Origin of the sequence: Xaviernesmea rhizosphaerae (genome assembly GCF_001938945.1) — a bacterium.
Taxonomy (GTDB): Bacteria; Pseudomonadota; Alphaproteobacteria; order Rhizobiales; family Rhizobiaceae; genus Xaviernesmea; species Xaviernesmea rhizosphaerae.
Genome location: NZ_MKIO01000031.1, coordinates 55,803 through 113,473 on the forward strand (window position 1 = coordinate 55,803; position 57,671 = coordinate 113,473).

51 protein-coding genes (2 of these 51 cut by a window edge) are annotated in these 57,671 nt (G+C 64.1%); 31 read left to right on the forward strand and 20 right to left on the reverse strand.

From position 1 onward, the window contains the following. From BJF92_RS13565 to BJF92_RS13650, 18 genes are all read left to right on the forward strand, one after another. Positions 1–431, forward strand: partial view of a carbohydrate ABC transporter permease gene (locus tag BJF92_RS13565; RefSeq protein WP_078058015.1) — the 3' portion only. The gene continues 394 nt to the left of window position 1, outside the view; 431 of the gene's 825 nt are visible here — the last part of the coding sequence; the start codon falls outside the window, past its left edge; the stop codon is at positions 429–431. Positions 432–496: 65 nt separating this feature from the next. After that, entirely contained in the window at positions 497–1,786 is a 1,290-nt protein-coding gene (locus tag BJF92_RS13570; protein ID WP_075635282.1) for an extracellular solute-binding protein, read from the forward strand. Between the two features lie 125 nt (positions 1,787–1,911). Continuing rightward, entirely contained in the window at positions 1,912–2,814 is a 903-nt protein-coding gene (locus BJF92_RS13575) for a carbohydrate ABC transporter permease (RefSeq protein WP_075635283.1), read from the forward strand. A 388-nt stretch (positions 2,815–3,202) separates the two neighbouring features. Continuing rightward, positions 3,203–4,846: an ABC transporter ATP-binding protein gene (locus tag BJF92_RS13580; RefSeq protein ID WP_075635284.1), complete on the forward strand. Its 1,644-nt coding sequence runs from the start codon at positions 3,203–3,205 to the stop codon at positions 4,844–4,846. Between the two features lie 300 nt (positions 4,847–5,146). Beyond that, a complete protein-coding gene (locus tag BJF92_RS13585; RefSeq protein ID WP_075635285.1) occupies positions 5,147–5,632 on the forward strand; it encodes a MarR family winged helix-turn-helix transcriptional regulator in 486 nt (161 codons plus the stop codon). After that, positions 5,629–6,342 carry an SDR family NAD(P)-dependent oxidoreductase gene (locus tag BJF92_RS13590; protein ID WP_075635286.1) on the forward strand — a complete coding sequence of 238 codons (714 nt, stop codon included), beginning with the start codon at positions 5,629–5,631 and terminating at the stop codon, positions 6,340–6,342. The genes BJF92_RS13585 and BJF92_RS13590 overlap by 4 nt, the downstream gene beginning before the upstream one ends. A gap of 1 nt (position 6,343) precedes the next feature. After that, positions 6,344–7,675: an NAD(P)/FAD-dependent oxidoreductase gene (locus tag BJF92_RS13595; RefSeq protein WP_075635287.1), complete on the forward strand. Its 1,332-nt coding sequence runs from the start codon at positions 6,344–6,346 to the stop codon at positions 7,673–7,675. 142 nt (positions 7,676–7,817) lie between these two features. Continuing rightward, positions 7,818–9,482, forward strand: a complete 1,665-nt coding sequence (locus BJF92_RS13600) for a peptide ABC transporter substrate-binding protein (protein ID WP_075635288.1) — start codon at positions 7,818–7,820, stop codon at positions 9,480–9,482. Between the two features lie 159 nt (positions 9,483–9,641). Then, positions 9,642–10,592: an ABC transporter permease gene (locus tag BJF92_RS13605; RefSeq protein WP_075635289.1), complete on the forward strand. Its 951-nt coding sequence runs from the start codon at positions 9,642–9,644 to the stop codon at positions 10,590–10,592. A gap of 76 nt (positions 10,593–10,668) precedes the next feature. Beyond that, positions 10,669–11,559, forward strand: a complete 891-nt coding sequence (locus BJF92_RS13610) for an ABC transporter permease (protein WP_075635290.1) — start codon at positions 10,669–10,671, stop codon at positions 11,557–11,559. A gap of 13 nt (positions 11,560–11,572) precedes the next feature. Further along, positions 11,573–12,898 carry an NAD(P)/FAD-dependent oxidoreductase gene (locus BJF92_RS13615; RefSeq protein ID WP_075635291.1) on the forward strand — a complete coding sequence of 442 codons (1,326 nt, stop codon included), beginning with the start codon at positions 11,573–11,575 and terminating at the stop codon, positions 12,896–12,898. 63 nt (positions 12,899–12,961) lie between these two features. After that, complete coding sequence (locus tag BJF92_RS13620) at positions 12,962–13,309, forward strand: cupin domain-containing protein (RefSeq protein WP_075635292.1); 348 nt, start codon at positions 12,962–12,964, stop codon at positions 13,307–13,309. A 147-nt stretch (positions 13,310–13,456) separates the two neighbouring features. Further along, complete coding sequence (locus BJF92_RS13625) at positions 13,457–14,260, forward strand: MetQ/NlpA family ABC transporter substrate-binding protein (protein WP_075635293.1); 804 nt, start codon at positions 13,457–13,459, stop codon at positions 14,258–14,260. A gap of 2 nt (positions 14,261–14,262) precedes the next feature. Beyond that, a complete protein-coding gene (locus BJF92_RS13630) occupies positions 14,263–15,444 on the forward strand; it encodes a methionine ABC transporter ATP-binding protein (protein WP_078058016.1) in 1,182 nt (393 codons plus the stop codon). Further along, positions 15,425–16,078, forward strand: coding sequence for a methionine ABC transporter permease (locus BJF92_RS13635; RefSeq protein ID WP_075635294.1), 654 nt, complete (start codon positions 15,425–15,427; stop codon positions 16,076–16,078). Before BJF92_RS13630 ends, BJF92_RS13635 begins: the two co-directional genes overlap by 20 nt. Positions 16,079–16,113: 35 nt before the next feature. Next, complete coding sequence (locus BJF92_RS13640) at positions 16,114–17,373, forward strand: SfnB family sulfur acquisition oxidoreductase (RefSeq protein ID WP_075635295.1); 1,260 nt, start codon at positions 16,114–16,116, stop codon at positions 17,371–17,373. 3 nt (positions 17,374–17,376) lie between these two features. Next, entirely contained in the window at positions 17,377–18,621 is a 1,245-nt protein-coding gene (locus tag BJF92_RS13645; RefSeq protein WP_075635296.1) for an SfnB family sulfur acquisition oxidoreductase, read from the forward strand. Positions 18,622–18,757: 136 nt separating this feature from the next. Continuing rightward, entirely contained in the window at positions 18,758–20,125 is a 1,368-nt protein-coding gene (locus BJF92_RS13650) for an LLM class flavin-dependent oxidoreductase (protein WP_075635297.1), read from the forward strand. Between the two features lie 157 nt (positions 20,126–20,282). On the opposite strand, the gene BJF92_RS13655 is transcribed toward BJF92_RS13650, so the two are convergent. Together BJF92_RS13655 and BJF92_RS13660 are read right to left on the reverse strand one after the other, a co-directional pair. Then, entirely contained in the window at positions 20,283–21,320 is a 1,038-nt protein-coding gene (locus tag BJF92_RS13655; protein WP_075635298.1) for an ABC transporter permease, read from the reverse strand. After that, complete coding sequence (locus tag BJF92_RS13660; RefSeq protein WP_075635299.1) at positions 21,317–22,819, reverse strand: sugar ABC transporter ATP-binding protein; 1,503 nt, start codon at positions 22,817–22,819, stop codon at positions 21,317–21,319. The genes BJF92_RS13655 and BJF92_RS13660 overlap by 4 nt, the downstream gene beginning before the upstream one ends. A 325-nt stretch (positions 22,820–23,144) precedes the next feature. Here BJF92_RS13660 and BJF92_RS13665 point away from each other — a divergent pair, with 325 nt between their 5' ends. Next, positions 23,145–24,179, forward strand: coding sequence for a substrate-binding domain-containing protein (locus BJF92_RS13665; protein WP_075635300.1), 1,035 nt, complete (start codon positions 23,145–23,147; stop codon positions 24,177–24,179). A gap of 510 nt (positions 24,180–24,689) precedes the next feature. On the opposite strand, the gene BJF92_RS13670 is transcribed toward BJF92_RS13665, so the two are convergent. After that, positions 24,690–25,646: a LysR family transcriptional regulator gene (locus BJF92_RS13670; RefSeq protein ID WP_075635301.1), complete on the reverse strand. Its 957-nt coding sequence runs from the start codon at positions 25,644–25,646 to the stop codon at positions 24,690–24,692. A gap of 205 nt (positions 25,647–25,851) precedes the next feature. On the opposite strand from BJF92_RS13670, the gene BJF92_RS13675 reads away from it, so the two are divergent. The 3 genes from BJF92_RS13675 to BJF92_RS13685 all read left to right on the forward strand — a co-directional run bounded on the left by BJF92_RS13675 (position 25,852) and on the right by BJF92_RS13685 (position 31,239). Next, the gene (locus BJF92_RS13675) at positions 25,852–26,595 is read left to right on the forward strand and encodes an alpha/beta hydrolase fold domain-containing protein (RefSeq protein WP_075635532.1); all 744 of its coding nucleotides are present in this window, start codon (positions 25,852–25,854) and stop codon (positions 26,593–26,595) included. A 99-nt stretch (positions 26,596–26,694) separates the two neighbouring features. Next, positions 26,695–27,876 carry an efflux RND transporter periplasmic adaptor subunit gene (locus BJF92_RS13680; protein ID WP_075635302.1) on the forward strand — a complete coding sequence of 394 codons (1,182 nt, stop codon included), beginning with the start codon at positions 26,695–26,697 and terminating at the stop codon, positions 27,874–27,876. 177 nt (positions 27,877–28,053) lie between these two features. Then, entirely contained in the window at positions 28,054–31,239 is a 3,186-nt protein-coding gene (locus tag BJF92_RS13685; RefSeq protein WP_075635303.1) for an efflux RND transporter permease subunit, read from the forward strand. Between the two features lie 182 nt (positions 31,240–31,421). On the opposite strand, the gene BJF92_RS13690 is transcribed toward BJF92_RS13685, so the two are convergent. From BJF92_RS13690 to tauA, 5 genes are all read right to left on the reverse strand, one after another. Next, on the reverse strand, positions 31,422–32,366 hold the full coding sequence (locus BJF92_RS13690) for a fatty acid desaturase (protein ID WP_075635304.1): 945 nt from the start codon (positions 32,364–32,366) through the stop codon (positions 31,422–31,424). Between the two features lie 49 nt (positions 32,367–32,415). Continuing rightward, positions 32,416–33,225, reverse strand: coding sequence for a phosphate/phosphite/phosphonate ABC transporter substrate-binding protein (locus BJF92_RS13695; protein WP_075635305.1), 810 nt, complete (start codon positions 33,223–33,225; stop codon positions 32,416–32,418). Between the two features lie 50 nt (positions 33,226–33,275). Beyond that, positions 33,276–34,151: an ABC transporter permease subunit gene (locus tag BJF92_RS13700; RefSeq protein ID WP_075635533.1), complete on the reverse strand. Its 876-nt coding sequence runs from the start codon at positions 34,149–34,151 to the stop codon at positions 33,276–33,278. 2 nt (positions 34,152–34,153) lie between these two features. Next, a complete protein-coding gene (locus tag BJF92_RS13705; RefSeq protein WP_075635306.1) occupies positions 34,154–34,957 on the reverse strand; it encodes a taurine ABC transporter ATP-binding protein in 804 nt (267 codons plus the stop codon). A 74-nt stretch (positions 34,958–35,031) separates the two neighbouring features. Continuing rightward, positions 35,032–36,045, reverse strand: a complete 1,014-nt coding sequence (tauA, locus tag BJF92_RS13710; RefSeq protein ID WP_075635307.1) for a taurine ABC transporter substrate-binding protein — start codon at positions 36,043–36,045, stop codon at positions 35,032–35,034. Positions 36,046–36,286: 241 nt separating this feature from the next. Here tauA and BJF92_RS13715 point away from each other — a divergent pair, with 241 nt between their 5' ends. Continuing rightward, complete coding sequence (locus BJF92_RS13715) at positions 36,287–37,516, forward strand: ROK family protein (RefSeq protein ID WP_245294754.1); 1,230 nt, start codon at positions 36,287–36,289, stop codon at positions 37,514–37,516. Positions 37,517–37,589: 73 nt separating this feature from the next. On the opposite strand, the gene BJF92_RS13720 is transcribed toward BJF92_RS13715, so the two are convergent. The 8 genes from BJF92_RS13720 to BJF92_RS13755 form a co-directional block, all read right to left on the reverse strand. Beyond that, positions 37,590–38,582 carry an SIS domain-containing protein gene (locus BJF92_RS13720; protein WP_075635309.1) on the reverse strand — a complete coding sequence of 331 codons (993 nt, stop codon included), beginning with the start codon at positions 38,580–38,582 and terminating at the stop codon, positions 37,590–37,592. A gap of 152 nt (positions 38,583–38,734) precedes the next feature. After that, complete coding sequence (locus tag BJF92_RS13725; protein WP_075635310.1) at positions 38,735–39,673, reverse strand: N-acetylglucosamine kinase; 939 nt, start codon at positions 39,671–39,673, stop codon at positions 38,735–38,737. A 70-nt stretch (positions 39,674–39,743) separates the two neighbouring features. After that, positions 39,744–40,850, reverse strand: coding sequence for an ABC transporter ATP-binding protein (locus tag BJF92_RS13730; protein ID WP_075635311.1), 1,107 nt, complete (start codon positions 40,848–40,850; stop codon positions 39,744–39,746). A 182-nt stretch (positions 40,851–41,032) separates the two neighbouring features. Continuing rightward, a complete protein-coding gene (locus BJF92_RS13735; protein WP_078058020.1) occupies positions 41,033–41,929 on the reverse strand; it encodes a carbohydrate ABC transporter permease in 897 nt (298 codons plus the stop codon). Beyond that, the gene (locus tag BJF92_RS13740; protein ID WP_075635312.1) at positions 41,926–42,819 is read right to left on the reverse strand and encodes a carbohydrate ABC transporter permease; all 894 of its coding nucleotides are present in this window, start codon (positions 42,817–42,819) and stop codon (positions 41,926–41,928) included. Before BJF92_RS13740 ends, BJF92_RS13735 begins: the two co-directional genes overlap by 4 nt. A gap of 64 nt (positions 42,820–42,883) precedes the next feature. After that, on the reverse strand, positions 42,884–44,155 hold the full coding sequence (locus BJF92_RS13745; RefSeq protein WP_075635535.1) for a sugar ABC transporter substrate-binding protein: 1,272 nt from the start codon (positions 44,153–44,155) through the stop codon (positions 42,884–42,886). Between the two features lie 330 nt (positions 44,156–44,485). Further along, complete coding sequence (locus BJF92_RS13750) at positions 44,486–45,391, reverse strand: PfkB family carbohydrate kinase (RefSeq protein ID WP_075635313.1); 906 nt, start codon at positions 45,389–45,391, stop codon at positions 44,486–44,488. A 149-nt stretch (positions 45,392–45,540) separates the two neighbouring features. Then, the gene (locus BJF92_RS13755) at positions 45,541–46,644 is read right to left on the reverse strand and encodes a LacI family DNA-binding transcriptional regulator (protein WP_075635314.1); all 1,104 of its coding nucleotides are present in this window, start codon (positions 46,642–46,644) and stop codon (positions 45,541–45,543) included. A gap of 242 nt (positions 46,645–46,886) precedes the next feature. Between BJF92_RS13755 and BJF92_RS13760 the strand changes: the two genes are divergently transcribed. The 3 genes from BJF92_RS13760 to BJF92_RS13770 all read left to right on the forward strand — a co-directional run bounded on the left by BJF92_RS13760 (position 46,887) and on the right by BJF92_RS13770 (position 49,764). After that, on the forward strand, positions 46,887–47,732 hold the full coding sequence (locus BJF92_RS13760) for an ABC transporter substrate-binding protein (RefSeq protein WP_075635315.1): 846 nt from the start codon (positions 46,887–46,889) through the stop codon (positions 47,730–47,732). A gap of 311 nt (positions 47,733–48,043) precedes the next feature. Next, positions 48,044–48,967, forward strand: a complete 924-nt coding sequence (locus tag BJF92_RS13765; protein ID WP_075635316.1) for an amino acid ABC transporter permease — start codon at positions 48,044–48,046, stop codon at positions 48,965–48,967. Between the two features lie 11 nt (positions 48,968–48,978). Continuing rightward, positions 48,979–49,764 carry an amino acid ABC transporter ATP-binding protein gene (locus tag BJF92_RS13770; protein ID WP_078058076.1) on the forward strand — a complete coding sequence of 262 codons (786 nt, stop codon included), beginning with the start codon at positions 48,979–48,981 and terminating at the stop codon, positions 49,762–49,764. Positions 49,765–49,953: 189 nt separating this feature from the next. Here the strand turns inward: BJF92_RS13770 and BJF92_RS13775 are convergent, their stop codons facing one another. The 4 genes from BJF92_RS13775 to BJF92_RS26260 all read right to left on the reverse strand — a co-directional run bounded on the left by BJF92_RS13775 (position 49,954) and on the right by BJF92_RS26260 (position 53,105). After that, positions 49,954–50,892, reverse strand: a complete 939-nt coding sequence (locus BJF92_RS13775) for an ornithine cyclodeaminase (RefSeq protein WP_075635318.1) — start codon at positions 50,890–50,892, stop codon at positions 49,954–49,956. Between the two features lie 10 nt (positions 50,893–50,902). Beyond that, positions 50,903–51,613 carry a GntR family transcriptional regulator gene (locus BJF92_RS13780; RefSeq protein WP_075635319.1) on the reverse strand — a complete coding sequence of 237 codons (711 nt, stop codon included), beginning with the start codon at positions 51,611–51,613 and terminating at the stop codon, positions 50,903–50,905. A gap of 161 nt (positions 51,614–51,774) precedes the next feature. Further along, positions 51,775–52,776, reverse strand: a complete 1,002-nt coding sequence (locus BJF92_RS13785) for an SIS domain-containing protein (protein ID WP_075635320.1) — start codon at positions 52,774–52,776, stop codon at positions 51,775–51,777. A gap of 203 nt (positions 52,777–52,979) precedes the next feature. After that, a complete protein-coding gene (locus BJF92_RS26260) occupies positions 52,980–53,105 on the reverse strand; it encodes a hypothetical protein (protein ID WP_280938383.1) in 126 nt (41 codons plus the stop codon). On the opposite strand from BJF92_RS26260, the gene BJF92_RS13790 reads away from it, so the two are divergent. The 5 genes from BJF92_RS13790 to BJF92_RS13810 form a co-directional block, all read left to right on the forward strand. Continuing rightward, complete coding sequence (locus tag BJF92_RS13790) at positions 53,104–54,012, forward strand: LysR family transcriptional regulator (RefSeq protein ID WP_075635321.1); 909 nt, start codon at positions 53,104–53,106, stop codon at positions 54,010–54,012. The genes BJF92_RS26260 and BJF92_RS13790 overlap by 2 nt on opposite strands. Positions 54,013–54,138: 126 nt before the next feature. Beyond that, on the forward strand, positions 54,139–54,942 hold the full coding sequence (locus BJF92_RS13795; RefSeq protein WP_075635322.1) for a carbon-nitrogen hydrolase family protein: 804 nt from the start codon (positions 54,139–54,141) through the stop codon (positions 54,940–54,942). A gap of 14 nt (positions 54,943–54,956) precedes the next feature. Then, the gene (locus BJF92_RS13800) at positions 54,957–55,622 is read left to right on the forward strand and encodes an RraA family protein (RefSeq protein WP_075635323.1); all 666 of its coding nucleotides are present in this window, start codon (positions 54,957–54,959) and stop codon (positions 55,620–55,622) included. Between the two features lie 93 nt (positions 55,623–55,715). Next, positions 55,716–56,756 (forward strand): ABC transporter substrate-binding protein, encoded by a 1,041-nt coding sequence (locus BJF92_RS13805; RefSeq protein ID WP_075635324.1) that lies wholly within the window; start codon positions 55,716–55,718, stop codon positions 56,754–56,756. Between the two features lie 212 nt (positions 56,757–56,968). Beyond that, a protein-coding gene (locus BJF92_RS13810) for an ABC transporter ATP-binding protein (protein WP_425356470.1) crosses the window boundary here: on the forward strand, positions 56,969–57,671 show its 5' portion. 389 nt of this gene lie beyond the right edge of the window; only the first 703 of its 1,092 coding nucleotides appear in the window; it begins with the start codon at positions 56,969–56,971; its stop codon lies beyond the right edge, outside the window.

Here is a 57,671-nt window from a genome sequence, read left to right on the forward strand (position 1 = left end):
TGGCGCTGACCAACAGCCTCACCGGGCTGGTGCTGGTCTATGCCGCGCTCAACCTGCCCTTTCTCACCTGGATCCTCATGGGCTTCTTCAAGGCCATCCCGGTCGATCTGGAATGGGCCGCGCTGACGGATGGCGCAACCGCATGGGGCGCCTTCTGGCGCATCGTCCTGCCGGTGTCGCTGCCCGGGCTGGCGGCGGCCGGCGTGCTGGGCTTCATCCTTTCCTGGAATGAATTTCTCTTCGCCCTCGTGCTGAGCGGCCCTTCCACCCAGACCATTCCGGTCGCGCTGGCGGCGCTGCAGACGTCGAACGGCGTTCAGATCGGCAATGTCGCGGCCGGTGTCGTTCTTGCCATCCTGCCGCTCGTCGTCGCCTCCCGCTTCATCCAGCGCTTCCTCGTCGAAGGACTGACCTATGGCAGCGTGAAATAAGCGCACTCTTCAACTGCGACCGCGCAAAACGCGGCTTCAAGAACTATAAACAGGGAACAGCGATCATGACCTCTTCAGCCTGGAAAAGAACTCTTGCCGCCAGCCTTCTCGCGGCGACTGCCCTCGCCACATCCGCCGTGACAGGCAGGGCGGCTGACATCACCTTGCGCGCGTTAATGGAGGATGTGCCGGAAACCCGGATCATCGAGGCGCTGCTGCCCGAATTCACCGAAAAGACGGGCATCAAGGTGGAGTTCGAGAAGATCGGCTATCCCGACATGCACGACAAGCTGGTGACGCAGCTGGTCAGCGCCGAAAGCGCCTATAATCTGCTGGAGGTCGACTTTCTCTGGGCCGGCGAGTTTCCGGCCGCCAACTGGCTGGTCGATCTCAAGCCGATGGCGGACGCCTCGAAATTCGACACGGCGCCCTTCATTCCCTCGATGCTCGATCTCCTCGGCCGCACCGCCGACAAGATGCCGCTCGTGCCGATGTACAATTACTCCATGGGTCTGATCTATCGGACCGACCTGATCTCGGACGAAAAGCTCAAGGCCGCCTACAAGCAGGAGACCGGCAAGGATCTCGCCCTTCCGCAGACGTTGGAAGACTATGTGGCGATCGCCAAGTTCATGAAGGCCAAGGCCGGCGTCGAGGGCGCGGCCATGCAGGGCCAGCGCGGCGACCCCAATGCGATGGAGTTTTCGAACTATCTGTTCTCGGCCGGCGGGCGCTATCTCAACGACGACCGCACCGTCGCGCTGGACAGCCCCGAGGCCCGCAAGGCGCTGGACCTCTATGTCGACAACATCAAGAACGGCGCGCAGCAGGGCGCGCTCTCGGCAACGCTCGACGATACGCTGCGGCTGATGTGCAGTGGCAAGGCCTTCAGCATGGTGACCTACTGGTGGATGCTGCCGCAGATCGACGATGCCAAGGCATGCCCCGCAGCCGCCGGCAAGGTGGCTTTGTCGGTAATGCCGGGCGGCCATGGCGAGAGCGGCGGCTGGGGCTGGGGCATCCCGGCCAATGTGCCGGAGGACCAGCAGAAGGCGGCCTGGACCTTCATTCAATGGGTGCAGAGCAAGGAGATCGCGGTCAAGCGCGCGTTGCAGGGCCATGCACCCGTTCGCAGCGACGTCTTCGCCGATCCGGCGGTGCTGGCGAAATACCCGTTCTACAAGACAGCCGAGGCCGTGGTGGCCAGCGGCAAGTCCTTCCCGATCTTCACCTATTCGGCGGAGTTTGAAAACGTGCTCGGCACGCAGATCTCCACCGCGGCCAGCGGCGGGACCTCGACCGACGAGGCGGTCAAGGCCTCGGCCGCGGGTCTCAAGGACCTGATGAGCCGTTGACCCTCCCCGTGGCCGTGCAACCGGCCACGCAACCAATGGAGGGCGGGCACCGGTCCGCCATCCACGCCGCGAAACGGGCGCATTCTGTTCTGCCTGCCGAAGAGATCGATACGGGGTGAGGGGTGATGAAGGCGCGCGCGCATTATGATCGGGAATGGCGCACCGGCTGGGCCTTTGCGGCGCCGGGACTGGCGCTCCTGGCCGTCGTCATGGGCTTTCCTCTGGCCTATTCCGTGCTGATGGCGATCTCCTCGCTCACCCTGTTGAAGCCGGGTCTGTTTCCGCTCGTCGGTCTGGACAACTTCGCCACGCTCTTTTCCGACCGGCTGTTCTGGGGCGCGCTGCTGCTCACGATCCGCTATTCCGCCGTCACTGTCATCGGCGAGTTCGTGCTGGGCTTGGCTATCGCTCTCATGCTCAAGCGTGCGGTGAGAATGCGGCCGGTCTATTTCGGCCTGCTGACCATCCCCATGGCCATGTCGCCGATCAGCGTCGCGCTGATCTGGAAGATGTTGCTGCAGCCCAATCTCGGCATCGTCAACCATCTTCTGGAGACGGCCGGCCTGCCGCGCGTGGATTGGCTGGGCAATGCCGATCTCGCCTTGTCCACCATGGCCTTCGTCGACATCTGGCAGCAGACCTCCTTCGTCGTGCTGCTCCTGGCAGCGGGTCTTGCCGCCCTGCCGCAGGAGCCTTACGAGGCGGCGGAGGTCGATGGCGCCAGCGCATTCCAGCAGTTCATCTACATTACCCTGCCGATGCTGCGGCCGGTGGCGGGCATCGCAATCATCATCCAGCTGATCAACGAGTTCCGGACCTACGACCTGCCCTATGTGCTGACCCGTGGTGGTCCCGGCACGTCAACGGAAGTGCTGAGCTATTTCGCTTATCGCAAGGCCTTTCTCGGCCTGTCGCTCAATCAGGGCGCCGCAGCGGCCTTCTGCCTGCTCGTCATCATCCTCGCGCTGACGGTGGTGTTCTTCCTCCGGCTGGAGCGTGCCGAGGCAGCGGGACGCAACGCGCCCTGAGCGCCGTCATCCGGCCAGGAAGGAGCGAAACGGCGGCTGCGACGTAGCATCGCCCTCGGAACAGCTGGCGAGATCGTCCGCTCCCGCGCCCGCCGCACGAAAAAAGACGGGGACCGCACTCCCGCGCGACAATGCCCTGTGTGCGGAAATCAATCAGGCCCAGATGGCGCTGCGCCGTGAAAGTTGGAACCACGCCGTCTCGCGGTGCCATGGCATCGGCCATAAGCCACGACCTATCGCGCCGGGCCAGGACCAACCCGCTTCGCTGCCCGGCCATCCGCATGCCCATTTCCGACACTGGACAAAATAGTGGACATGATCCACTATCTCTGCTGCGCCGCAAAATGCTGGCGTGACGCGAACAAAGTTACAAAAACAAGGGGAACTTATGTCGCAAACCTCCATGTCATCCGACGTGGTGCTGTCCGTTCGTCATCTCACCGTCGAGCTGCCGCGCGGAATGGAACGCACCCATGCAGTGAAGGACATATCCTTCGATCTCCACGCCGGCGAAATCCTCTGCATCATCGGTGAATCCGGATCCGGGAAATCCGTCACCGCCAATACGATCATGGGCCTCCTGCCGCCTGTCATCCGAGTGACGGCAGGCGAGATCCATTTCAAGGGAATGGATATCCTGGCTGCGCGCGAGGACAGCATCCGGCGCCTGCGGGGCCGGGCGGTGTCGATCATCTTCCAGGATCCGCTCTCCGCCCTCAATCCGCTGATGACGGTCGGTGACCAGATCGACGAGGTTCTGGAGACTCACGGTTATGGCACGGCAGAGAGCCGCAAGGCCAAGGTCCTGTCCCTGCTCGAGGAAGTCGGCCTGCCGGATCCGCCGCTGATGCGGCTGCAATATCCGTTCCGGCTGTCCGGCGGCCAGCGCCAGCGCGTGATGATCGCCATGGCGCTCGCGCTCGATCCCGATGTCCTGATCGCCGATGAGCCGACGACCGCTCTCGATGTGACGACCCAGGCGCAGATTCTCGACCTCATCCGCAAAATCCAGAAGCGCAAGGGCATGAGCGTGATGTTCATCACCCACGATTTTGGTGTCGTCGCCGAGATCGCCGATCGCGTGGTGGTGATGGAGAAGGGCCATCTGGTGGAGCAGGGGCGCGCCGACCAGGTTCTGGTTCACCCCGCCCACCCCTACACCCAGCGTCTGGTCGCGGCCGTGCCGCGCATGCGCGCGCATGCGCCTGCGACGGTCGCTGAAGCGCCGCCGGTGGTGCTGGAGGTCGAGGGGCTTCGCAAGGAATATCGCAGCGCCGGCTCCTTCCTGCGCCCCGGGCGTGTCGTCAAGGCGGTCGATGGCGTGAGCTTCCGTCTGCACAAGGGCCAGACGCTCGGCGTCGTTGGCGAGAGCGGCTCGGGCAAGTCGTCGCTCGGCCGGCTCCTGCTGAAGCTGCTGGAGCCGGATGGCGGAGTGATCCGCTTCGACGGGCGTGACATCGCCGGCATGGCGGAGGACAGTTTCCGGGCTCTGCGGCCCTATATCCAGATGATCTTCCAGGACCCCTTCGCCTCGCTCAATCCGCGCCACACGATCGGCAGGATCCTGACGGTCGGGCCGGTCGCGCATGGCGCTTCCGTGCAGGAGGCACGGGTGAAGGCTCTGAGGCTGCTGAAGCTGGTGGGGCTGGACGACCAGGCCTATGACCGCTTTCCGCATGAATTTTCCGGCGGACAGCGCCAGCGGATCGGCATTGCGCGGGCGCTGATGTTCGACCCTGTGGTGCTGGTGGCCGACGAGGCGGTCTCGGCGCTCGACGTGTCCATCCAGGCGCAGATCCTGGAGCTTCTTGCGCGGGTGCAGGCCGAGATGAAGGTGGCGATGATCTTCATCACCCATGACCTGCGTGTGGCGAGCCAGATCTGCGACGACGTGATCGTCATGCACAAGGGCGTGGTCGTGGAACAGGGGCCTCCGGCCACGATCTTCGGCCAGCCGCAGCATGACTATACCCGAAGGCTCGTTGCCGCCATTCCGGGCGCGGACTGGGAACCGACCGCGAAGGCCGTGTGATCACCAAAAACCGCAGGTCAGGCGCCTCGCTCAGCGCCTGACCTGCCATCGGCCAGCCTGTCCGGCTGCCGCTTCCCGCTGGCTTCGAAAGAGGCCGGCGGCATCGGCATTTTCGAATTATGCCTATGTTTTTCAAAGAAAAATTATCGAAATCTTCCTCAGAAAATAGTTGCAAACATCCACTATCTGTCCTTTCATATCGTCACGAAACTGCAATACGACATGGCCGGTAGACCCTCTCTGCGGCGCACACCCTGCGTCGCGAGCATGACAACCTGTGTCCATTCGAACGAGACCCCCATGACGAAACCGACGGCCAAACCACCGACCCGTCCGCAGGACATCGATATCGATGTGCTGGAAGACACGCTGAGCTTCTATATCCGCACCATCAATCTGGCCGTCTCGCGCGATCTCGATCAGCGGCTCGAAGGGCTGGAAGTGGCCAAGGGCACGGGAAAGATCACCACGTTGCTGCTGGTCGATGACTATCCGGGCATCCGCCCATCGCTGATCGCCCATATGATCATGCGCGACCGCTCGGCCATGGGCCGGCTGATCGACCAGATGGAGCATCAGGGGCTGATCCGCCGGGAGGTGTCGCCGGAGGACAACCGCGCGCAGGAGCTTTACATCACCGAAGCCGGCGCGGCGCTCGCCGAAAAGATCCGCGAGATCGTACCGCAGCAGTCGCGCGATTTCTTCTCCTTCATTCCGCAGGACGAGCAGGCGCTCGTCATCGATATTCTGAGGCGTGCCTATCGCCGGATCGTGGGGATGTCATGAGCGAATTTCCCAGGGGCGCCGTCGCGCTGGTCTCAGGCGCCAGCCGCGGCATCGGCAATCATGTCGCCGCCGAACTTTTGCGCCAGGGCTGGTCGGTCTCGCTCGGCATGCGCCAGCCGATCCTGCCGGACTGGGCCGCCGGCCATGAGGACCGCGTGCAGCTCGCGGCCTATGAGGCCGGCGATCCCGCCGCCGAACAGCAATGGGTGGATGCGGCCCTTGCCCGCTTCGGGCGCATCGATGCGCTGGTGGCCAATGCCGGGATCATGATCCCCAAGACGGTGATCGAGGCGGAGGAGGACGACATCGAGGCCATGATGTCCGTCAACCTCAAGGCGCCGCGCCGGCTGGCCAAGGCCGCCTGGGAAGCGCTTTGCGCCACGGGGCGCGGCCGCGTCATCATCCTCGCCTCGCTCTCCGGCAAGCGGGTAAAATCCGCCGGCGCCGGCAGCTATTCGCTGTCGAAATTCGCCGCCGTTGCGCTTGCCCATGCCATCCGCCAGGCCGGTTTCGACCAGGGGGTGCGCGCCACGGCGGTCTGCCCGGGCTTCGTCGCCACCGATATGGGAACGGCCCTCAGCGAGCGGCCGGCCGAGCTGATGACGCAGCCCGACGATCTCGCGCGCATCATCGCCATGCTCCTGACCCTGCCCAATTCGGCCTCCGTCGCCGAATTCGCCATCAATTGCCAGCTTGAGGAATTTTTCTGACATGCCCGGTCCTTATGTCGTTCCCGTCCATGGCGATGCCGACCTGCCGAAAGCGGTGGATGTCGTCGTCATCGGCGGCGGGATCATCGGAACATCAACGGCGCTCGAGCTGGCCGATAGCGGCCTCAGCGTCGCACTTTGCGAAAAAGGCGGCATCGGCCACGAGCAGTCCAGCCGCAACTGGGGCTGGGTGCGGATCTCCCGCCGCGACCCGCGCGAAGTGCCGCTGATGGCGGAATCGCTGCGCATCTGGGCCGATCTCAACCGCCGGACCGGCCGCGAGACCGGCTTCAAGCGCGCGGGCATCGTCTTCACTTGCGCGGACGAGAAACAATTCGCCCAGCACGAGCGGTGGAACCGCAATCTGGAAGGCTACCAGATCGAAAGCCGCATGCTCAGCGCGGCGGAGTTCAACGCCAAATATCCCGGCAACACGATGAAGATCGCCGGCGCGCTCTATACGGCGGGCGACTGCCGGGCCGAGCCGCAGAAGGCGGCCCCGGCGATCGCGGAAGCCGCGCGCGAGCGTGGCGCACATATTCTGACGGAATGCGCCGTGCGCGGATTGCAGCTGTCGGGCGGGCGTGTCTCGGGCGTGGTCACCGAGCGCGGCGAAATTGCCTGCCAGCAGGTGGTTCTGGCGGGCGGCGCCTGGTCCAGCTTGTTCATGGGCAATAACGGCCTCGACCTGCCGCAGCTAAAGGTGTTGAACTCGGTTCTGCGCACCAAGCCGCTCGAAGGCGGGCCGGAAGAGGCGATCTGGGCGAGCGGCTTTGCGCTGCGCAAGCGGCAGGATGGCGGCTACACCATCGCCGACGGCGCGCAGAACATCGTCGATATCGTGCCGGCCTCCTTCCGCTATGCCCGGAAATTCATGCCCGCCTTCTCGCATGAATGGCGCTCGCTGCGCTTCCGGGTCGGCGGCCGCTTCTTCGACGAGGCGCGCATGCCGCGCCGCTGGTCGCTCGATGAGCCGTCGCCCTTCGAATATCACCGGGTGCTCGACCCGATCCCCTCCAAGGCCATGTCGGATACGGCGCTGAAGCGTCTTTCAGTCGCTTTTCCTGTTTTCAAGAAGGCCGAGATCGCGCAGCGCTGGGGCGGCATGATCGACGTGACGCCGGATGCCGTGCCGGTCATCGATGCGATCGATGCGATCCCCGGCTTCCATGTCGCCACCGGCTTTTCAGGTCACGGCTTCGGCATTGGCCCGGCCGCCGGCCGCCTGATGGCCGACATCGTCATCGGCCGCCATCCGATCGTCGATCGGCAGGATTTCCGTTTCAGCCGCTTCTTCGATGGCTCGAAGATCGAATTGATCAGCGGCTTCTGACCCTGGCGCGGCCGGGGCCTGACCGCCCGGCCGCCCGCTGCATGCGGCAGTCAACTGCCGTCGGGAGGCTTACCGCCCACAGAGGCGGACGCAAACGATGTGACATCGCCATCAAACCAATCAATCAAGGGGAACGCAGACCATGTCCGATACCAAGAAGCCGTTCATGAACACCACCCGCCGCCAGGCGCTCGGCCTGCTTGCGCTCGGTGCCTCGGGCGTCGTGATGACCGGCCTTCCGGGTTTCTCGCGCGCCTTCGCGCAAGGAACGAAGGACGCCAAGGGCCAGCTGACCGTCGGCTTCTCGCAGGAGCCAACCGTCTTCAATCCGCACATGCCGCATATCGAAGTGGATGAGGGCATCCATTTCAGCATCTTCGATCCGCTGTTCTATGTGGATGAGAAGGGCGCCTTCGTTGCCGCGCTCGCCGCCGAAGTCCCGACCGTCGAAAATGGCGGCATCTCCGCCGACGGTCTCTCTTGGAAGGTCAAGCTGCGCAATGATGTGAAATGGCACGACGGCACGCCCTTCACCGCAGAGGACGTCAAATTCACCCTGGAGCTGCTGGTCGATCCCAATTTCCGCTCCTGGCGCAAGACCGGCCATGAGTTCGTGCGCGAGCTGACCGTGGTCTCGCCGACGGAAATCACCTGGAAGATGGAAAAGCCCTTCGCGCCCTATCCGTCGATCCTGGCCTCCACCTTCATCACGCCGAAGCACGCGCTCGGCTCCGCCGCCGATCGGAACACGGCGCCCTACAACAATGCGCCCATCGGCACCGGCCCCTTCAAGTGGAAGGAGCGCGTAGCCGGCGACTATATCCTGCTTGAAGCCAACAAGGACTATTTCGGCGCCGGCCCGCATATTGAGACGCTGATCTACAAATATGTGCCTGACCTCAACGTGCTCTATACGCAGTTCAAGACCGGCGACATCGATGTGGTCGGCCTGCAATGGATCACGCCGGACCATTACGACGAGGCGAAGGCGTTGGAAGGCAAGGTCGTCACCGTCGTTCCGGGCTCGACGGTGGAATCCTTCACGCTCAACATGGAGCGTCCGCAGTTCAAGGACCCCAAGGTCCGCAAGGCGCTCTATCACGCCATCGACAAGCAGTCGATCATCGACGCGCTCTATTACGGCCTGCCGACGCCGACCGAAAGCTACGTGCCGCAGCAGTCCTTCTATTACAATCCGGACCTGCCGAAGCATGAATATTCCATGGAGAAGGCCAAGGCCCTGCTCGACGACGCAGGCTGGATGCCCGGCGCCGACGGCATCCGTGCCAAGGACGGCGTGAAGCTCGCCTTCACCTGCTCCACGACGGCCGGCAACCATATCCGCGAACAGGTGCAGCAATATATGCAGCAGTCGTTCAAGGATCTCGGCATCGAGATGACGATCTCCAACCTGCCGCCGGCGGTGATGTGGGGCGACTACTGGATGCTGTCGAAGTTCGACAGCGTCATCGTCGGCCTCGACTTCCTGACGGGCCCGGATCCGGATACGTCCGACTTCTTCCGCTCTACCTCAAGCGCTGCCAAGGGCGGGGCCGGCCAGAACACCTGGCAGTTCGCCAACAAGGAGGTCGACGACCTGCTCGCCAAGGGCGGCAGCCTGTTCGTGCCGGAAGAGCGCAAGGCGGCCTATTTCAAGATCCAGGAGATCATGCGCGCGGAGCTGCCCTTCCTGCCGCTCTTTCAATACGCCACGGTGCGCGGGCACAAGCAGGGTGTGGAGAACGTCGTGTTCAACATCAACACCCGCATCGACACCTGGAACGTCGGCAGCTGGACCGTCAGCTGATACCAGCCGCGCCGCGCCTGTCTAAAGGCCGGCCATCGCATCGTGACGGCCGCCTGGCGGTCTGGCTCCCTGCGCGGGGCCGGACGGCTGCGGCCGTCGCGGACGATCCTCAAGGCAAGTCCCGCTGCTTTCAGCGCGGGCCGACCCGGAGCTTGACCCATGCTCTCCTATCTCTTGAACCGCCTGTGGCAAAGTCTCATCCTGCTGGTGCTGGTGTCGACCATCGGCTTTGCCGTGCTGAACCTCGCGCCCGGCGGCCCGCTGTCGCAATTCGCGCTCACCCCCGGCATGACGCGCGAGGCGCTCGACCGCATCGCCGAGCAGATGGGCCTTAACCGTCCCCTGCCGATCCAGTATCTCGATTGGGCCTGGCGCCTGCTTCAGGGGGATTGGGGCACGTCCTACCGCGACCAGCGGCCCGTGCTGGAGATCATCTCCGGGCACCTATTCGCCACGCTGCTCTTGATGGGCTCCTCCACGCTGATCTCGATCCTGGTCGGCACCTGGATCGGCATCAAGGGCGCGACCAAGCGCTACTCCCTGTTCGACTATACCGCCACCATCGGCGCGATGGTGGCGCTGTCGATCCCGACCTTCTGGTTCGGCCTGGTCGCCATCTATGTCTTCGCGCTGAAGCTCAAATGGCTTCCGGCCGGCAGCATGTACACGATCGGAGACCAGTCCTTCTCCGACTACGCCATTCACCTGATCATGCCGAGCCTGGTTCTGGCGCTGGTGAACATCGCAGTCTGGAGCCGCTACATGCGCACGGCGACGCTCGACGTCATCAACCAGGATTTCGTGCGCACGGCCCGCGCCAAGGGTCTGGCGCCGCGCCGCGTGCTGATGAAGCATGTGGTGGGCAATGCGCTGTTGCCGATGATCACGCTTGCCGGGCTGCAGCTTCCCACCATTCTCGGCGGGGCTCTCGTCACCGAGACGGTCTTCACCTGGCCCGGCATGGGACGTCTCTTCCTCGATAGTCTCGGCTATCACGACTATCCCGTCGTCATGGGCCTCCTGATGTTCTCCGCCATCCTCGTCCTTGCCGGCAGCCTCATCGCCGACCTCCTGGTCGCTCTCGTCGATCCCCGCATCCGCCTCGGGTGACTGCCCGCTCGATGCGCCGCGCCCATTGCCTGCCGCGCCTATTGCCTGCCGCGCCTATTGCCTGAAGGGATAGATCATGTCCGCAGCAACGCTTCCGTCTTCCGCCGCCTCCGCCCGTCCGCGCTGGTGGCAGAACCGCACGATCCGCCGCTTCGCCCGCCACAAGCTGGCGGTGATCGGGCTCGTCATGATTGTCATCATGATCTTCGCCTGCGTCGTCGGCCCCCATCTGCTCCCCTATGACGAGCTCTATATCGACCTGCGCGCCCGCTTCGCGCCGCCTTTGACCGGCTCCCACATCTTCGGCACGGACCCTCTCGGGCGTGATATCGCCGCGCGGCTCTTCAATGCCGGCCGCATCTCGCTGCTGGTCGGTTTCTTCGCCATGGTGCTCTCGACGCTGATCGGCACGGTGATCGGGGTGGTGGCGGGCTATTATGGCGGGCGGGTCGGGGCGGTGCTGATGCGCTTCGTCGATGCCTTCCTGTCATTTCCGAGCATCTTCCTGCTGCTGGCGCTGGCCGCTTTCGTCAAGCCCAGCCCCTTCATGATCACGGTGATCATCGCCGTGACCAGCTGGATGGAGATCGCCCGGCTCGTGGAAGCGGAGGTCCGCTCCCTGCGCGAGCGCGACTTCGTGCTGGCCGCGCGCATGCTCGGCCTGCCCAATGGCTGGATCATGTTCCGCGAATTGCTGCCGAATGCGGTCGGGCCGATCATCGTGGCGGCGACGCTCACCGTGGCCCGCGCCATTCTGCTCGAGGCCTATATCAGCTTTCTCGGCTACGGCATCCAGCCGCCGCTGCCGAGCTGGGGCAATATGCTGAACGGCGCCCAGCAATATCTCGACAAGGCGCCCTGGCTTGCCATCGTTCCGGGCGTGGCCATCACGCTCGCCGTCACCAGCTTCAACTTCATCGGCGACGGCCTGCGCGATGCGCTCGACGCGCGCAGCGACCTGAATTGACGAGGGCAGCGCCATGACCGTCTTCTCGCGCTTCGATACGACCCTCTGGCACGCCACCGCGACGCCCGCGCCGCCGACCGGACCGCTTGAAGGCCCGATCAAGGCCGATGTCTGTATCGTCGGCGCCGGCTATAGCGGGCTGACGACCGCGCTGGAGCTGGCCAAAGCCGGGGTGAGCGTCGTCGTGCTGGAACGGGAGGAGGCCGGCTTCGGCGGCTCCGGCCGCAATGCCGGCCATTGCACGCCGACCTTCACCCATTACACCCTGCCGGAGCTCCGGCGCATGCTGGGCGAGCCCTGGGCCGAACGGCTGATCGAGCGGCAAACGCGGGCCAATGACCGGGTCTCGTCCATGATCCGCGATTACCAGATCGACTGCGAATGGGTGCAGAACGGCTATGTCATGGGCGCGCCGCACAAGGGCGCGATTGCCGCCATCCGGCAGAAGGTCGAGAGCTACAATGCGGTCGGCGCACGCACCCGTTTTCTCGAGCGCGACGAGGTGGCGGCGATCACCGGCAGCCGGCGCTTTCATGGCGGCTGGCTGCATGAGGAGGCCGGCCATCTCAACCCGCTCGGCTATGCGCGCGGCCTCGCCCGCGCCGTGATCCAGGAGGGCGCGAAGATCTTCACCCGCTCGGCGGCGCTCTCCTGCGAGCGTCATGCGGGCGGCGGCTGGACGGTCGGCACCACAGGCGGCAGCGTGACGGCGGACAAGGTCATCTTCACCACCGGCGCCTACACCGTCGGCGGCTGGCCGAAGCTTGAGCGGACCTTCAAGATCCAGCGCGTCTTCGTCGCGGCCACGCAGATCCTGTCGGACGAGACGCGCCGCACCGTTCTGCCCGAGAACACCACGATCCATGACGGACGCGGCGACATCTATGTCTACAAATACAATGCCGAGGGCCGCATCGTCGCCTCCATGTTCCCCATGGGCCGGCGCGGGCGCGACATGGCCTATACCCGGCAGGTGATGAGCGAGCGGCTCAAATGGCTGCATCCGCAGATCCGCGAGGAGATCCGCTGGGACTATTTCTGGTTCGGCGAACTCGACATGCAATATCGAACCGTGCCGCGCTTCTATGATCTGGCGCCGGGTGTCGTGGCTTTGACGGGCCTGTCCGGACGCGGCGTGCCCACCGGGTCGATGCTGGGCTCGATCCTGTCGGAATGGGCGCTCGGCAAGCCGCAGAACGAACTCGCCCTGAAGCTGGAGCCCTTGAAGGCCGCGCCCTTCTATATGGCCTTCGGCCCGGCGCTGACGCTGCGCTACCACCGCCTGCGCGACAATCTCGCCGCCCGGCTTTCCGGCGCGCCCCTGCCGCCACACGCCTGATCCCCCACACCCGACACGACGCTTCTTCAAGCGCGCTCTCACGCATCAAAAAGGAGACTGCCCATGACCATGCCGATCTACAACATTGCCGACGACATCGATCTGACGCCGGCCATGCCCGCCGAGGGCCGCGAAAGCGGCTCCTATCGCCGGCCGATCTGGCAGGACGAGATCGAAAACGGAACCATCGTCGCCGTGTGGAAGGCCGAACCGGGCATCTACACCTATCCGGGCCGCGACCTGGAGGAGACTTTCGTGGTCGTGGAAGGCGAGGCGATCTATTCCCAGGCCGAGGAGCCGCCGGTGAAGATCGGACCCGGCACGATCGTCAGCATCGCAAAGGGCGTGCCGAGCCGCCTGGAAATCCTCTCGCCCTTCCGCAAGCTCGCCACCGTCGTCCCAAAACCCTGACATGGCTTCAGAGCGCCGATCTCATGAAACCGGATCGGCCAGCGATGGGGAGGATTTTTTACGAAAGGGCGTCGGAAGAGACGAAAAAATCTCTCAAAATCTATTTTGTCTATTAATTTAGGCGAAAATTAGTTTTGCGAGGCTCCGATGAAACCGACCGCTCTTCTCTCTGCTCTCCTCATCGCCATTGCCGGGGCCGTTGCCGGGCCGGCCATGGCCGAAACCGTGAAGATCGGCGTCGTGCCGGGAGTCTATGGCGATTCTGTCGAGGCGCTGGTGCCGGAGGCGAAGGCGGCGGGGATCGACCTGGAGGTCATCGAATTCAGCGACTGGACGACGCCGAACGAGGCCCTGCAGGCCGGAGACCTCGATCTCAACTATTTCCAGCACGTGCCCTTCCTCAACAATGCCATCAAGCAGAAGGGCTACAAGATCGTTCCGATCGGCGTGGGCACGCTTGCCAATATCGGCATCTACTCCCTGAAGCACAAGGATTTCGCCAGCGTGCCCGAAGGGGCCAAGGTGGCGATCGCCAATGATCCGGTCAATCAGGGGCGCGGCCTGCTGCTGCTCGAAAAGGGTGGCCTGATCAAGCTGAAGCCCGGCGTCGGCTATCTCGGCACGCTTGATGACATCGTCGAGAACCCGAAAAAGGTGACCTTTAGCGAAGTGGAAGGTCCGCAGCTCGCCCGCATCACCGCCGATGTCGATGTTGCGCTCGGCTATCCCCACTTCATCATCGCCGCAAAGACCTTCGATCCCGGCTCGGCGCTGATCTATTCGGGCATCGATGACAAGCAGTTCGCCATCGTCTTCGCCGCCAATGCCGCGAAGGCCGACAATCCGGCGCTGAAGAAGGTGGTCGAGCTCTACCAGTCCTCCAAGGCCGTGCGCGACGCGATCGATGCGGGCTTCGCCCATAATCCCAAGCTCTACACGATCGCGTGGTAACGATGAGCCTGGCTTTCCTCGGGGTGGCAGACCATCCGCTTTTACAAGCCGGCGCGACGGCGCGCCATGACGCGAAGCCAGCGGTGTCTTCGCGCGGGGCGGCTGAATCAGGGCCTTCGGCCGGCTCGGAGACGCTGGCCGCCGGTTCCGTGCGTTTCGAGGGGGTCGGAAAGGTCTACACCTCGTCTGCCGGCCGCGTCGAGGCGCTGCAAGAGATCAGCATCGACATCGCCGCCGGCTCGGTCTTCGGCATCATCGGCCGCTCCGGCGCCGGCAAGTCGAGCCTGCTGCGCACCATCAACCGGTTGGAGCAGCCGACCGTCGGCCGGGTGCTGGTCGATGGCGAGGATATTGCGGCCTATGGGGAAAGCGCGCTTGTGGCGCTCCGGCGCCGCGTTGGCATGATCTTCCAGCACTTCAACCTGCTCTCGGCCAAGACCGTGTTCGGCAATGTCGCCCTGCCGCTTCTTGTGGCCGGTGTCGGCACGGCCGAGATCGAAGCGCGGGTGGGGGAGGTGCTGAAGCTCGTCGGCCTCGAAGGCAAGGAGAGGACCTATCCATCCCGGCTGTCCGGCGGCCAGAAGCAGCGTGTCGGCATTGCCCGCGCGCTGGTCAGCCGCCCGGACATCCTGCTCTGCGACGAGGCGACCTCCGCGCTCGATCCGGAAACGACGCTGTCGATCCTCTCGCTGCTGAAGGACATCAATCGCCGTCTCGGCCTCACCATCGTTCTGATCACCCATGAGATGAGTGTCATCCGCGAGATCTGCGACGAGGTGCTGGTGCTCGAGGCCGGCGGCATCGCCGAGACGGGGCCTGTCTGGCAGGTTTTCGGCAATCCCCGGCACGAGGCGACGAAGGCGCTGCTCGCGCCGCTGACACGCGGCCTGCCGGAGGAGATCGCCAGCCGAATGACGTCGTCGCCCGCAAGTGACACGGCGCTGGCGCTGATCGATTTCACCTATACGGGCGAGGGCGGCCGTGAACCGGATCTCGCACGGCTTGTGGCGCTACTCGGGTCCCAGCTACGCATCGTGCAGAGCCAGCTCGACAGGATCGACGGGCATCTCAGCGGCCGGCTGATCGTTTCGGCGCCGGCAGCAGGCGATCTGCCCTCCCGTCTTTCCGGCCAGGATCTGGCTCATGGCGCAAGGATCATCGGTTATGTCCCCGCAAATGCTTGACCGCCTCTGGCAGGCCTTTCTCGACACGCTGACCATGGTCGGCGTTTCCGCTATCATCGCCCTTGTCGTCGGCGTGCCGCTGGCCGTGTTTCTCGTGCTGTCTTCGCCCGGGGGCCTGATCAATGCCCCGCGCACCAACCGCGTGCTCGGCGCCGTTATCAACGGTTTTCGCGCCGCGCCTTTCATCGTTCTGCTGGTCGCCCTGCTGCCCTTCACGCGGCTGGTGACGGGAACGACGATCGGCGTCTGGGCGGCCATCGTGCCGCTGTCGATCAGCGCCACGCCCTTTCTGGCCCGCATTGCCGAGGTCAGCCTGCGCGAGGTCGAGCATGGCCTGATCGAGGCGGCGCAGGCGATCGGCTGCCGGCGCTGGCACATCATCCGCCATGTCCTGCTGCCGGAAGCGCTGCCCGGCCTCGTCGGCGGTTTCACCATCACCGTCGTCTCGATGATCGGCGCCTCCGCCATGGCCGGCGCCGTGGGCGCCGGCGGGCTCGGCGACATGGCGATCCGCTATGGCTACCAGCGTTTCGACACCACGGTCATGGTCGCGGTTCTCGTGGTGCTGATCGCCACCGTCTGCCTCGTCCAGTTCATCGGCGACAGCGCGGTGCGACGGCTGCGTGCCCGCTGACCGTCTCCCTTCACATTCTGAACCAGAGTAATGCCATGACCCGCCCGCAGGCCCAGACCGTGCCCCCTGCCACCGAAAGCGAGCGTGAGCGCCGGCGCTCCGGGCCACCGCGTCCGGTGCATCGCATCCGGGAGGATGGGGAAGCGCTGGAGATCGCCCATCTGCTCGCCGAACGCTTCCAGGCCGGCGCCGCAGACCGTGACCGGGAGCGACGCCTGCCCTGGGACGAGATCGAGGCCTATACCGAAAGCGGCCTCGGCGCGATCACCGTGCCGAAAGACTTTGGCGGCACGGGCGCGCGCTACGAGACCCTGGCGAAGGTCTTCGAGATCCTCTGCGCCGCCGACCCGGCGCTGGGGCAGATCCCGCAGAACCATTTCGGTGTGCTGGCCCTGGTCCATGATATCGGCACGCCGGCGCAGAAGGCCCGCATCTATGCGGATGTGCTGGCCGGCCACCGCATCGGCAATGCCGGGCCCGAGCGCAAGACGCGGCTGATCACCATCGCCACGACCCGGCTGGAAGAGACCGGCGAGGGTCTTCGCCTCACCGGCGAGCGCTTCTATTCCACCGGCTCGATCTTCGCCCATTACATCCCGACAAGGGCGGTGGACGCGCAAGGGCGGGCGGTGCAGGTCTGGGCGCGCGGCGATGCCGAGGGGGTGACCGTCATCGACGACTGGAATTCCTTCGGCCAGCGCACCACCGCAAGCGGCAGCGTGATCTTCGATCGCGTGGCGATCGATCCGCTGCTCGTCTTTCCCGTCCATGCCTTTGCCGATCGTCCGGGCCTTGCAGGGCCCGCTTCGCAGCTGATCCAGGCGGCCATCGATGCCGGCATCGCACAGGCGGCCTTCGACGATGCCTGCCGCTTCGTACGGGAGCGGGCGCGCCCCTGGATGGATTCAGGGCTGGAGCGCGCGACGGACGATCCGACCATCCTCCATTCGGTCGGGCATCTGGCAACGGAGCTGCATGCCGCGCAGGAAATCCTCTACGAGGCCGGCCGCGTGCTCGATAGGGTCTCGGCCGCGCCGGTCACCGCGCAGAGCAGCGCGGAGGCCTCCGTCACCGTTGCCGAGGCGAAGATCCTCACGACGGAGATCGCGCTGGACGCCAGCGAAACGCTGTTCGACCTCGCCGGCTCCGCCGCCACCCGCGCGGCCCACAATCTCGACCGGCACTGGCGCAATGCGCGGGTGCACACGCTGCATGATCCTGTGCGCTGGAAATATCACCTGATCGGCAACCATGAACTCAACGGCGCGCTGCCGGCCCGCCATCAGTGGAACTGAGCGATGACCAACCGCCATCCCGCCCAACCCGTTCTCGCGCGGCCGGCCGCTCCGCCACAGGCCATCCCGCATCGGATCGCCTCGGATGCCGAGGCGATCGCGGTCGCGCAAGACTTCGCCGAGACGCTGCGGGCCGGCGCATCGAAACGCGATGCCGAGCGGCATCTTCCGTGGGACGAGCTGGACGCCTTCGTGGCGACAGGGCTCTGGGGCATCAGCGTGCCCAGGGCCTATGGCGGCGCCGGCGTTTCGGCCGGCACGCTCGCACGGGTCACCGCGATCATCGCGGCCGCCGATGGCTCGCTGTCGCAGATTCCGCAGAACCACTATTATTCGCTGGAAGTGCTGCGCGTCGGCGGCAGCGAGGCGCAGAAGCGGTTCTTCTATGACCGCGTTCTGGCCGGCGAACGCACCGGCAATGCGCTGGCCGAAATCGGCCAGAAGGATTTCAAGCGGCGGACCCGGCTTTACCGCGAAGATGGCGGCTGGCGCGTCGATGGCACCAAATATTACTGCACCGGCGCGATCTATGCCCATTGGATCCCGACGCTCGTCTCGGTGGAGGAAGACGGGGCCGCGCGAACCCAGATCGTCTTCATCCCGCGCACCGCGCCCGGCGTCAGCATCCTCGACGATTGGGACGGCTTCGGCCAGCGGGTGACGGGCAGCGGCACGGTGCATTTCGACGCTGTGTCCGTCGAGCCGGAATGCATCGTGCCGTTCCAGTCATCCTTCGAGCGGCCGACCACCATCGGTCCGGTCGCGCAGATCATCCACGCCGCCATCGATCTCGGCATCGGCGAGGGCGCCTATCGCGACATGCTCGCCTTCGTGCGCGAGCGGGCGCGTCCCTGGATCGACGCGAAGGTCGAGAGCGCGGGGGAAGACCCGCTGACGCTCAGCGAAATCGGCAAGGTGCGGGTGCGCCTGAGAGCGGCCGACGCGCTGCTGCGCAAGGCGGGCGAACGCGTCGATGCGGCAATGGCGAACCCGACCGAGGAGACAGTCGCTGCCGCCTCCATCGCGGTCGCCGAGGCGAAGATCCTCGCGACGAAGGCCGGGCTTCTGGCCGCCAACAAGCTGTTCGAGCTCTCGGGAACCTCCGCCACCATGGCCGAGGACAATTACGACCGGCACTGGCGCAATGTGCGCACCCATACGCTGCATGATCCGGTCCGATGGAAGTACCAGGCGGTCGGGCAGTATCACCTCAATGGCCGCCATCCGCCCCGCCACGGCGCGATCTGAGCGCGTCCGCACGTCTTCAGAGCATCGGACTGAAAATCATACGCGGACCGATGCTCTAATTTTTTGTTTTGCATCGGATTTTTCCGAAAACCGGTTCCCACTTTTCGGTCCGATGCTCTAAAAATCGAAATCAGACATGTCCAAGCGAAAACAGATCCTTCTCAACGCCTTCAGCATGAATTGCGTCGGCCACATCAATCACGGCCTGTGGACGCATCCGCGTGACCGCTCGGCGGACTATCGGCGCCTGTCCTACTGGACGGATCTGGCCAAAACGCTGGAGCGCGGCCTGTTCGACGGGATCTTCCTCGCCGATATCATCGGCGTTTACGATATTTATCAGAGCTCGGTGGATCTGACGCTGAAAGAATCCATCCAGCTTCCGGTCAATGACCCGATCCTGCTGATCTCGGCCATGGCCGCGGCGACGCAGCATCTCGGCTTCGGCGTCACCGTCAACACCAGCGTGGAGGCGCCCTATTCCTTCGCGCGGCGCATGTCGACGCTCGATCACCTGACCGAGGGGCGCATCGGCTGGAACATCGTCACCGGCTATCTGGATAGCGCGGCCCGCGCGCTGGGGCAATCTGGCCTTGGCGAGCACGACAGCCGCTATGACCGGGCGGATGATTATCTCGACGTGCTCTACAAGCTCTGGGAGGCGAGCTGGGCTGAAGATGCCGTCAAACGGGACAAGGCTGCCCGCATCTTCGCGGACCCGGCCCGCGTCCGGGCGATCCGGCATGAAGGCCCCTATTATCGCAGCGAAGGCTATCACCTGTCGGAACCCTCGGCACAGCGCACGCCGGTGCTCTACCAGGCCGGCACTTCCGGCCGCGGCCGGCAGTTCGCGGCCCGGCACGGCGAGTGCATCTTCATCGGCGCCACCGACAAGGCGGCCGCCGCGCGCACGGCGCGCGCCCTGCGCGAGGAAGCCGTTGCGGCCGGTCGCGCGCCCGACGATATCAAGATCTTCGTCGGCATCACCGTCGTGCCGGGCCGGACCACCGCCGACGCCGAGGAAAAGCTCGCCGATTATCTCGATCATGCTAGCCCCGAAGCGGGCCTTGCGCATTTTGCGGCCGGCAGCGGCATCGATTTTTCCCGCTTCGATGCCGACGAGCCGATCGACTACGGCACGGGCAACGCCATCCAGTCCGTCAACCAGCTCGCCCGCCAGAAGGGCTGGACCAAGCGCCAACTGCTGAAGGAGCTCGCCATTGGCGGGCGCTACCCGATTGTCGTCGGCGACGGCGCCAAGGTGGCCGAGGAGCTGATCGGCTGGATCGACGAAGGCGGCATCGACGGGTTCAACCTGGCCCGCACCGTGGTGCCGGAAAGCTATGTCGATTTCATCGACATCGTCATCCCCGAACTGCAGGCCCGTGGCGCCTACAAGACCGCCTATGCAGACGGAACGCTGCGCCACCGCCTCTTCGGCCGCGGCGACCACCTGCCCGAAAACCATCCCGGAAGCCGGCAGGCGCGGGCGCAAGCGTGGTGACGGCGGATCGGCGCCACTCTGGCTTCGTGACCGCAGGAGCGGCATCCTCTGAACGTGCCGTCGCGACGCGCGCCACCATTCGGCGACGCTGCCCTATACCTCTTCAGCCTTTACCCACCGGTAAGGGTCGCGCTGCACGGCGCGATGCCCAACGATCTCATGCGTTTGCGCTGCGGCTGACGCCATAGGTCAGCGCCAGCGCGCCGACGAGGACGGCGCCCTTGACGAAGTCCTGGGTGTAATAGGGGGCGTTCAGCATGGTCAGCCCGTTGAGCAGCACGCCGACGAAGACGGCGCCGACGGCGGTTCCGAGCACGTTGGGCCTGCGCAGGCCGAGAACAGCAAAGCCGATCAGCGAGGCGGCGACGGAATCCATCAGCAGCGAGGCGCCGGAGGAGACATCGCCGCGACCGACGCGCGCGGCCACGATGATGCCGCCGAGCGAAGCCAGCGTGCCGGAGAGCACATAGGCCAAGGCCTTCAGCCGCGCCGTATTGGCCCCCGCCAGCCGGGCCGCCACCTCATTGCCGCCGATGGCGAACAGCAGGCGTCCGGTCCGGGTGTGCTCGGTCAGCACATGCAAAAGCAGTGCGGCCAATAGCATGAGCAGAACGGGCAGGGGCACCAGGCCGCCCAGGCTCGAACGTCCGATGAGCAGAAAGGCGGCATCCACCTTGCCGGTCGCCTTGCTGCCATCCGGCAGGACGAGCCCGGCGGAGATCGAGCGGCCGGCCGTCGGGATCAGCTGAAGCCCTGTCAGCAGGAACATGACGGCAAGCGTTGCCAGGAGATCGGGGATCTTCAACCGCACGATCAGGAAGGCGTTGAAGGCGCCGACGAGCGCGCCGAAGGCAAGCACGAGTGCGACGGTGGCGCCGGCGCCGAGATCCAGCACGATCATCGCATAGCTGGCGGCCATCACGCTGGAGGCCGCCACCGCGCCGACCGACAGATCGAAGCCGCCAATGGCGAGCGTCACCGTCACGCCCGCACCGATGATTGCAACCACGGCGACCGCCTGCAGGATGCTCATGAGATTGCCGATCGTCAGGAAGGCCGGCTGCGCGATGCTGAAAAGCACGAGCAGCGCCGCCAGCAGAATGAATACGGCCCCCCGCCGCGCGGTCTCCTGCAGAAGGCGCAGGCCGGAGGCAGCGGCAGCGGGCGGCTTTGTCTGTTCGGTGACCGTCGTCATGGGGCAGACCTTTCGAGCAGGAAGGCAGGCGCGGGGGCGGGGGCGAGCGCAGGGCGGGGGGCAATGCTGTGCAGGCTGTGCTGGTCCATCACGAAGACCCGGTCGGCAACCTCATGGGCCTCCTCCGGATCGGAGGTGGCAATCAGCGTGGCGCGGTCGCGGTGGCTGCGGATGGTGGCGATGATGTCATGGCGCGCGCCGACATCGACGCCCTGAAAGGGTTCGTCCAGAAGAAGAAAACGGCCGGGGACCACCTCCCAGCGGGCGAGAACCGTCTTCTGCTGGTTGCCGCCCGACAGCGACCAGACCGAGGCATCCGCGCCGGCCGCCTTGATGCCGAGACGCGCGATCGCCCGGTCCGCCTCCTGGCGCTCGCGGCCGGACATCATCAGATCGAAGGGATACCAGCGCCGCAGATGCGGCAGGCTGATCGTGGCGGCAATGCTGGAGCCCGGCCAGTCGCGCGGCATCAGCGAGGAGCGGTGCCGGTCTTCGGCCGCAAGTGCCACGCCGCGCGCAATGGCATCCGCCGGCCCGGTTGGACGATAGGGTGCCCCGTCTAGCGTCGCTTTTCCGCCCGCAAGCCTGCCGATGCCGAACAGCGCCGAGAGCAGCCGGCTCTTGCCGGCGCCGAGAACCCCTGTGATGGCCACCACTTCGCCGGCATGCACGGTGAGGTCGAAGGCCGGCCTGTCCGGCAGCAGTCTTGCGCCGGTGAGGCTGAGAACGGGTGGGCCGAGATCCGCGCGCTGGGTCGGCCTCGCCCGCGCAAGCGAACGCCCGATCATCGTTTCCACGGCCGCGTCCAGATCCAGGGGGCGGCGAAACGCGCCGGCATTGCGCCCGCCGCGCAGCACCTCGACCCGGTCGGCAACGGCAGCGAGATCGGCCGTCCTGTGGGAGATGAGGAGGATGGCGAGACCGCGCGCCTTCAGGCTCAGGAGGATCTCGTAGAGCCGGCGGCACTCCGTGCCGGAGAGGCTCGCCGTCGGCTCGTCCAGGATCAGCACATCGGCCTTGTCGGACAGCGCGCGGGCAATGGCGACGAGCTGGCGTTCTGCCGCGCCCAGCTCGGCGAAGTCGCGGTCGAGCGGCAGGTCAAAGCCGGCATGGGCGGTAACGCGGCGCGCGGCGCGCAAAACGGCCGACCTTGAGAGGAAGTAGGGCATTTTGCCGGTGACGTAACGGTTCAGGAGCAGGGAGTCCGCAACGCTGAGGCCGGGAATGCCCACGACGTCGGTCGACTGGTGAACGGTGACGATGCCGCACCGGGCCGCCTCCGCCGGGCTCTTCGGCGCGATCTCCCTGCCATTCAGCCGCACTGTTCCCTGATCGGCCCGTTCCACGCCGGAGAGGATTTTCACCAGTGTGGATTTGCCCGCGCCATTGGCGCCCATCAGCGCGACGATTTCGCCGCGCTCCAGCACGAGGCTCGCGCCGGCGAGAGCCTGGGTGGAGCCGTACCGGCGAAAGATCTCATGTGCTTCCAGCAGTGCCATGGCGGGTGAACCGTTCCTGTCTGCCTGTGTCCTAGCGCCTGGGCCAGACAGCTCAAGGAATTAGATCTCTTTATCGATAGACAATATAGAAATGTGTTCCTGGCGCTGATCGCGCGCTTGGCCGCAGCGGCTTTCTCGTGAGGTTGGGGCCAGTCTCGCACACGCTCCTGCAGGGAAACAAAGCGGCTGCGCAGGCCCGCCAGCGTAGCAAAATTGTTTCCAAAGCGGGCGGTGCCGAACGAGCATCAATCTACAAAAACTATATACTATATATGATGCTGGAGGCATCCACCCGAACGCTTCCGGAGCCCCTATGAGACCCTCTATGCACCTCGCCACACTGACCGCGTTTTCCCTCCTCGCTGCGGCGCCGGCCGTGCTGGCCGCAGGCATTTCCGGTGCGCCGGCCCCCTTTGACAAAGGCGGCGTCAAGCTGGCGCTGGTCAGCTATCTCTCCGCCGGCGATTTCTTCCAGGCCTATCAGGCGGGGGCCGAGGCCCAGGCAAAGGCGTTGGGCGCGGATCTTAGGATCTTCCCGGGCCGGCAGAATGCGGCCGAGCAGCGCGAGCAGATCCTACAGGCCATCAATCTCGGCGTTCAGGCCATCATCGTCGATCACGGCCTGCCGGAATCCCTGGCGGATGTCGTCCAGCAGGCGCTCGACAAGGGCATCAAGGTTGTGGCCTTCGACGTCAATCTGAACAATCCGAAGATCACCCAGATCGAGCAGTCGGACCACAAGCTGGCCGAAAGCGCGCTCAATCAGGCGCTGAAGGACAATGGCGCGGCCTTCAAGGCGGGTTATGTCTATGTGGCCGGCTTTGCGCCGCTCGACCGGCGCAATGAGGTCTGGGACAAGGTGAAGGCCGCCAATCCCGGCATCGTCGAGGCCGCCCGCTTCGGCGTCGTCAGCGATACGACCGCGACGAGCACGGCCGATCAGGCAAAGGCGGCACTGCGCGCCAATCCCGATATTTCCGTGGTGTTCGCGCCCTATGACGAGTTCGCCCGCGGCGTGAAGCTCGCCGCTGTCGATCTCGGGATCGCGGATAAGCTGAAGATCTATTCGGCCGATATTTCCACCGCCGACATTCAGGAAATCGTCGAGCCGGGCAGCCCGTGGGTGGCGACCGCCGCGACCAATCCCGCCGTCGTGGGCGCCGTCTCCATTCGCGCCGCCGCCCTGCAGATCGCGGGCGAAACCTTGCCGCAGACGATCGTCGTGGAACCCGTTCTGGTGACGCAGCAGCAATTGCGCGACGCCGGTGTCACTACCATCGAAGACCTCGCCAAGAAGATCCCCGCCTTCTCGACCAGCGCGGCCGCGACTGCAACCTGGATCCCGCTTGCCGCCTTCTAAGGGCGTTCTTCCTGGGGCGTGATCTGAGAACATCCCAAAGGGGCGATGCGCAAAATTGCGTTTCGCCCCTTATACCAAGTGTCGATGATAGGGACCTATAGGATGGCTCAGCTGTGGTTTCTGGCTAGGCGCGATGGGCAGCGCGATGCTGTCGCATCGGGCAAGCATCGCAACGACGCCAGAGACCAGAGCTGAGCCACCTTCGGCAGGCTTTCCGGGCCTTCTGGCGTTGTCGAGGCTCTTGACCGATGCGACAGCATCGATCTGCGAACCTCTCCTAGCCAGAAAGCCCGGAAAGCCTGTCCTATAGGTTCCTATCATCGACACTTGGTATTATGCCTCCGGAGCACCAGGTAAGAAGTCCTTAGGACCATTTTGGACTTTTGAGATTTCTGGCAAAGATGATCAGGACGAAAGAGGACTTTGCGCGTCCGCCAAGACGTTCCAGACAGCGCGAAACGATCAACGGGATTTTGCATGACTTGAAGCCTGATCCTGTCGATCCCGGTGTCACTCCGGTGGGATCGTACCCTGGCCGAGCTTTCCCGTTTGCCCGCTATTGTCGTCAAGCCTGGCGCTCTGGACGAGTTTCGCCAGCCAGTCGACGAAGACCCTGACCTTGTTGGAAAGATGTCTGGTGTGCGGATAGACGATGTAGAGCGGCAGGGGCTCGCAGCGCCAGGGCTGCAGAACCTCCACCAGTTCTCCCTTTTCCAGCGCATCGCGCACCAGGAAGCTTGGCGCCTGGGCGACGCCAAGCCCTGATATTGCCGCATTGACATAGGAGCGGGCGTCGTTGACCGAGACGACATAATGCGGATCGACCTCGATCCTCTCTTCGCCCTTCTCGAAGGCGATCGACATCACCCGGCCGGCGGTCGCGTTGAGATAGCCGACGCAAAAATGGTTTTGTTCAAGATCCTGCGGATGGACCGGCGCCCCGAATTTCTGGATGTAGGACGGGGCGGCATAGGTCTGCATGGTCATCTGCCCGACCTTGCGGGCGATCAGCGACTGGTCCGTCGGGGTTCCACCGCGTAAGGCGCAGTCGACGTTTTCGGCGATATAATCGACCAACCGGTCGCCGACGCCGATATCCAGCCGGATCTTCGGGAAGCGATCGTGGAAATCGCACAGATTGGGCACGACCAGCAGATCCGCGAAAGCGCCGGCCATTTCCACGCGCAATCGCCCGGAGGGCTGGGTCTGCGAATTCGACATGCTGCCGTCGAGCTCGTCGAGTTCGGCCAGGATCTGCTGGGCCCGCTCGTAATAAAGCGCGCCGTCGGTCGTCACCATCACGCGGCGCGTGGTGCGATTGAGCAAGGTCGCGCGCAGATGGGCCTCCAGTCCCTGCACCATATTGGTCACCGTCGTCTTCGGCATGTTCAGCGTCGCGGCCGCGCGCGTGAAGTTTCCGGTCTCGACGACCCGAAGGAAAACCCGCATCGCCGACAGCTGATCCATCAAGCCACCTCCTGCTGCAATGCGCTATTGTCCAAAATTTCGGAACAGTGATGTCCGCCTTGCCGACTTGCGCTATTTTCTCCGAACAATAATATCATACGCAGAGACAAAGACAAGCATGCCTTACGTAAGGCGAGAGTGAGAGACTTTGGCCGAGCGTTGGGAAAATATCGGGGTCAACGGCCCGCTGACGCCACCCATTCCCATGCGGTTGTATGGGGAGATGGCCAAGGCCAAGGGCGCGCCGATCATCCTCTATTTTCGCGGCGATGCCTTTCAGGGCAAGGCCATGACGCAGGCCGAGCGACCGGTGGGCACCGCCCTGGCCGCTGCGGGCGCGACCGTGGTCGAGGCTGACTATGCCAGAGGATCGGACAATCGCTTTCCGCAGGCGATGGAACATGCCTTCATGGCGCTTGCCTATCTGAGCACCAAGCGCAAGCTCTATGGTGGTCTGACCCGCTCGCCGCTCTTCGTCGCAGGCGACGAGGCGGGCGGCAATATCGCCGCGGGCGTCGCGCTCAAGGCGCGGGACGTGCAGCTCGGCGATCTCTCGGGGCAGATCCTGCTGTCGCCGCTGATCGACCCGATGATGGCGTCGCAGTCGATGCGCGAAGCCGGGGAACAGTCGCTGCGCGAACGCTGGGCCGAGGGCTGGAGCCACTATTTGCAGGCGGGCTGCGGCTTTCAGCATCCCTATGCGGCCCCGTGCCTGTGCTCGCGGCTTTCGGGTGTCGCGCCGGCCCTGGTCGTGACATCGCAGGACGATCCGCTGCGCGACGAAGCGAGCGGCTATGCCGAAAGGCTTGCCGCTTCGGGTGTCGCTGTCAGCAAGACGGTTTTGCCGGCGCGTTGCGGCTGGACCGGCATCTATAATGGCGCAGACGGCCCATGGATGGCCGAATTGCGCGAGGAGTTCATTCGTTTCATGCAGCAGACGAGCGCTTAAGATTTCGCATCATCGAGAGCATCGGACCGAACCCTGATTTCGCTCTGATGCGCCCGAGCAGACGACCGGCCGTATGCCAAGGCCGTAAGGAGAGTAACCATGACATCGAAGGCAAAAAACTGGGCCCTGTGGGGCGCCGGGCTGAGCACGGCTGCGCTCATTGCAGCGGCCTCGGTCTATCTCGAACTGCCGCGCGACGCCAGTGCCGCGCCCGCCACGGCAGCGGCACCGCCGCCGGCCGTTCCGGTGACGGTCGCTGTCGTCAATCCGCGCAACATCACCACCTGGCAGGAATTTTCCGGCCGGCTGGAAGCCGTCGACCGCGTGCAGATCCGCCCGCGTGTGGCCGGCGTGATCCAGTCGGTGCATTTCCGCGAAGGCGGTTTGGTCAAGGCGGGTGACCTGCTGATGACCATCGATCCGGAGCCCTACAAGGCCGAGGTCGCCCAAGCCCAGGGGCAGGTCGCCTCGTCAGAGGCCAAACTGGACTTTGCCACCACCGAACTTGCGCGCGGCAAGACGCTGGCCGCCAAGAACATCATCTCGCAGAGCGACCTGACCCAGCGCCAGAGCGCCCAGAGCGAGGCGCTGGCCAACCTGCAGTCCGCCAAGGCCACCTTGACGACGGCGCAGCTCAATCTCGGCTATACGCAGATCCGGGCTCCGATCGCCGGGCGCGCCGGTAAGCTGGAAATGACGGTGGGCAATCTCGTGGCCGCGGGCTCCGCCTCCACGCCGCTGGTGACGCTGGTTTCCAGCGATCCGATCTATGCGAGTTTCGATGCCGGCGAGGAGCTGGTGGCGAAGATCCTCGCCGATCTGCCGGTTGAAAACGGCGTGCCGGCGATCGATCGGGTGCCTGTCGAGGTCAGTACGCTTGCCACGGACGCACCGGTGCGCGGAAAGCTGCAGCTGATCGACAATGAGGTCAATGCCGCAAGCGGCACGATCCGCGTGCGCGCGGTCTTCGACAATCCCGGTTCGCGGCTCATCCCCGGCCAGTTCGTTCGCGTTCGCATGGGCCAGCCGAAGGCGCAGGATCGCCTGATGGTCAGCGAAAAGGCGGTCGGCACCGACCAGGACAAGAAGTTCGTCTTCGTGGTCGATGGCGAGAACAAGGTGGGCTACCGGCAGGTGGAGCTGGGGTCGGCCGTGGACGGTCTGCGGATCGTCGAAAAGGGCCTGAACCCCGGCGACCGCATCGTCGTCAACGGCCTGCAGCGCATTCGTCCGGGCGCGGTGGTGGCCCCGCATGAAGAAGCCGAGCTTGCCAACAAGTAAAGGGCCGACCGGCTCCTGAAGCAGCGGACCGAAGAATAGCAACCGGTCCTCGGACAAGCCCGATGCTCTGACGCCGGGCCCGACCCCAACAGTGCAGTCTCCCTGATCCCCTGCGGCCAGCTGTCCGCGGGACGGGGCTTTTCGTTTCCAAAATGCCTCTGGAGAGAGGGTAACGACATGAATATTTCACGCTTCTTCATCGACAGGCCGGTCTTTGCCGCCGTCCTGTCGATCCTCATCGTGGTGGCCGGCCTGATCGGCATGCGATCCCTGCCGATTTCCGAATATCCGAACGTGGTGCCGCCTTCGATCGTCGTGCGCGCCACCTATCCCGGCGCCAATCCGACCGTGATCGCCGAAACGGTGGCGACGCCGCTCGAAGAACAGATCAACGGCGTCGAGGACATGCTCTACATGTCGAGCCAGGCCACATCCGACGGCGTGCTGAATGTCACGGTCACGTTCAAGCTCGGCACCGATCCGGACAAGGCGCAGCAGCTCGTGCAGAACCGCGTGTCGCAAGCCGAGCCGCGCCTGCCGGCCGAAGTGCGCGCCCTGGGCCTGACGACGGTGAAGAGCTCGCCCGACTTCATCATGGTGGTCAACCTCGTCTCCGACGTCGACCGCTACGACATCACCTATCTGCGCAACTATGCGACGCTGAACGTCAAGGACCGGCTGAACCGCATCCAGGGCGTCGGCCAGGTCCAGGTCTTCGGCGCGGGCGATTATTCGATGCGCGTCTGGATCGACCCGCAGAAGGCCGCCGAACACGGGCTTGCCGCCAGCGATGTCTCCAACGCCATCCGCGGCCAGAACGTGCAGGCGGCGGCCGGCATCATCGGCGCCTCGCCGAGCCAGCCGGGCGTGGACCTGCAGCTCAACGTCAATGCGCAGGGCCGGCTGCGCACGCCGGAGGAATTCGGCAACATCATCGTCAAGAGCGGCGCGAACGGCGAAATCACCCGCCTGCGTGATGTGGCCCGCATCGAGCTCGGCGCTGCCGATTACACGCTGCGCTCGCTGCTCGACGGCCGTCCCGCCGTTGCCGTCGCCGTGCTCCAGGCGCCGGGGTCGAATGCGATCGAGATCGCCGACAATGTCAAGGCGACCATGGACCAGCTCCAGGCCGCCATGCCGCAGGGGGTCAAATACGAGATCGTCTACGACACCACCAAGTTCGTGCGGGCCTCGATCGAGAAGGTCGTCGATACGCTGCTTGAAGCGGTCGCGCTCGTCGTTCTCGTCGTCATCCTCTTCCTGCAGACCTGGCGCGCCTCCATCATTCCGCTGATCGCGGTTCCCGTGTCGATCATCGGCACCTTCGCGGTCATGTATGCCTTCGGCTTCTCGATCAATGCGCTGACGCTGTTCGGGCTGGTTCTGGCGATCGGCATCGTGGTGGATGATGCGATCGTCGTGGTGGAAAATGTCGAACGCAACATCGAAAACGGCCTCAGCCCACGCGATGCGACCTACAAGGCGATGAAGGAAGTGTCCGGGCCGATCATCGCGATCGCGCTGGTGCTGGTCGCGGTCTTCGTGCCGCTCGCCTTCATCAGCGGGCTCTCCGGGCAGTTCTACCGTCAGTTCGCCCTGACCATCGCCATCTCGACGGTGATCTCGGCGCTCAATTCGCTGACGCTGTCGCCGGCGCTCGCCGCTCTGCTGCTGAAGGGCCATCACGCCAAGAAGGATTGGCTGACGCGCTTCATGGATGCGATTTTCGGCTGGTTCTTCCGTGGCTTCAACCGCGCCTTCGGCGCCGCGTCCAATGGCTATGGCCGCACGGTCGGCGGGCTTCTGTCGCGCAAGAGCCTCGTCATGATCCTCTATCTGGCATTGGTCGGCGCCACCTACAGCATGTTCCATGCTGTGCCGAGCGGCTTCGTGCCGGCGCAGGACAAGCAATATCTGATCGGCTTCGCCCAGCTGCCCGATGGCGCGACGCTCGATCGCACCGAAAGCGTGATCAAGCGGATGAGCGACATCGCGCTCAAGCAGCCGGGCGTCGAACACGCCATTGCCTTCCCCGGCCTGTCGATCAACGGTTTCACCATCGGCTCGAATGCCGGCATCGTCTTCGCCGTGCTCGACGACTTTGAAAACCGCAAGACGCCGGATCTGTCGGGCGGGGCGATCGCCATGGCGCTGAACCAGAAGTTCGCGGGCATCGAGGACGCCTTCATCGCCATGTTCCCGCCGCCGCCGGTCAATGGTCTGGGCACCACGGGCGGCTTCAAGCTGCAGATCGAGGACCGCGCCGGCCTCGGCAACCAGACGCTCGACGAAGCGGCCAAGGCGGTGCTCGCCAAGGCCTATCAGACGCCGGAACTGGCCGGCATCTTCTCGAGCTTTCAGATCAACGTGCCGCAGCTCTATGCCGATCTCGACCGCGCCAAGGCCGAACAGCTCGGCGTGTCGGTGACCGATGTCTTCGAAACGCTGCAGATCTATCTCGGCTCGCTCTATGTCAACGACTTCAACGCCTTCGGGCGGACCTACAGCGTGCGGGTGCAGGCGGATTCGAAGTTCCGCGCCAAGCCGGAGGATATCGGCCAGCTGAAGGTGCGGTCTCAGTCCGGCCAGATGATCCCGCTTTCGGCCCTGTTGAAGGTGGATGCCCAGACCGGACCGGAGCGCACGACGCGGTATAACGGCTTCCTGTCCGCCGACATCAATGGCGGTCCCGCGCCCGGCTTCTCGTCGGGCCAGGCGGAAGCGGCGATCACCAGGATCCTCGAGGAAACCCTGCCGTCCGGCCTTGCCTTTGAATGGACGGATCTGACCTATCAGCAGATCCTTGCCGGCAATTCGAGCATGTTCGTCTTCCCGCTCGCGCTGCTGCTGGTCTACCTTGTTCTGGCGGCGCAATATGAAAGCCTCGTCCTGCCGCTGGCGATCATCATGATCGTGCCGATGGGCGTGCTGGCGGCGCTGACGGGGGTCTGGTTGACCGGGGGCGACAACAACATCTTCACCCAGATTGGCCTGGTGGTGCTGGTGGGACTTTCGGCCAAGAACGCGATCCTGATCGTGGAGTTTGCCCGGGAGCTGGAATTCGAAGGCCGCACGCCCTTCCAGGCGGCGGTGGAGGCCAGCCGTCTGCGCCTGCGCCCGATCCTGATGACCTCCATGGCCTTCATCATGGGTGTCGTGCCGCTGGTGCTGTCCACCGGCGCCGGCGCGGAGATGCGCACCGCCATGGGCATCGCCGTCTTCTCCGGCATGATCGGCGTGACCTTCTTCGGCATCTTCATGACACCGGTCTTCTACATGCTCGCCCGTTTGCTGACCGGCGGCCGCCCCTTGCGGCAGCATGGTGCGGAGGATGCCACTCCGGCTCTCTCTCCAGCGGAGTAGGCGCGCCTCCAGCCCGCGCGGGCTCTCCCACCGGAGCCCGCGCGGGTGTTATCAAAGCCTCGCTTGCGCGGGAACCCCGCCATTGCCACAGTCTTCCTCCATCAGACTGCCCGCGATCGTCCGCCATTCCCACGGCAGCTATCGAGCACATTCGACGTCAATCGACTCGAAGACAACGCGCCCTATCGGTCCTTCGCGGCGTTCTCCAGGTACAAGGGGTGGCGCGGCTCGTCATGCGGCGTCACCAGATAGCGGCGAAAGATATCGCCATAGCCATTGTACAGAAGGCCGCCATTGAGGGCGATCAGGGCCTGCCTGTCGCGCCTGTAGAGCGCGGGGAGGCGATACCAGGGAATGCCCGGCCGGCGATGATGCAGCACATGAAGATTGTTGTGCAGGAACAGGAGCCCCAGAAAGGGGCTGTTCTCGACGATGGCCGTGCGCTCCTCATGGTGATCGGCATAGCGATGCTCGGCATAGGAGCGGATCCTGCTGAGCGAGGCGCCGCCATAAACGAAGCCGAGCAGGTAAAGCCAGAGCGGCATGCCGCAGATTGCGACCACCCAGACCAGGACGATGGCGACTCCGGCGCCGTGGCGCAGCCAGAGAAGCAAACGCGCGCGATCGCCCTTGCGCAACTGCATCGCCTCCTGCGCCAGAAATGCCAGGATCATCACCGCAGGGCCGATGGTGAGGCGGCCCAGCAGCGTCGTGTTCCAGGAAGCGAGCCGGCGGCCGGTGGCGCCCAGTCTTTCCCAGGCCTGGCGGGTGAAGTAGGAGGATTCCGGATCTTCGATCGGGTCCGTCAGAAACTCGTCGCGGTGGTGCAGCATGTGGCTTTCGCGGTAAAGCGCATAGGGCAGCCAGAGCGAAAGCGGCGGCCAGCCGAGGCCATCATTGATCCAGCGCAGACGGGTGGGATGACCATGCATCACCTCGTGCTGAAGCGACCCGTGCCAGGCGATCAGCCAGGCGCCGGCGACGATCACCAAGGGAAGCGGCAGGGAGGCCCACCACCACGTCACGGCCAGATAGCCGCCATAAATGACACCTGCGAGCGCGACGGTCGGCCACTCGATGGGGGCAACCGTCTGGCCGTGTAATGGTTGTATCTCTGTCCCCGTCATCCAGCGTCTGCCTTTCCTGCCTCTCGCTGTGGTTGCTCTTTCTGTCATTCTATGCAATTTCAGGATAACCGAGCCGTTGCGCCTCGCGCTCGAAGTCGCGCAGCCTCTCGTAGTGGCTGTCATCGAGAAGGGCGAAATCCCGGATCGCCAGCGTCTCGCGCAGATCCGCCGTGGACGGATCGTCCACGAACTGACGCAGCGCCTGGCGCAGCGCGGCGACAAAGGCGTCGGACGCCGATCCCCGCGTGATCAGCGGCAGACCCGGGCCGATCGGCGTGCGCGCGAGGATCCGCACATTGGCGACCTCTTCCGGTGCAAAGCGGCGGAGATGTCCGAAGGTGACCGTGTCGATCGCCGCGATATCTGCCCTGTTGCCGGCGACGGCGGCAAGGCTTGCCCGGTGCCCACCCGTTTCCAGGCAGGCGGAGAAGAAGCGGCCCTTGATCGCATGGGGTGCGATCATCAGCCGGAGCAGATTCATGCCGGAATTGCTGTCTTTCCCGTTGATCGCCACCCGCGAGCCGAAAAGCGCGCCGATGTCGCCGAAGGCCGCATCTCTACGCACCACGATAAGGCTGCCGGAAAAGGGGCCGTAGCAGCCTTCATAAGCGTAGCAGGGTGTTGCCACCAGGCGCACCCGGCCTTGGAGCTTATTGACATAGGGATAGCCGCAGGCCTGCGCGAGAACGAGATCGGGCCGGTGCCAGGCCTCGTCATAGCCAAGATCGGTGTCCAGCGTTTCCGGCAGGGCGGTCACGCCTGTTGCGACCAGCCTCGCGCGCAGATCGGCCCACCAGGCGGCATTGGCGGCAGCCACCGGTTCCGGCGCGGCATACATTGCGAGGCTTGCGACAGGCAACGGGGCCCTCCCTCTTCGATGTCAAGCCCGGTATAGCACGGCAGGCTGGCTCAACGGTTGCGCCCCGGATCGGCCCAGGGCACGAAGCGCCGCTCGATGAAGCGGGCCAGCCATTCAAGCGCGAAGGCGACGGCAGCGATGACCAGGATGCCGGCGATCACGATGTCTGTCACGAGGAACTGGGCGGCCGACTGGATCATGAAACCGAGGCCGCGCGTGGCCGCTACGAGTTCAGCCGCCACCAGCGTCGACCAGCCGGTGCCGAGCGCGATGCGCATGCCGGTGAGGATCGAGGGCAGGGCGGCCGGCAGCAGCACGCGGGCCAGAAGCTGCCTGCGCGTCGCCCCGAAGGCGCGGGCAGCATTGACGAAGTCCCGGGGCACGCCGCGCACACCGGCGCTGGTCGACAGGATGATCGGCGGCAGCATGGACAGCGCGATCACCGTCACCTTCGAGGCCTCGCCGATGCCGACCCAGATGATGATCAGCGGCAGATAGGCCAACGGCGGCAGCGGGCGCAGAAACTCGACGATGGGATCGAGAATGCCGCGGCCGACGCGGCTGATGGCGATCAGCAGGCCGACCGGTACGCCGATGACGAGGGCTGCGGCAAGGGCTGCGAGCACACGCCCGAGGCTTGCCGCGAGGTGTTGCAGAAGGGTGGAATCGACGAAGCCCGTGGTGACGAGGCTCCAGAAGGAGGTGGCCACGGCCGCCGGGGAGGGAAGGAAGACCGGCGAGACGACGGCAAGTGCGGCAGCAAGCCACCAGCTGGCGATGAGCGCTGCGCCGGTCAGGAGCGAGATGGCGAGCGTCGGCACGCGCAGGCCGCTCCGGGCGCCGGCTGCCGGGCGTGGCGCCGGTTGCTCCGCTCCCGCGCGATCGGCTTTCCGGGTGTCTGCTGCGCTGTAGCTTTCGGCGAGCATGGTCATGCGGCAAGCTCCTCATGGGCGTTGTCATGGATGAGCGCGGTCAGCCCGTCATGCATGCTGCGGAAGAGCACGGACTGGCGCACCTTGCGCGGGTCCGCGCCGGAGAGAATCTCGCCGGCAAAGCCGCTGTCGAGAATGGCGCCGATGCGGCCGGGCGCCGGCTGCAGCACGACGATGCGGGTGGCGAGCAGCAGTGCCTCGTCGATGCTGTGGGTGATCAGCAGCGCGCCGGCCCCGCTCGTCTTCCAGATGTCGAGCAGGAAGAGTTGCAGCTTGGATCGCGTCAGCGCGTCGAGCGCGCCGAGGGGCTCGTCGAGCAGGAGAAAGCGCGGCTCGGCCGCCAGTGCCCGGGCGATGCCCACACGCTGGCGCATGCCGCCCGACAGCTCCCAGATGCGCCGGTCGCCAGACCCGGCAAGGCCGACGCGTGCCAACAGTTCCTCGGCCGCCTTGCGGCGCGCATCCTTGGCCACCCCTTTCAGCGCCAGCGGAAAGGCGATGTTGTCGCGGGCGTTGAGCCAGGGATAGAGCGCATCGTCCTGGAAGACGACGGCACGCTCGGCACCGGGGCCGGAAATCGGCTGGCCATCCAGAAGAACCGCGCCGGCGGTCGGCTGCTGGAAGCCGGCGGCGAGGTTGAGCAGGCTCGTCTTGCCGGAACCGGACCGGCCGATGACGACGACGAAGTCGCCGCTCGACACGGACAGATCGATCCCTTCCAGCACGCGGGTGCCGGAACTGCCGCAATCGCGGTCGGGATAGGCGAGGCTGACGGCGTCGAAGGTGAGGCGGCTGGTCATGGGCGCGGTTCCCGAAGCAAAGGCCGAAAACCGGCGCGCCGTTGCCCGCCGGTCGTGGTTATGGGTATCTGATCTCAGAAGGAGAGCTTGGCGGCATCCTGCACCCAGCGCGGCGAGACATAGGCGCTGTAATCGTCAAGCGTCGCCGGGATCTTGCCCTGCTCCTTGAGGAAGGCGGAGGTTGCCGCCACGGCCTTCACCGTGCCGCCGCCGAGAAGATCGGCGCCGGCCTGCTCCTGCAGCGTCGGGAATGTATAGCCCTTGAGCAGCGCAGGCACTTCGTCCTGCTTGGCGCCGGTCAGGCGGGCGATCTTCTCGGCTTCCGGCGAGGTGGCGGACCAGGCGTCGGGATGGGCGCGATAGGCGGCCGTGGCATCGCCCGTCACCTTGACGAAGGCAGCCACGAGATCGGGATGGGCGTCGGCGAAGCTCTTGCTGACGATCCAGGCATCGAAGGTCGGGCCGCCCCAGTTCGCCACATCGGCCGAGGTCGCGAGAACCGTTCCGGTCTTCTTGATCTGCGAGAGCACCGGATCCCAGACATAGGCGCCGTCAATATCGCCACGCGACCAGGCGGCGGCGATTTCCGGCGGCCGCAGGTTGAGGATCTCGACCGACTTCGGATCGATGTTCCAGTGCTTGAGCGCCGTCAGCAGGCTGTAATGCGCGGTGGAGACGAAGGGCGTCGCGATCTTCTTGCCGGCGAGATCCTCAGGCTTGGCGATGTTCCGCACGGCCAGCGCTTCCGCCTCGCTGATCAGGCCGACGAGTGCGATGGTCTCGATCGGCAGTTGCCGGCTTGCGGCGGCGGCGAGCGGCGAGGAGCCGACATAGCCGATATCGAGCGAGCCCGAGGCGATGGCCGCGATCACATCCGCCCCGCCATCGAACTTCTTCCAATTGATCTTCGCCTTGGTGGCCTTCTCATAAGTGCCATCGGCCTGGGGCACGCGGGAGGGCTCGACGATCGGCTGGTAACCGATATTGATCGTGGTCTCGGCGCTCCAGGCGGGCGTTGCCGCAAGCGGCGCAAGAAGTGCTGCGGCGCTGAGAAGAAGCGTCACAGCGCGTCGGGAAAACAGGGTCATCAGCGTGCCTCCATTTGAAATTTCCTGCTATAAATTTATGTAATCGATCAATTTAATGGAGATATGAGCAGGCCTGAGCTCCGCCTTCTTCAGGCTGTTCTTTCTAAATTATCGGCATTTGAAGGCAGGAAAATCCGCAAGCAGCGCGGCTGCTCGTTGAGATGGCGGACAAATTGACCGAGATCGTCTTGCGACACGACGGCAAAGTCCGTGCCGCCAGCCTGGCCTGGCCTGGTTTGTTTTGCAGCTTTACCAACAGGGACCCTCTCCGGTAAAAGCGGCAACCGATCGCAGGAAAGATGACGCCGTGTCCCTAGTTCGAGAGCCTGTAACCAGTCCGGCAACGTTCACCTCGAGCGCACGCGCCGTCTTCAAACGCCTGATCGCCGTCGGCCAGGCGACACGTCCACAATTGTGTGAAGACCTCAATCTGTCACGTCCGACATTGTCTGCGGCGATGGCCGAATTGAGCAGATTCGACTATGTCGAGGTGATCGGGCAAGCGCAGGGCCATACCGGCCGCACCGCCGCGATCTACCAGATTGGCAAAGGCGCGGGCCATACGATCGCTGTCGACGCGGGCTCGACGGTCATTCGGTATCGCGTGGCCTATCTGGACGGACGCCTGCTTCTGGCCGGGACCTACGCGCTGTCTTCAGGGCAACGCCATATGAGTGCCGAGATCAGCCGCATGGTCGACCAGGCAATCAGCAAGGCACTGAGCGCTGCCGCACCGGATTGGGGCCCGCTGCGCGCGGTCGGTGTGGCCGTGCCCGCCCGTGTCACGGGACAATCCCGGCTCATGCAGCCCGGGCGCGAGATTTTGACGTTCGACGGGTTTTCGCTGCCTGCCGGCGTGCCCCTCGTTCTGGAAAACAACGTCAATTGCGCTGCGATCGCCGAGTACAATTACGGTGCTGCCATCGGGCGTCCTGACTTCGCCTTCGTGCAGGTCGGTCTGAAGATCGGCATGGGAATGGTGCTGCGCGGCGAGTTGATCCGTGGCCGCAATGGGGCCGCCGGAGAGGTCAGCCATCTCCCGTTTCCCTGGAGCGCGAGCGAGACACCGCAGCCGGAAACGCTGGAGGATTATCTCGGGGTGGAGGCCTTCATGGCGCGCGTGCGGGCGGATTGGCCTGATGACGACATCCCGCGCGACAGTGTCGATCTCTTCGACCGGGCGAGCAAAGGCGACGCGGCGGCAACGGCGCATATCAGGCGGCATGGCCATGACATCGGAAGGCTCGTGAGCGCCGGCATTGCGGTCATCGATCCCGGCTTCGCCGTGCTCGGCGGGGGCGTCGGAAGCCTGCCGCTGTTGCTCCCCTACGTTCGGGAGGAGGTCGCGCGACTGAGCTATTCGACCGACATCGAAACGAGCACGCTGGGTGCGGATGCGACGCTGCTGGGGATCGGCAAGCTGGCAGCCGCACGGGCTCAGACGGATCTGATCGACACCGTCAACGGCTGATCTCCTTTGTCCGAACATGCGAAGGAGCGGCCGGATGACCGCTCCTTCTCGTCAATGACGGGGACCGTGCTGTTTACGCGGCCTGGATCTTGGTGTCCGTCTGCCGGTAGCGGAATTTCGTATCCGTCAGACCGGCAGCATCCGAAAGGGTCGCTGCCAGCAGCTGGGCCGGCAGGATGTCGAGAATGCCGCGGGCAATGCGGTTGACCTGCGCTGGAACCCGGATGACGACGAGGTTTTCGGCATCCGCCACATCTTCCGCGGTGATCAGCACCACGCCGCTGCCGATGGCGGCCATATCCTGTGCCAGCTTGATTTCACGTCCATCGCCGATGATGACGACGCCCGTGGAAGCGTCCATCGGCTCCATCGGTCCATGCAGATAGTGGAGCGTATCGGAGGGACCTGCGGGAATGCGTGCCGCTTCCCGAATCAGGAGGGACGCGCCATCGGCCGTTCCGAACGAGGAGCCGGCACCGACGCAGTCGATCGCCCGCCGATCCGCAAAGATTGCGGCGGCGGCCTCCATCCGGGTGCCCGCATTTTCCAGAACCTCGGCCGCAAGCGCGGGAAGCGTGGCCCAGTCGAGCGAAGCGGCTCCGGCGACCTTATCTGCCAGAAGGCCTGCAGCCACGAGCGTGCCGGTGTAGCCGGTGCTCGATGGCGTCGCATCCGATCCACTGGCAAAATGGATATGCGCGTTCACGGCCGAAGACAGCGGATTGTTGCCGTCCTTCGTGATCCCGAAGGAGGGGCGGCCGGGGTGCGCCTTGATGGCGGAAACCGGCTCGATGCTGCGGCCGCCGGCCGACATCGCAAGGATGCTGTCCGCCATGTCGCCGCCGTGTATCAAATCGACGGCCCGAACCGCATGCGCGCGTCTGCCGATGCGCTGGAACTCGCCTGCCACCACCGTCGCTGCGGCAAAGCTCGCACCGATCCCGGTAATGCCGATCAGGCCTTTCTGAAGGGGGGAGATGTCGATCTGCTCGAGATCGGCGCTCGCAGCGGCGATGCTGTCGCGCAGGGAGTCGGGCTGGCGGGCGATTGTGGCTCTGTAGCTCACCGGAAGTCCTTTCGGTTGGGAGATACCGGCCTCCTGCGGCCGGCGTGGGTTGGGGCATCGGAGCGAAAAGTCGGAACCGATTTTCGGGAAAATCCGATGCAAAAACAGATCTGTAGAACAGCAGACTGCGTCTGGTTCTTCAGTCCGGTGCTCTAGGCTGTCCGGCCGGCCCGTTCGGGGGCGGCGGGGCGAGGCATGGCGGCTGCAAGCGCCTTGGCGATGTTGCAGGCGCCTTCGACAGGCGGGCCGGGATAGATCGAAACGGAGAGAGAGGCGCCGAAGCGGGCGTCCATGGCCTTCAGGAAGGCATCGGCCAGGCGCGACTGTGCTACGATCACGCCGCCGCCGGCGACAACGCTGCGCGCTTCGGCACCCAGCATTTTCAGGCGCTCGACGAGATCCACAAGCGCTGTCGCCCCCTCGTCGATCACGGTCTGCGCGATTGCCGAGCCCGCGGACGCGGCATCGAAGATCACCGATGCATGACGCCCGAGGGCCGCGGCACCGCCCGCATTGGCGACCTGACTGCCGATCCGGGCTGGATTGTCGATGTCGAGGGCGGCAAAAAGCGCCCGGACCAGCGGCTCGTCGCGAGAGCCGCCGCAATCCAGATAGCGGCTAATGGCACGCCCGGCCTCGCGCACGAGCCCCGCGGCACTGCCTTCGTCCCCGATGACCCAGCCCCAGCCGCCGGCGGCAAGCATCCGGCCGTCGGCATTGCGCGTCACCGCGATCGAGCCCGTTCCGGCGACAACGCCGATCCCGTTGATCGCGCCGATCGAGGCTGGGATCAGCTCGGCATCGTTGACCACCGTCACGGGGATGGTGGTCACCGCGCGAAATCCGGCTTCGAATGCGTCGCATTCCTCCTGGTTGTCGCAGCCATGCGCACCGACGGCGATGGCGCGGATCGGCCGGCCCGCTGCCAGCTTCTCGGCAAAGGCCAGGAGGGCGCGCGCGTCCCCGGTCCAGTCCCGCAGCCGCCATTCGACACTGGGCACGACCAGATCATCGGCATGACCTGCCGGGTCATAGGCGCGCAGGTGCGTTTTCGTCCCACCGATATCGATCCCGACGGTGATCCCGTTCATGGGTAGTCTCCAGAAAGTCTGTTCATGTGATGAGGGGAGGCCCTGTGGTCCTGACCCTGGCGCCGCACCGTCAGAGGGCGGCCGACCGCAGGCGCCTGCCGGACGTGTCAAACACCAGCGCCTTGTCCGCCGCGATGTGAACGGATGTCTCCATGGCGCCCTGATGCCGCCGCCCGTGGCTCTGGGCGACCAGCCTCTCGCCGTTCGTCAGAACCGTATGGACGGAGGTGAGGTCTCCCAGCTCCTCCACCAGCGTGACCTTGGCCCGAAGGCCGGCGGGGGTCGCGGGAGCGGTTGCTATCGTCGCATGTTCCGGCCGGATGCCCAGTTCGACCGTGCGGATCGACGGATCGAAGCCTTTGAACGGAATGCGAAGGAAGCGGGCCTCCGGGTCTCCGCCGAGCCCGGTGACGACAACATGATCCTGCGCTACCTCGGTGACCTGCGCGGAGAGAAAGTTCATGGTCGGCGTGCCGATGAAGCCGGCGACGAACTTGTTGTCCGGATCGTCATAGAGGTCGAGGGGGCGGCCGACCTGCTGGATCTTGCCGCCATTGAGCACGACGATCTTGTCGGCAAGCGTCATGGCTTCGACCTGGTCATGGGTGACGTAGATCATCGTGGCGCGCAGCCGGGAATGAAGCTGGATGAGTTCGGCGCGCATCTGCACGCGCAGTTCGGCATCCAGATTGGACAGCGGTTCGTCAAACAGGAAGATCTTCGGCTGACGAACGATGGCGCGGCCAATGGCGACGCGCTGCTTCTGGCCACCCGAAAGCTGCGCCGGACGACGGTCGAGCAGATGCGTCAGCCGCAGGATTTCCGCGGCGCGCTCCACCTTCTGCTTGCGCTCGGCCATCGGCGCGCGCGCCATGGTGAGGCTGAAGGCCATATTCTCGAAGACGGTCAGATGCGGATAGAGGGCATAGGACTGGAACACCATGGCGATGCCCCGCTTTGCCGGATCGACATCGTTTATGACGCGATCGTCCAGGCGCATTTCGCCTGAGGTGATATCCTCGAGCCCGGAAATCATGCGCAGCAACGTCGATTTCCCGCAGCCCGAAGGGCCGACGAAGACGACGAACTCGCCGCTCGCTATATTGAGATTGATGTCGTTCAGAACCTGGACGGTGCCATAGGCCTTGGCGGCATTTTTGACTTGTAAGCTGGACATGGCGGTAACCCTGTTCATGGCTGGTCGCGCCGCAGCTGGCTGCGGTCAGAAAGGAGCGGTGTCGGCTGACCATCGGCGCGAAAGGCGGTTTCCGGTTTTCGGCAAAAACCCGATGCAAAAACAAAATGCCGGGCCATCGGACTGCGTGTGACGGTCAGTCCGATGCCCGAGGCGCGCAGCGCCTAGCCCTTGGTGCCGGAATGGGCGATGCCTTCGACGATCTGACGCTGGAAGATCAGGAAGAAGACGAGCGGCGGCACGGCTGCGAGCAGGTTGGCCGTCATGACGATGTCGACCGTGGTGTGGGAGTAGGGCGCGTTGAACAGCCCGACGACCTGGCCGACCGTGTACATGTGCGGGCTCGGCGCGACGATCAGCGGCCAGATATAGTTTCCCCAGGTCTTCATGAAGGTGAGGATGGCGAGCGTGATCAGCGCGTTTTTCGACAGCGGCAGGGCCACGTGCCAGTAGATCTGGAAGTGGTTGGCACCATCGAGCCTGGCCGCCTCGATCATTTCCGAAGGAATGTTCTTCATGAACTGGATGAGCATGAAGAGGCCGAAGGCGGACGCCAGCCCCGGCACGATGAGGCCCTGCATGGTGTTCAGCCATCCCAGCTGCACCGTCAGCAGATAGGTCGGGATGATCGTCACCGCCGTCGGCACCATCAGGGACAGCATGACGATGCCAAAGAGGAGCTTTTTGCCGGGAAACTCGAACTGCGCGAATTCGAATGCCGCCATCGACGAGAACAGAAGGATGCCGGCAATCGTCAGCAGGGTGTACATCACGGAGACGTAGTAGGCCCGCAGGTAATCGGTTTCGGTGAAGATGATCAGGATGTTGTTCAGCCCGGCGCCGAGCGATGTCGGATAGAGGCGGGGGTTGATGGAAATCGGGACGCCCGGTTCGGAAAACACGACGTTGAACATCCACCAGATCGGAAAGACGGCAACGATGGCGATGCAGACCGCCAGGATCCATTTCAGCACCGTGGCAAAGGATGGCGATCGTCTGCGGGCTTCGCTAAGGGCGGGCGAGAAAGACGTGGTTTGGGCGGAAGTATCGATCGTGCTCATGCGTCACCAAATCTTTTGCGCAGGGCGAACATCACGGCGGTCACGCAGACGATCAGAATGGTCAGCATGAAGCCGTAGGCGGAAGCCTGTCCAAAACGAACGCTGCCGAAGCCGCGGCCCATCATGTCCATGACGGGGAAGAGCAGGGTGTTGGCGCGGCCGCCATATTCCGCAAAGGACGAGCCCGTCAGCAGCCAGGGAATATCGAAGACCTGAAGCGCTGAAATCAGGCCATAGGTGATGACGAAGAACAGGACGGGCCGGATGGAAGGAAGCGTGACATGGACGATCTGCTGGAACGTGCTTGCTCCGTCGAGACGCGCCGCCTCGTAGTAGTGGCGCGGAACGTTCTTCAGCCCCGCCAGGAGAATGACCATGTTGAAGCCGGCGGAAACCCAGATATCCACGGCGATCATGGCATAGAGCATGGTGCCGGTGTCAGTGAGGAACTGGACGGAGGGCATGCCGAACCAGGAGAGCACGGTGTTCATCAGGCCGAAGTTCGGGGCGTAGATCCAGCGCCAGATTGTGGCGGCCAGGAAGAGCGGCATGACCACGGGGATGAAGAAGGCACTGCGGAAGAATTTTGCCCAGAAGCCGCTGAAACTGTCGACCAGCAGGGCCAGCCCCAGGGCAACGAAAATACCGAGCGGCACGGTGATCGACACATAGACGAGCAGGTTCCAGGTCGCCTTCTCGAAGCTGCGCGATGTAAAGACCTTGGTGTAGTTGGCAAGCCCGACGAATTGCGAGCTCTGCGCCGCATTCCATTCGAAGAACGAATAGAAGAAGCCGCTGACGATCGGATAGAGAAAGAACACTGCGAAGAGCAGCATGAAGGGAGACAGCATCAGGTAATGCGCGATGCTGCGCGTCGTTTTCGATGACATGGCATGTCCTTCAGGGCGAGGTCCGTGGCAGCGGGCGAACCCGCTGCCGGGAAGGCGCGACGGCTCAGTCGTCCGCAAGGATCTCGTTCAGTTCCTCGACAAGGTCGGCGGCCGCCTCGTCCGGGGTCATCTGACCGTCGGCCACGGCCGATGCGTTGTCAGTGATGGCCGACCAGTAGCTGTTGGGGAAGGTGCCGAGGAAGAAGGGCGGCTTGTTGTACAAGGCGGTCCTGGCGGATTGCGCCGTGGCCGCCAGAAGCGGGTTACCGGAAACGGACGGATCCGCCAGCGATTCCACATTGCTGTTATAGCGGCCGAGCGCCGCAGCCCAGCGGATCATCTGCTGCTTTTCGGTCACGAAGGCTGCAAACTCGAAGGCGAGCTTGGCATTGGCCTTGGGCGCGACACCGATGAACTCGTAGCCCTGCACGCCAGCCTTCTTGCCTTCGGTGGCGCCGGGCACCATGACCCAGTCATATTTGAGGCCGGACGCCTTGGCGGCCTGCTCCAGGGGCGGATTGACCCAGGGGCCGTTGACGTAGAAGGCAAGCTCGTTGCTGATGAAAAGGTCGCGCGTGGCCTGATCATTGACATTGGTGCCGGTGGAAAACGGCTTCAGCTTCTGCAGGAAATCGGCCGCCTTGGCATATTTTTCCGGATTGATCAGCGTCTTCTTGGTGTCGAAATCGGCACCCCACTCGCTGGCCTCGGCAACGCCGGAGTAGATGTTGAGGAAGGACGCCCAGTTTTGCGCCATGTCGGGCACGCCGTACTTGCCTGAAGCCTTCACCTTTTCCATCTGCGACAGCCAATCGGCCCAGTCCCTGATCGGCGCCTTGGTGTCGACGCCGGCCTTCTCGAGAACGGTCAGATTTCGAAACATCAGGGAGCCGTAGCCGGTGTAGGGGATGCAGTACATCGTCTCTGGCTTCGGCGTGCACATCGCGATCAGGTCCTTGTTGAACTGAGCGCGGAAGCTCTCCGGCGTCGCCATCCACTCGGCATAGATGTTCTTCAGCGCGCCGGCCTCGACGAGGGAGGAGCCGGCGGAGGTCGAGTTCATGAACACGTCAGGGCCGGTTCCGCTGGCAGCGCCGGCAATCTGCCCGGAGAGGAGATCATCATCACCCTTGCCGGCGATGTTGATCGTCACGCCCGGATGCTTGGCCACGAACTCATTGATAAATGTCTGTTGGAGCTTCAGCGCCTCGCCCTGCGCGAAATCCGAATAGACCCAGTATTCCAGAACGACGTTCTCCTGGGCGTGAGCAACGCCCGTCGTCACGAGCATGCCGGCCAGGACCGGTGCGATGGAGAAGCTGGCTTTCAAAAACATGATGATCGTCTCCCGATGCAGTTTGCTGTTCCACAAGGCGCCCTTTCGCGGGTGTCCTCTTATTGTTAGGCAATTTAACAAACAAACTCGAAGGCGCAACCGGTTTCGGCGGGGCAGGGCCAGATTTCCCGACGCCGATGGCGAAAGATCATTGCTGGATAGATCAGCAGGGCGGCTTGCGAACGGGCAAAACAGCGGCGCCGGGCATGGCGCACGCTGCGCCGCGAGGAGCGTGACGGCGCGGACGGAGCCGCCGCTCCGCCCGTCCTCATGAGGCTGCGAAAGCCAAAGGCCAATGCTACGGAAGACTTGGGGCCGGCTCCCCGTCCGCTACGCCAGGCGGCGCGGCAGCATCTCGTCCGGCCCCGCTGCGGGGCGGGTCGTGCGGTAGACCTCTTCAAGGCTCATCATCGTTGAAAGGTCGATCTGCATGGGGGCGGGATGGCCGAAGGCGCCGCGCATCAGGCAGGTCTGGGCGGCGGCGTCCGCAGCCTTCTTCAGGATTGCGGCGGGCTCGAGCGCATTCAGCAGGCCGACGAGAACATTCGCGATGTAGGTGTCGCCGGCCCCGAGCGTATCCAAGGCATCGACAGGCCTGGCAGGCGCTTCGACGATCCCGCATGGGCCCGCAAGAAGCGCGCCTTCGATGCCGCGCGTCACGAGGCTCCAGCGGGCGCCGGCTGCTCGGGCTCTCTCGGCAAGCGCGAGCGCCTCCTTGCGCGACGTTCCGCCGGCGGAAAATGCGATCAGGAAGCAATGGGGCGCGACCTGGGCGATCCGCTCGGGATCGTGAACGGTGGCGAAATCATAGGAAATCTTGGTCGCCCCGGCAAAGCGCGGCAGCCAGGCGTCGATGTGGCTCGACCGGCCGGTGTGGACGGCGTCGAACGCGGAAAGCCTGGCGATGTCCGCCTGTGACGGTGCGATGATCGAGACGCCGAGATTGGCGCCGACAAACTGGCGATCCCCATCCTGCGTCTCGATCACGCAATAGGCCGTCTGCCCCGTTTCCATCCGCAGAGACGTGATATCGACACCTTCCTCGACAAGCGCCTGGCGGATCAGGCGTCCGGCATCATCATCGCAGACGGCGCCGGCATAGGCGGTTTCGGCGCCGGCGCGGCGGGCGAAAACGGCATGATTGACGCAGTTCCCACCGGGAAACATCAGGTTCTGGTCGCGGTAGCAATCAACGACATTGTCGCCGAAAGCTAGGATTCTGGCAGGGCGCGGCATCGGCAAGCTCTCCTGAGATGAAAACTGAGAACGTTCTCATTTGCAGAGCCGCGCGAGAAACGCAAATGGTTTCGCGCGTCACGCCCTTCGGGGAGAGGAGGAGAAACTGCGTCAGCGCGATCCTGGCGCCCGCTTCAAGCGCTGTGGGATCACAGCCGGGCGACGGAGCCGCGTTCGATCAATTCCGCAGGCATCAAGACAGTGCGCGGAGGATACTCCTCGCCGCGAATGCGCTCCAGCAGCATGCGTGCGGCGGCCTCGCCCATGGCCAGGCGCGGCTGGGAGATTGTGGTGATTCCGGGCCGGTGAAAGCTCATCCAGTCGAGATCGTCGAAACAGATGATCGACACATCCCCCGGGATCGAAATCTGCAGTTCGTTGAGGGCGCGCATTGCACCCTCTGACATGGTGCCATCGGTGGTGAAGAGCGCCGTCGGCGCTTCGGCGGCGGCCATGAGGCTCGGCACGACCGCTTGCGCGGCTTGAGCGGAATAGCTTCCGGCCCTCAATGTCAGCCGCGGATCGACGGACAAGCCTTCGATGCGGTGGGCTCTGACATAGCCCAGAAGGCGCTGCCAGCTTGGATAAAGCGTCTCTGTTTCGATCGGATCTCCGGCGATGGCGCGGTTGAGGAATGCGGCCAAGCCGCCACCGTCTTCATCCACGAGTTCTGCCACAATGCCGATTCGGCGATGGCCGGCTGCGATCAGATGGCGCACGGCGTGTTCGGCGGCGGCGATGTTGTCGGTGGCGACGCGGTCCACCATCAAGCCTGCGACGGCGCGATCGATGAGGACGAGGGGAACGCCCATGGCGCGCAGATTGTGCAGATGCCGGGCCTTTCGCGTATCGCTTGGGGTGACGATCAGGCCGTCCACCTGCTTCTGCGCCAGAAGCTCGACCGAGCGCACCTCCTTGGATTGCGCTTCGTCGCTGTTGGTGATCAGCAGTCCGAACCCGTTGGCTTCCGCCACGTTGGAAATGCCGCGCAGAACCGAGGCGTAGAACGGGCTCTGGATATCGCCTGCCACCACGCCGAGCGTGCGGGTCTTGCCCGTGATGAGGCTGCGCGCCAGCGCATTGGGTCGATAGCCTAGGCTTTGGGCGGCCTTGAGGACCTGTTCCTTCTTGTCTTCGCTGGTATGGCCATAGCCGCCGAGCACCCGCCCTGCGGTTGCGGTGGAGACGCCAGCGGCCCGCGCAACATCGGTGATCGTTGCCTTGTTCTTCGGCACCACTGGCAATCCTCTCACACTTCTCGCCGCCAAAATTGAGAAATTATCAGATTTCGGCTGGCATGAAATATTATGTCTTCCGCAGCGTTAGACCGAATGAAGATGGTTTTCAACATGTCCGACCTGCTCAATGTTGCCCTACGGTGCTTGACGCCCGGCCCATCTCCGTGTCTGATGTGTGAGAACGTTCTCTTAACCGAAAACAGGGGAACCAGAGAGCGCTGCCGAGCTCACAGGCTCGCCACAACCAGGAGGTCGTCATGTTGAAATCCATTTTCGCCGGATGCGTTCTGAGCATTGCGCTTGCGATGCCGGCGCTGGCCGAGGTCATTCCCGCTCTGCACGATGCACTGCCGCAGGAATACAAGGACAAGGGCATCAAGGCGGCGGTCTTCAACGACTGGGCGCCGGATGAGTTTCAGGATGCCGATGGCCAGCTGAAGGGGTGGAGCGTCGATCTCGCCAAGGAAATGGAGCAGCGTCTCGGCGTGACCTTCACCTTCGAAGGCACGAGCTTCGATGCCATCATTCCCGGCCTGCAATCCAAGCGGTTCGACGCCGGCTTCTCGTCTTTCGGCCCGACGGCGGAGCGGCTGAAGATGCTCGATTTCGTCTCCCAGCGCCGGATCGGCACCTCCTTCGCCTATCCGAAGGAGAGCAAGCTCGACATCAAGTCGCCCTCCGACGTCTGCGGCCTGACGGTCGCCGTCCTCAACGGCGCCTGGGACATCGGCATTCTCGAAAAGCTCAACGCCAATGAGTGCAAGGACAAGCCGGTGATCATGCAGACCCATGGCTCGCAGGCGCAGGCCGAGCTTGCGGTCCGCTCCAACCGGGCGCAGGCCAATATCGGCGGATCGGTCAAGCTGGCCTATATGGCCAAGCAGACAGGCGACCTGAAGGTCTCCGAGCTGGCGCTTTCTCCGGTCAACAGCTGCATCGGAGTCCGCAAGGGCGATCCTCTCGGGCAGGTGCTGACCGACGCGATCCAGTCCATGATCGATGATGGCACTTATGAGAAGATCATGGCCAAGTGGGGCCTGAACGACAGCGGCATGCTGAGCAAGGCTCTGCTGATCACGGAAGAGCGCCCGGCCGATCTCTAACAGTCTGTCCGACAATCGCCGTTGGCCGCCTGCAAATGGCAATGTCTGTGCTTCCGGTGCTCACGGCCCTTAAGGACGCTGCGCTCCGGTTCTCGAAATCACCATTTTCGGCAGACCGACAGCCATTCTTGAACAGCCTGTAAGGCGATACCGGCCCGAGGCATGCTTCGGGCCGGCGAGACAGCCCGGACGGTCGCTGGAGCCTGCAGGCGATCCCCGCATCACCATCAACGTTCCATGCCTTTGTTTTTGCTGCATTGTCCTAGGTTGAGGCGATCACGCTCCGGCCGGACATGCCCTTGGGAATGACAATGTCTGAAAAACCATTTTCGCGCCCCTCGATCCATGATGTGAAGCCCATCGCGGTGCCGAAGATCGGACACTGGATCGGCGGCGTCGTGCTGGCGATCCTTGCCCTCGTGCTGGTGCAGGTGCTTGTCACCAACAAAAATATGCAATGGGGCGTCGTCGCCGCCCACATGTTCAGTCCTGCGATCCTCGCCGGGCTTGGCATGACGCTGCTTCTCACCGCGCTTGCCATGGTGCTGGGGCTGGCGATCGGCGTCTTGCTTGCCATCATGCGCCTGTCGGCCAGCAGCGTCTTTCAGGCGGTCAGCTGGGGCTGGATCTGGTTCTTTCGCGGCGTGCCGCCGCTCGTGCAGATGATCTTCTGGTACAATCTGGCGCTGCTCCTGCCGGAGATTTCACTGGGGATTCCCTTTGGCGGGCCAAAGCTTGTGTCGTGGAACACCAATGAGCTGATCAACCCCTTCAGCGCCGCCATCATGGGGCTTGCCTTCACCGAAAGCGCCTATGCGGCCGAGATGATCCGCGCCGGCATCCAGGCCGTCAATGCCGGCCAGACGGAAGCCGCTGCCACGCTCGGCATGACGCGCGGCCAGACACTTCGCCGCATCGTCCTGCCGCAGGCGCTGCGTATCGTCATTCCGCCGATCGGCAACGACACGATCTCGATGCTGAAATTCACCTCGCTCGTTTCCGTGCTCGCGCTGCCGGATCTGCTCTATTCCGCGCAGATGATTTATGCGCGCACCTATCAGACCGTGCCGCTGCTGCTGGTGGCGACCATCTGGTATCTCGTGCTCACCACGATCCTGACTGCCGTCGAGCATGCCATCGAGCACCGTTTAAAATCCGAAGACCGCGCGGGCTCTGGGAAAAGGGCGGGCTTCCTGCCGTTCCGCCTCTTTGCGCGCCAGCAGGAGGCCCTGTGATGAATGACGTGATGAACGATCCCGTGCGCGGCGAACCCCTGTTGAAGGTCGAGCGCCTGCGCAAGAGCTTCGGCACCCATGAGGTGCTGCGCGGCATCGATGTCGCGGTGATGCGCGGCGATGTGACCTGCATCGTCGGCCCTTCCGGCTCCGGCAAGAGCACATTGCTGCGATGCCTCAACTATCTGGAAAGGCCAACGGGCGGCGCGATCTTCCTCAATGGCGAGCCGGTCGGCGTTCGCTGGAAGGGCGAGCGGCTCTATGAGATGAGCTTCAACGAACTGGCCCGCCAGCGCCAGCGGATGGGGATGGTATTTCAGGGCTTCCACCTTTTTCCCCATAAGACCGTGCTCGAAAATGTCATCGAGGCGCCGGTTCTGGTCAAGCGCGTTGCGCGCGCCGCAGCGGTCGAGGAAGCGATGGTGCTTCTGGAGCGCGTCGGCATGAAGCAGCGGGCGAGTTACTATCCCGCCCAGCTTTCCGGCGGGCAGCAGCAGCGCGCCGCCATCGCCCGCTCGCTGGCGATGAAGCCTGATGTGATGCTGTTCGACGAACCGACCTCGGCGCTCGACCCGCAGCTTGTCGGCGAAGTGCTGGCCGTCATGCGTCAGCTTGCCGATGATGGGATGACGATGGTCGTCGTAACCCATGAAATGGGCTTTGCGCGCGATGTCGCCGACCATCTGATCTTCATGGATGGCGGGGTGGTTGTGGAGGAGGGGCGGCCGGCGGATGTGCTGACGCGCCCGCAGCATGATCGCACGCGCGCGTTTCTGGCGCGCGTTCTGGCGGCGTGATCAAGACAGGCGCTATGCCAGACTCTCCGGTTTTGTAGGATAGGCCAATCGCGAATGAAGCACCGGACCGATGTCGCTTTCGGTCCGATGCTTCCTCAAGACTATGTTGCGCAAATCTCTGCAGCGTTTCTGCACAATAAGCGGGAACACCGAAACCTGGCGCAGGATCTTGACCCTGCGCCCGTCGCTTCAGGCAAGGGTCTGCGACAGGGCCGATGCGGTGAAGAGATCAAGATGCGCGCCGCCGTTGTTCTTGAACACGGTGATCTGGTCGGCGCCGGTGCGGCCCTCGCTCTTTCCCTGAATCAACTCGAAAAGATCGGCCTTTACCGCGTCCCAGCTGATGGAGCCCGATGCAACGGCCTGCGAAAGATCGCCACTGCTTTTCATGTTGTTGCGGCTGTCGACGAAGATCGTGCCGCGTGCGAGCGCCGTATCGTCGGCTTCGCGGAGCGTGGGCAGATAGGCGCCGACAAGATCGAGATGGGTGCCCGGCCGCAGCAGGGCGCCCTTGACCAGGGCCTTGTCCGACATGGTGACGCAGGACACGATATCGGCGCGGGCGACGGCGGCGTCGAGATCCTCGCCGACTGCGGCGTCGATCTCCTGTTGTCGAAGCTCGGCGGCAACAGCATGCGCGCGGGCGGCCGTCCGGTTCCAGATCGTGACCCGCCGGAGCGACGGGCGCGCGGCCAGATGTGCCGCAACGAAATGCGGGGCCAGCGCGCCGGCGCCGACGATCAGCAGTTCCTCGACATCCTCCCGCGCGAGGATGCTGGCGCCGAGCGCGGAATCGGCGGCGGTTTTGCGCGCCGTCATGGCCGCGCCATCGGCAATCAGCAGCGGACCCCCGGTCTTGCCGTCAAACAGCGCGACCAGCCCCTGGACGGCGGGTTGCGGCGGCTCGAGCGCCGCGTTCTGCGGAAAGACACCGACCATCTTCACCACGATCGGGCCACCGGGTGCCCAGCCTGGCAGCGTGACGAACTGGGCTTCGCCGCCGGCCGGATCAGACTGCACGACAACATCGGATGCCGGCGTCTTACCGAGATGCGCGTGCCGCAGCGCCTCGATCAGAAACGGCCAGGGAAGTGCCGCGTGAACGGCATCAGCGTCGAAAACATGCATGGCGGACCTTTCAGGTCTTGATCGTATAGGTGACCAGATGGCTGGGCGTGACCAGTTGCGACAGAGCCAACGGGCGCCCGCCGGCGTCTGTCACGATCTTCTCGATGCGGTAGACAGGCTGGGTGGCACTGACGGAAAGGATGGCGCGTTCCTCTGATGTGGCGAGGCCGACGTCGATCTGCCGCTCCGCATGCGCCGGCTCGATGCCGGCCTCCTCGCGCAGGGCCGCGAAGAAGGAGCCGCCGGCGGCCACCGGTTCGACCACCTCGGGAAAACGATGGGCATCGAACCAGAGGGTCTCCAGCGTCATCGGCCGGCCATCGTCTTCGAGCAGCCGGTCGAAGCGGATCAGGGCTTTGGCCTGCAGCCGGTCGCGGATGACAGGCGTATCGGGATTGTCGACGCGCGCGAGAATGCGGTGCCCGGCCTTCCGGCCGAGCCCGTCCATGGTTTCAGAAAAGCCGGAGAGAGACACCAGCGTCTGGCGCACCTTGCGCGGCATGACGATGGTGCCGCGGCCCTGCTGTCGCTGAAGGCGGCCATCGGCACAGAGGTCGCCGATGGCGCGCCGCAGCGTGATCCGGCTGACGCCATAGCGGTCCATCAGGTCCGGCTCGGGCGGCAGAAAACTGCCCTCGGCGAACTGGCCGTCATCGATCCCGGCGACGATGGCACGCCTGACCTGTTCATAGAGCGGCAAGAGGTTTGCTTGATCGTCCATCCGCTCTTCCAGGCTTTCTCACAGTCTGTTCAAGACTAGCTGTCGGTCTGCCGAAAATGGTGATTTCGAGAACCGGAGCGCAGCGTACTTGAGGTCCGTGAGCACCGGAAGCGCGGAAATTGCCATTTGCAGGCGGCCAACGGCGATGATCGGACAGACGGTCAGTAGCTGATCTTCTTCATGTAGCGCCGCCCCTCAAGCATTTCGTGCTTTCGCAGGTCGGCGATCTTATAGGCGAAACGCCAGAGCGTGTCGAAGAAGATCAGCGGCACGACATTGCCCTGGAACTGCGGGTCGATGCCGGAGAGATCGAGTTTCTCCGCATCGAGAACCAGGATGCTCTCGGCCGAACCGAAGCGGTGCAGGAATTCGTCGGCGCGCTGTTCCAGCGGGCGCGTGCTGTCGAGCCCCTTGAGGAGGATGAAGGCGCGGTCCTTGTCCAGCACCTCGAAGGGGCCGTGGAAGAACTCATTGGCATGGATCGCCTGGCTGTTGATCCACTGCATTTCCATGAGCACGCAGATGGAGAAGGAATAGGCCGCGCCGTAGCTTGCGCCGCTGGCGACCGTATAGATCACGTCTTCCTTCGCGAAGCGCGTCGCGTAGTCCTCGAACATCGGGGCGAAAGCGCTGTGCGCCCGGTCGATCGCGGTCTGCAGGGCTGCCAGGCTGCGGATCAACGCCTCCGTCAGATCCTCCCCGCCGGTCAGCGCCACGAGGCCCATGACGATCTGGTAGATCCTGGCATAATTGCTGTTTTTTGCGTCGATGGGAACGCCGGTCGTGTAGGGCGCTTCGAAGGAGACGACGTGATCGACCGCCTTGGCGAGCGGGGAGGCGGGCGCGATGGTCATGCCGATGGTGGTGGCACCCTTCGACCGCGCGAATTCGGCCGCGGCGGTGGTCTCCTTTGTGGTGCCGGTCATCGAGCAGAGAATGACCAAAGAATTGCGGTCGAGCGACCGGGGCGCGCGGGCCACGAATTCGGCAGCGTTGTAAACATCCGAAGGCAAGGGCGCATGCTGGTCGAGCAAGAACTTGGCCGGATGCATGATCGACAGCGAGCCGCCGCAGGCGACGAAGAAGACATGCCTGACCGATGTGGCATCGAAGGCGGACAGCGCGGCGACGACGCCGGGATCAAAGGCGAAGGGAAGGGGCATGACGTACCTTTCTATAAGACGTCATAATACGTATTATATGCCTGCCAATCGCGTCAAGCGGGCTAAGCCGTCTCAGGCAAAGATTTTGAGAGCGTTCTCATTCCGGGGCAAAAGTGGTGCTGGTCTGCCCAATCCATGCTTTCCAGTTATAATTTGATCGCTATCCTGGTCATAATCGCTCCGCTTTCTCAAAAGTCGGAGCCTCAGGCCGGCCCGAGGCGGTTCAGCGCGCCGGTTTGAACTCCTTCAACAGCACCGGGACAATTGAGAGGTGGTTTGATTTTTGCGACAAACACCGAATGAAAATCCGTTTGATCGAAAACGTCCATGAATACGCGATTTCTTGAGACCTTCATCTGGGCCGCGCGCCTGAGCAGTTTTTCCGCGGCAGCGGAAAGGCTGCACACCACGCAGGCGTCGGTTTCCAATCGCATCGCGGCCCTGGAGCGGGAGCTGGGGGTGACGCTCTTTACCCGCGATGTGCGCTGCGTAAACTTGACGCAGGCCGGGCGTCTGGCGCTGGAGCATGCTGAAAAGATCGTCAGCCTGACCGGCGAGTTCCGCCAGACCGTCAGCCGCCGCGAGGCGCTGAGAGGCACGATCCGGCTGGGGGCCGCCGATACGATCGTCTATGCCTGGCTGCCCCTGCTCATCCGGCGCATGAACGAACAGTATCCGGGTGTCAGCCTCGATCTCAGCATCGATACGAGCCTGAAGATCTCGCAACGCATCCAGGGCGGCGACATCGATCTGGGCTTCATCATGGGGCCGGTGCTGGCGCCGGAAATCTACAGCGCGCCCCTTTGCATCTTCGAGTCCTGCTGGGTCGGGGCGACCGGTCTGGATCTGCCGGAAGGCAGCCTTACGCTTGACGATATTGCGCATTTTCCGCTTCTGACCTTTTCGGCAGGCTCGCAACCGCATCAGGCGCTGCGCGCCATGCTGGATGCGCATGGCCTCTCCGACAGCCGGATCTACAATTCCAACTCGCTGTCGATCATGACGCGGCTTGTCGCCGCCGGTGTCGGGGTCGGTGCCTTGCCGCGCGTGCTCGTGGAAGACATCATCCGCTCCGGCGAGGCGCGCGTGCTGGCCATTTCGCCCGTTGTCCCGCCTCTGATCTTCCACGCCGTCTACCAGGATCGCGGCGACAACGCACTGGCGCGCGCCATCGCCCAGATGGCCCGCGAGATCGTGGCGGAAACGGTCAATGCCTGGATGACGGCGCTTGCCTAATTTTTATACTGCACTGCAAAATGCTTAATCTATAAGCTTTCCTTATGGGTGCCGATAGAGTTTTTCCGTTTGTCAATCAAACCGGCGCGGCCCTTAATCCCTTTCGCAACACGAGAGGAAATCAACGTGAGAGTTTCACTTGTTCAGATGAACTCACAGGACGACAAGGCGGAGAACCTTAAAACTGCCGCTCGTCTGATTGAGGATGCTGTCAGATCGGACAATCCGGATCTTGTCATTCTTCCTGAATACTTCGCATTTCTTGGCGATAACCCCGCGGAAATGCATGCGAGCGGCGAAGAATTTCCTGGCGGGGAGGTGTATACGCTCCTCTCCGGCTTGGCGAAGCAGCATGGCATCACACTTCATGCCGGCTCCATCGTGGAGAAGGAAGGCAACAACTTCTATAACGCGACGCTGGTCTTCGGTCCGGACGGGCAGCAGATCGCACGCTACCGCAAGATCCATCTGTTCGATGTCGATACCCCGAACGGGATCAGCTACCGCGAGTCCGACTCGGTCGCCCGCGGCGAAGAGGTTGTGACCTACGCAGTCGGCGACCGCACGGTCGGCTGCGCCATCTGCTACGACATTCGTTTTCCCGAACTGTTCCGCGCCCTGCGCGACAAGGGCGCCGATATCATCGTTCTTCCTGCCGCCTTCACGCTGATGACCGGCAAGGACCACTGGGAGGTGCTGGCCCGCGCCCGCGCCATCGAGACGCAGACCTATTTCATGGCGGTCGGGCAGATCGGCACGCATGCGGCCGGGCGCAAGGCCTGCTGGGGTCATTCGATGGTCATCGATCCCTGGGGCCATGTCGTCGCCCAGTGCTCCGATCGCGTCGGCTTCACCAGCGCTTCGCTCGATTTCGATCACACCGCCACCGTCCGCGCCAATGTGCCGGTGGCCCAGCACCACGTTCTTTGATCGGAAGCAGATCCATGTTCGTTATCAACTCCATGCCTGAACAGATCGACGCCGAGCTCGTCGATCTTCTCGAAAAGGTCGAGGTCGCCACGATCGGCCATGTGCTGCATTCCGGCTTCGTCGATCCTGACATCAAGTCCGTGCTGCCGAACAAGCGCGTGGCTGGCACTGCGGTCACGCTGCGCATTCCCAATGCGGACTCGACGCTGCTGCACTACCTGACGCAGCACGTCCGTCCGGGCGACATCGTCGTCATCGACCGCTGCGGGGATCGCCGGCACGCCTGCTGGGGCGGCGTGATCACCAATGCGATGAAGCTTGCCGGCGTGAAGGCCGGTGTCATCGACGGCCCGGCGACCGACTTTTCCGAATTCACCAAGATCGACATGCCGATGTGGTGCCGCGGCCCTTCGCCGATCACCACCAAGCTTCTGGGCCTCGAGGGTGCCCTTAACGTGCCTGTGAGCGTCGGCGGACAGACGATTCATCCGGGCGACGCCGTTCTGTGTGATGAAAGCGGCGTGGTCGTCCTGCGTCCTGCCGAAGCCCGCGCCATCGCCGAACGCGCCATCGCCATGCAGGAGGCCGAAATCGTGCTTCTCGATCGCCTTCGGGCCGGGGAGAAGCTGCCGGATATTTCCGGCGCCAACAAGCTCGTGGAGGCCAAGCGCAGCGCCTGATACGCCATGACCGGCGGCGGCTGCGGCCGCCGCATTGCCTTCCGATAGACACGCAATCCCATAAAAATGAAAATCAATGAGGAGAACAGGATAGTGAAGACGGCAATTTTTCTCAGCGGCGCCCTTCTGCTCGCCACGACCGCGCTCCCGGCCCATGCCCAGCAGACCGTGACCCTGCTTGCCTATAGCGGCCTATTCCAGGAGCGCTATACCAAGGCGGTCATCGAGCCCTTCATGGCGGCCCACCCGGATATCAAGGTCGAATATTTCCCGCAGCCCGGCTCGGCAGCCATGCTCGGCGTGCTGCGTGCGCAGAAGGCGGCCCAGCAGACCGATGTCGCGATCATGGATGTCTCCGTTGCCAAAACCGGGACGGATGAAGGCCTTTTCGACAAGGTCGACGAGAGCGTGACCAAGAATTACGCCGATCTTTATCCGAACGCCAAGTTCGAGGGCGTCGCGGGCGTTGGCGTCACCTTCGACAATCTCGTCCTCATCTACAACACCGACGCCATCAAGACGGCCCCGACCAGCTGGAACGCGCTGAAGGATCCGGCGCTGAAGGGCAAGGTGGCGATGATGAGCGCGCCGGATATCGTCGGCATCGGCACGACGATCATCATGGACCGCATGAATGGCGGCAAGGATTTCATCCAGAACATCAACGCCGGCATGAACGCCATGGCGGAGGTCGCGCCCAACGTCCAGACCTGGGAGCCGAAGCCGGAGGTCTATCCGACGGTCATCAACGGTCAGGTGTCGCTGGGCGTGGGCTGGAATGCGCGCAGCCAGGTCAATGCCGACAAATCCGATGGCAAGATGAAGGTGGCCCTGCCGCAGGAGGGCACGATCCTTCAGGTGAACACGATCAACCTCGTCAAGGGCGGCCCCTCATCGGATGCCGCGCGCAAATTCGTCGATTATGCGCTCAGCCCTCAGGCCCAGTCCGCTTTCTCCGCCGCCATGTATTACGCGCCGACCAATTCGGCGGTGAAACTGGCGCCCGACGTCGCCAACCGCACCGTGATCGGGGCCATGGACAAGGTTATCCCGGTGGACTGGATCGCTCTGTCGACGGTGCGGGACCGGATCACGCAGGACTGGCGCCGCAAGGTCATTCCGCTCAGCCGCTGACGTCTTCGGCGGTCAGCGTCCACGAGGCCCGTGCCCATGAGGCAAGCGCCCATGAGGCTCGACGCATCGTCGGCGCGGGCCGCCGCCAAGGCATCGAACAGGCGCGACGTCTTGCAAAGCCATCGGGGCTCCGCAATCGTGAAAGCGCAATGACACCGGCAGTGCGATGCGGCATTTCGCGCCGGCTGCCGCAACGACAGGCACAAGCCATAATGGGAACCGCACAGACCATGCAGCCGGGATTCCTCTCGATCCGTTCACTGACCAAGCGTTACGATACGATGGTCGCCGTCGACACTCTCACCCTGGAGATCCCCAAGGGCGAACTGGTCGCCTTTCTCGGCCCTTCCGGCTGCGGCAAGTCCACGTCGCTGCGCATGATTGCCGGTCTTTGTCCAGTGACGTCCGGGACCATCTCCATCGACGGAAAGGATGTCACGCGGCTGGCCCCGTACCGGCGCGATATCGGGCTGGTATTCCAGAGCTACGCGCTGTTCCCGCATATGACGGTGCTGAAGAACGTCATGTTCGGTCTTGAAATGCGAAAGGTCCCTGTGGCGGAAGCCGAGCGGCGGGCCCGCGAGGCGATCGCGCTGGTGCGGCTCGAGGGCCGCGAGGACCGCAAGCCCGCGCAGCTGTCTGGCGGCCAGCAGCAGCGCGTGGCGCTGGCCCGCGCGCTCGTCATCCAGCCATCCATCCTGCTGTTCGACGAGCCGCTGTCCAATCTCGACGCCAAGCTGCGCGACGAGATGCGGGCGGAAATCCGAAGAATCCAGAAACGTCTCGGCATCACCTCCATCTTCGTCACGCATGATCAGGTGGAGGCGCTGAGCATGTGCGACAAGGTTGCCGTGTTGAACGGCGGTCGCCTGGAGCAGATCGGCACGCCGGGCGATCTTTACGAGCGGCCGGCCA

Coding starts and splice junctions, on each gene's coding strand:
- BJF92_RS13570 (WP_075635282.1), top strand. CDS start 497: ATGACCTCTTCAGCCTGGAAAAGAACTCTTGCCGCCAGCCTTCTCGCG.
- BJF92_RS13575 (WP_075635283.1), top strand. CDS start 1,912: ATGAAGGCGCGCGCGCATTATGATCGGGAATGGCGCACCGGCTGGGCC.
- BJF92_RS13580 (WP_075635284.1), top strand. CDS start 3,203: ATGTCGCAAACCTCCATGTCATCCGACGTGGTGCTGTCCGTTCGTCAT.
- BJF92_RS13585 (WP_075635285.1), top strand. CDS start 5,147: ATGACGAAACCGACGGCCAAACCACCGACCCGTCCGCAGGACATCGAT.
- BJF92_RS13590 (WP_075635286.1), top strand. CDS start 5,629: ATGAGCGAATTTCCCAGGGGCGCCGTCGCGCTGGTCTCAGGCGCCAGC.
- BJF92_RS13595 (WP_075635287.1), top strand. CDS start 6,344: ATGCCCGGTCCTTATGTCGTTCCCGTCCATGGCGATGCCGACCTGCCG.
- BJF92_RS13600 (WP_075635288.1), top strand. CDS start 7,818: ATGTCCGATACCAAGAAGCCGTTCATGAACACCACCCGCCGCCAGGCG.
- BJF92_RS13605 (WP_075635289.1), top strand. CDS start 9,642: ATGCTCTCCTATCTCTTGAACCGCCTGTGGCAAAGTCTCATCCTGCTG.
- BJF92_RS13610 (WP_075635290.1), top strand. CDS start 10,669: ATGTCCGCAGCAACGCTTCCGTCTTCCGCCGCCTCCGCCCGTCCGCGC.
- BJF92_RS13615 (WP_075635291.1), top strand. CDS start 11,573: ATGACCGTCTTCTCGCGCTTCGATACGACCCTCTGGCACGCCACCGCG.
- BJF92_RS13620 (WP_075635292.1), top strand. CDS start 12,962: ATGACCATGCCGATCTACAACATTGCCGACGACATCGATCTGACGCCG.
- BJF92_RS13625 (WP_075635293.1), top strand. CDS start 13,457: ATGAAACCGACCGCTCTTCTCTCTGCTCTCCTCATCGCCATTGCCGGG.
- BJF92_RS13630 (WP_078058016.1), top strand. CDS start 14,263: ATGAGCCTGGCTTTCCTCGGGGTGGCAGACCATCCGCTTTTACAAGCC.
- BJF92_RS13635 (WP_075635294.1), top strand. CDS start 15,425: ATGTCCCCGCAAATGCTTGACCGCCTCTGGCAGGCCTTTCTCGACACG.
- BJF92_RS13640 (WP_075635295.1), top strand. CDS start 16,114: ATGACCCGCCCGCAGGCCCAGACCGTGCCCCCTGCCACCGAAAGCGAG.
- BJF92_RS13645 (WP_075635296.1), top strand. CDS start 17,377: ATGACCAACCGCCATCCCGCCCAACCCGTTCTCGCGCGGCCGGCCGCT.
- BJF92_RS13650 (WP_075635297.1), top strand. CDS start 18,758: ATGTCCAAGCGAAAACAGATCCTTCTCAACGCCTTCAGCATGAATTGC.
- BJF92_RS13655 (WP_075635298.1), bottom strand. CDS start 21,320: ATGACGACGGTCACCGAACAGACAAAGCCGCCCGCTGCCGCTGCCTCC.
- BJF92_RS13660 (WP_075635299.1), bottom strand. CDS start 22,819: ATGGCACTGCTGGAAGCACATGAGATCTTTCGCCGGTACGGCTCCACC.
- BJF92_RS13665 (WP_075635300.1), top strand. CDS start 23,145: ATGCACCTCGCCACACTGACCGCGTTTTCCCTCCTCGCTGCGGCGCCG.
- BJF92_RS13670 (WP_075635301.1), bottom strand. CDS start 25,646: ATGGATCAGCTGTCGGCGATGCGGGTTTTCCTTCGGGTCGTCGAGACC.
- BJF92_RS13675 (WP_075635532.1), top strand. CDS start 25,852: ATGCGGTTGTATGGGGAGATGGCCAAGGCCAAGGGCGCGCCGATCATC.
- BJF92_RS13680 (WP_075635302.1), top strand. CDS start 26,695: ATGACATCGAAGGCAAAAAACTGGGCCCTGTGGGGCGCCGGGCTGAGC.
- BJF92_RS13685 (WP_075635303.1), top strand. CDS start 28,054: ATGAATATTTCACGCTTCTTCATCGACAGGCCGGTCTTTGCCGCCGTC.
- BJF92_RS13690 (WP_075635304.1), bottom strand. CDS start 32,366: ATGACGGGGACAGAGATACAACCATTACACGGCCAGACGGTTGCCCCC.
- BJF92_RS13700 (WP_075635533.1), bottom strand. CDS start 34,151: ATGCTCGCCGAAAGCTACAGCGCAGCAGACACCCGGAAAGCCGATCGC.
- BJF92_RS13705 (WP_075635306.1), bottom strand. CDS start 34,957: ATGACCAGCCGCCTCACCTTCGACGCCGTCAGCCTCGCCTATCCCGAC.
- tauA (WP_075635307.1), bottom strand. CDS start 36,045: ATGACCCTGTTTTCCCGACGCGCTGTGACGCTTCTTCTCAGCGCCGCA.
- BJF92_RS13725 (WP_075635310.1), bottom strand. CDS start 39,673: ATGAACGGGATCACCGTCGGGATCGATATCGGTGGGACGAAAACGCAC.
- BJF92_RS13730 (WP_075635311.1), bottom strand. CDS start 40,850: ATGTCCAGCTTACAAGTCAAAAATGCCGCCAAGGCCTATGGCACCGTC.
- BJF92_RS13735 (WP_078058020.1), bottom strand. CDS start 41,929: ATGAGCACGATCGATACTTCCGCCCAAACCACGTCTTTCTCGCCCGCC.
- BJF92_RS13740 (WP_075635312.1), bottom strand. CDS start 42,819: ATGTCATCGAAAACGACGCGCAGCATCGCGCATTACCTGATGCTGTCT.
- BJF92_RS13745 (WP_075635535.1), bottom strand. CDS start 44,155: ATGTTTTTGAAAGCCAGCTTCTCCATCGCACCGGTCCTGGCCGGCATG.
- BJF92_RS13750 (WP_075635313.1), bottom strand. CDS start 45,391: ATGCCGCGCCCTGCCAGAATCCTAGCTTTCGGCGACAATGTCGTTGAT.
- BJF92_RS13760 (WP_075635315.1), top strand. CDS start 46,887: ATGTTGAAATCCATTTTCGCCGGATGCGTTCTGAGCATTGCGCTTGCG.
- BJF92_RS13765 (WP_075635316.1), top strand. CDS start 48,044: ATGTCTGAAAAACCATTTTCGCGCCCCTCGATCCATGATGTGAAGCCC.
- BJF92_RS13770 (WP_078058076.1), top strand. CDS start 48,979: ATGAACGATCCCGTGCGCGGCGAACCCCTGTTGAAGGTCGAGCGCCTG.
- BJF92_RS13775 (WP_075635318.1), bottom strand. CDS start 50,892: ATGCATGTTTTCGACGCTGATGCCGTTCACGCGGCACTTCCCTGGCCG.
- BJF92_RS13780 (WP_075635319.1), bottom strand. CDS start 51,613: ATGGACGATCAAGCAAACCTCTTGCCGCTCTATGAACAGGTCAGGCGT.
- BJF92_RS13785 (WP_075635320.1), bottom strand. CDS start 52,776: ATGCCCCTTCCCTTCGCCTTTGATCCCGGCGTCGTCGCCGCGCTGTCC.
- BJF92_RS13790 (WP_075635321.1), top strand. CDS start 53,104: ATGAATACGCGATTTCTTGAGACCTTCATCTGGGCCGCGCGCCTGAGC.
- BJF92_RS26260 (WP_280938383.1), bottom strand. CDS start 53,105: ATGGACGTTTTCGATCAAACGGATTTTCATTCGGTGTTTGTCGCAAAA.
- BJF92_RS13800 (WP_075635323.1), top strand. CDS start 54,957: ATGTTCGTTATCAACTCCATGCCTGAACAGATCGACGCCGAGCTCGTC.